Source organism: Sphingomonas sp. SP6 (assembly GCF_058313435.1).
In genome coordinates this window covers 840,532-895,661 of record NZ_JBZFLG010000002.1, presented here as the reverse complement: position 1 = coordinate 895,661, position 55,130 = coordinate 840,532, and the positions used below count along the sequence as shown (strand labels likewise).

Here is a 55,130-nt window from a genome sequence, read left to right as displayed (position 1 = left end):
CGGTGCGGCTGGCGGCGCTGGTCTTGGCGGGAGGGCTCGCCTACGCCAGCTGGCTGGCGGTGTTCGCGAGTGCCCGGCTGGGCGAACTCGCGGACCTGATCCGCCGACGCCCCGCGCCCACGGCTGGATAGGGGAACCTACGCCAGCACCATGCTCCCCTGAAGCTCGTGCAGATGCGTGAACAGGTGCCCCCCGGCCGCCGTATCTCCGCCGAACGCGCCTTTGTCGACCCGCCCGAACGCCTCCGCATTCGCCAGCGCCACGATCGTCCCGCCATGGCCGTCGCTCTTCAGCACGAAGTCTCCCTTGGTGTGGTTCTCCTCCAGGTGGATGACCGCGGTCTGCGTGCCGTTGGAGACCTTCAGCGTGACGCCCTGACCATCCGCGTCGCCGCGTACGGAGAGTTTCGCGCCGACGTTGTCGAGCGCGCGGAAGTCGATCCTGTCTCGGCCGTCGAACAGCGCCAACCGCGCGCCGTTGCTCGCGAGATTGTCGAACACCACGGTCGCGTTCACGCCGTCGAGCGTCACCAGCGGTCCGCCACCGAGCTTGCTCACCGCGCCGAGCTCCAGCGTGCCCTGCGCGCCCACGGTGAACCCGCCTGCGCCCGTCACCGCGCCGTCGATCTTGAGAGTTCCGCGGTCGACGCCCACCGCGCCGTCGATCTTGATCGTGCGCACCTCGATCTCGGTCGCGCCGCCGTGCGCCCGAAGCTCGCCCGTCACGTTCAGCTGACCGCCGGGGCCGCCCTGGATGGTCGCGGTCCCGATCGTCGCCTTGCCCGTCAGCGTCAGGATGCTGTCCTTGAGCTCGATCGTCCCGGTCGTCACCGTCAGCTCGCCGGCGTATCTCAGGTTCTGGTCGAACTGGACGTCGGCGCCGTCGAACAGCAGGTGCTTGACGCTGACCTTGCCGGTCGTGAACGTGTCATCGCCCCCGCTCAACTCGAGCGTGCCGCCGCCCGCGACCTTGCCGTTGAAGTCGGCGAAATTCGTGAACTGCAGCGTCTGCCCGCCGTCGACCTTGATCAGCCCGTCGACGCTCGCCTGCGAGGCGACGCTCCCGAAGCCGGTCAGGATCGCGTCCCGTTCGACCCGCAGGTCGCCCGGCGCGAAGATGCCGCCGCCCAGGTGAAGCGTCCCGCGCACGTCCAGCGTCTCGCTGGTGATCCAGTCGCGCCCGCCGAGCACCTCCAGCGTCGCGCCGGTATCGACCACGTTCAGCGTCTGCTCGATCGTGAAGGGCGAACTTCCGCCGTCGTCGACACGCAAGGTCGAGCCCGCGCCGTTCAGCGTCACCCGAGCGCCGTCCGCGAGCGTGCTGATGGTCGTGTTGGCGAGCAGGATCGTCGAGCCCGCCTCCGCCACCCAGGCACCCCCGCTCAGCGTCCCATTCGCATAGTTGGTGACCGTGCCGGTGAGGTCATAGCCCGTCGTGCTGACGGTGCCGCCGTTCGCCGCCTCGATCAACCCGTCGTTGGTGGTGGCGCCCACCAGCACCAGCGTGCCCCCGTCGGCGAGGATCACGCCGTCCGCCTGATTGTCGATCGCATTGTGGACGAGCAGGCTCTTGCCGGTGATCAATCCGGCGTTGGCGATCGTCCCGGCGCCGAAGATCTCCGCGGTGAAGCCGTCGGCGGCGTCGCCGCGCAGCGTGCCGACGTTCGAGAACTCGGCCGCGAAGACGATATACCCGCCCGCGATCGCCACCGTGCCCGAGCTGACGCCCCCCGCCCCGATCGTCAGGCTCGACTGGCCGCCCGCGACCGAGAGCGTCGCGCCGGTCCCGACGTTGATCGAGCGCACCACCGCCGCCTGATTGGCCAGCGTGACGGTATAGCTCCCTGCGTTGAGCACCGCATCGGCGTTCTCGTCCGGGACGCCCGCCGACCAATAGGCCGCGGTCATGAAGTCTCCGCTCGTCGGCGCGTTCAGCGTTCCGCCCGGCCCCTTCCAGATGTCGATCGCCATGATTCGCTCCCCTCCGTGTGATTTCAGGCGATCTTACCCGGCGCGCACGGCGGATCAACGCCGAACCCCTGCCGCCTTGCATGTCGCGACGCTCGCGCAAGTGGCGCTCCCCGCTCCGGGACGGACGTGAAAGCCGCCCGGTTTCGCTTTCGTTTCGACCGTCGAATCCCTACATCGCCCCCATGGCAGAACCCCAGAACACCAACGACTACGGCGCCTCCTCGATCAAGGTGCTCAAGGGCCTCGACGCGGTGCGCAAGCGCCCCGGTATGTACATCGGCGACACCGACGACGGCTCGGGCCTCCACCATATGGTGTTCGAGGTCAGCGACAATGCGATCGACGAGGCGCTCGCCGGCCACTGCGACCGGATCGACATCGTGCTGAACGCCGACGGCTCGGTCAGCGTCACCGACAACGGGCGCGGAATCCCGACCGGCATCCATCCCGAGGAGGGCGTGTCGGCGGCCGAGGTGATCATGACCCAGCTCCACGCCGGCGGGAAGTTTGAGAACACGTCGGACGAGAACGCCTACAAGGTCTCCGGGGGTTTGCACGGCGTCGGCGTGTCGGTGGTCAACGCGCTCAGCGAGTGGCTCGACCTGACGATCTGGCGCGAGGGCAAGGAGCATTACGTCCGCTTCGCCCACGGCGACGTCGTCGCGCCGCTGAAGGTCGTCGGCGAGGCGCAGCCGGGGCAGAAGGGAACGCGCGTCACCTTCATGCCTTCGTTCGTCGAGGCCGGCCGGGAGGGCGGCACGTTCCGCAACGTCACCGAGTTCGATTTCGAGAAGCTCGAGCATCGCTACCGCGAGCTCGCCTTCCTCAATTCGGGCGTCCGCCTGTTCCTCACCGACGCGCGGCACGAGGAGCCGAAGACGGTCGAACTCTATTACGAGGGCGGGATCGCCGCCTTCGTGAAGTATCTCGATCGCGCCAAGGCGCCGCTGTTCCCCGAGCCGATCGCGATCTCGGGTCAGCGCGACGACATCGGCATCGACGTCGCGCTCGAATGGAATGATTCCTATTACGAGAACGTCCTCTGCTTCACCAACAACATCCCGCAGCGTGACGGCGGCACACACCTCGCCGCCTTCCGCTCGGCGCTGACGCGGACGCTCAACGCCTATGCCGACAAGTCGGGGATGATGAAGAAGGAGAAGGTCACCCTCACCGGCGACGACATGCGTGAGGGGCTGACCGCGATCGTCTCGGTCAAGCTGCCCGATCCCAAGTTCAGCAGCCAGACCAAGGACAAGCTCGTCTCGTCCGAGGTCCGCCAGCCGCTCGAGCAATTGCTCGCCGACAAGATGAGCGACTGGCTCGAGGAGAATCCGGCGAACGCGCGCCAGATCATCCAGAAGGTGATCGACGCCGCCGCCGCGCGCGAAGCCGCCAAGAAGGCGCGCGAGGCGAGCCGCAAGTCGGTGATGGGCATCGCCTCGCTGCCGGGCAAGCTCGCCGACTGCCAGGAGCGCGATCCCGCCAAGTCCGAGCTGTTCCTGGTCGAGGGTGATTCGGCGGGCGGCTCGGCCAAGCAGGGGCGCGACCGCCACTTCCAGGCGATCCTCCCCCTGCGCGGCAAGATCCTCAACGTCGAGCGCGCGCGCTTCGACCGGATGCTCGGCTCGAAGGAGATCGGCACGCTGATCCAGGCGATGGGCACCGGCATCGGCCGCGACGAGTTCAATGCCGACAAGCTGCGCTACCACAAGATCGTCATCATGACCGACGCCGATGTCGACGGCGCGCATATCCGCACTTTGCTGCTGACGTTCTTCTACCGGCAGATGCCCGAGCTGATCGAACGCGGCCACCTCTACATCGCCCAGCCGCCGCTCTACAAGGCGACCAAGGGGCGGTCGGAGGTCTACCTCAAGGACGACAACGCGCTCGACGAATATCTGACGGCGGGCGGGGTCGCGGCGGTGGCGCTCGACGGGATCGGCGGCGGCGAGCCGCTGCGCCACCTGGTCGATCACGCGCGCCGGATGCGGACGCTGATGCGCTACGCACCCAAGCGCTACGACCCGGTGATCATCGAGACGCTGGCCGCCGGCGGCGCGCTCGATCCCGAGGCCGGCCGCGACGTCCGCGGCGAGCGCCTCGCCGAGGTCACCCGCCGCCTCGACCAGGGCGATCCCGACGCGACCTGGTCGGCGCGGATGACCGAGGAGGGCGGCTTCCACTTCGAGCGCGCGTGGCGCGGAGTCACCGACCACCACATCATCGAGGCGGCGTTCATCACCTCGGCCGAGGCGCGCAAGCTCCACGCGCTCGCCGCCGAGCAGGCGGAGACCTACACCAGCCCGCGCAAGCTCGTCTCGACCAAGGCGCAGACGGCGGAAGCGCCCGCCGATGCGGTCGCCACCGACGAGAATGGCGAGGAGACCGAGGCGCCGGTGCTCGCCAAGGGCGACCTGCTCGTCACCCGCCCGTCGCAGCTGCTCGATGCGGTGCTGGCGGCGGGGCGCAAGGGCCTCGCGATCCAGCGCTACAAGGGGCTGGGCGAGATGAACGCCGAGCAGCTGTGGGAGACGACGCTCGATCCGACCGCGCGCTCGATGCTGCGGGTCGAGATCGCCCAGGCGGACGTGGCCGACGAGATCTTCACCCGGCTGATGGGCGACGTGGTCGAACCGCGGCGCGAGTTCATCCAGGACAATGCGCTGAGCGTCGCCAACCTCGACGTCTAGATCAGTCCTGAGACGTGAAGGACGACGCCCGCCGCCGCGCAGGCGGCGAGCGTCGTCATCACCCCGACCTTGAAGCGCAGCACCGCCACCATCGCCGTCGCTGCCAGCAGGGTGGCGTAGGGGTCGATGCTCGCCAGGACCGGCGCGTCGAACCGGATCGGTCCCAGCGCGACCGGCGCGGTCGCGCGGAACAGCGTGTGGAGCGCGAACCAAACCGCGAGGTTGAGCACCACGCCGACCACCGCCGCGGTGATCGCGGACAGCGCCCCGGCCACCGCCGCATTGCCGCGCAGCCGCTCGACGAAGGGCGCGCCGAGGAAGATCCAGAGGAAGCAGGGCGTGAACGTCACCCAGGTCGCGAGCAGCCCGCCGAGCGTCCCCGCCAGCAGCGGCGACAACCCGTTCGGATCGCGGTACGCGCCCAGGAACGCGACGAACTGGAGCACCATGATCAGCGGCCCCGGCGTCGTCTCCGCCATGCCGAGCCCGTCGAGCATCTCCTTGGCCGACAACCAGTGATAGTTCTGCACCGCCTCCTGCGCGACATAGGCGAGGACGGCATAGGCGCCCCCGAAGGTCACCATCGCCATCGTCGAGAAGAAGGTCGCGATTCGCGAGAAGACGTCGTCCGGCCCGAGCAGAACGACCAGCGCCGCGACCGGGATCAGCCACAGCGCCAGCCAGACCAGCGCCGTCCGCACCGTCTCGCGCCACGTCGGGCGGGCGTGCGCGGGCAGCTCCTCGCCGAGCAACGTGTCGGCGTCCTCGACGATCGCCCCCTTGGCCGCGCCGTGCCCGCCACCGCCCTTGAACGCTGCCCAGCCCTGCCGGCCGGACCACCAGCCGATCAGTCCCGCGCCGAGCACGATCAGCGGAAAGGGCGCGCCCAGGAAAAAGATCAGCACGAACGCCAGCGCCGCCAGCCCCCGCGCCGCGTCGGTCTTGAGCGCGCGCCCGCCGATCCGCACCACCGCCTGGACCACGACCGCGAGCACCGCCGCCTTCAGCCCGAAGAACAAGGCCGAGACGATGCCGACCCGTCCGTAGAGCACGTAGATCCAGCTGAGCGCCATGATCGCGACCGCGCCCGGCAGCACGAACAGCACGCCGGCGACGATGCCGCCCCTCGTCCGGTGCATCAGCCAGCCGATATAGGTCGCGAGCTGCTGCGCCTCCGGGCCGGGGAGGAGCATGCAATAGTTGAGCGCGTGGAGGAACCGGTGCTCGCCGATCCAGCGCTTCTCCTCGACCAGGATGCGGTGCATCACCGCGATCTGCCCCGCCGGCCCGCCGAACGAGAGCAACGCGATCCGCAGCCACACCCAGAATGCTTCGCCCAGCGTCACCGGCGCCGGCCGCGACGCCGCGGGCGCACCCATCGCCGCCGCGCTCACGCGGACACCTTCGCGCGCGCGGGGCGGTGCGAGGTCCAGTCGTGCGTCTCCCCGTGGGCGTCGCGCGCCCAGCGGTAGAGCGCGTCGTAGATGGCCATCCCCGCTTCGAGCTGGACATGATCGTCGGCATGTTGGCGCGACAGCCCGAGCGAGATCGCGAGCAGCCCGGCCGCCTCCGGCGCGACGTCGAGCCGGTCGGTGTCCGCCCCGCGCACGATCGCGGCGAGCCGCGCGAGCGGCGCGTGGTCGCCCAGCCCGAACGCCTCGACCATCACGTCGAAGGTGCAGAGCTCGCCACGGTGGCTCCAGAAGACCCGCTCGTCGGCGACGTCGAACGGCTCCGCCCGCTCGCGGCTCGCCACCGCCAGCACGTCGCCGGGGGCGACAAACAGGAAGCGCGCCAGCGGATCGACGAAGCGGCGGATCAGCCAGGGGCAGGCGATGCGGTCGACCTTGGGCCGCGCGCGCGTCACCCACCAGGTCCGCCCGTCGTCGTGGCGCGGCGGCAGATGCGCGAGCGAGAGCATGGGCAGCCCGGCCGCTCGCCAGGCGGCGAACCCGCCCTCCAGCGTCTCGGCGGCGATACCCTCGCTCCGCAGGATCGCTGCGGTCGCGGCGGCGGCGCTGCCGCCACGATCGTCGACCACCACCACCGCATCGGCGGCATCGCAGTGACCGCGGGCGAAGACCGATCCCGGGATCGCCTCCGCCGGCCCCTCGCGCACGTCGAAGATGCGCGGCGATCCGGGCAGCGCGACGAGGCGGACGAGCTTGTCGGGGGAGATCGCATTGGGTGCAGGCATGGCGCGTCCTTCGATGAGTGGACGCGATGCTTCGGCTGACGCCTCGTGGGGAGATCGCGGTCCCCATAAGGCGATGATTCCCGCGGCGGCCGCCGATGTCAATTGCACGCCGCCCGTCCGCCGCGCATGGGCGTCGCGAAGCCGTTGCAGGAGACCCATCCATGACCGACCCGATCACCGGCAAAGTCGTCGTTATCACCGGCGCGAGCAGCGGACTGGGCGAGGCGACCGCCCGCCTGCTCGCGACCCGCGGTGCGAAGCTGGTGCTGGCCGCGCGCCGCAAGGACCGGCTCGACGCGCTGGCGAAGGAGCTCGGCGCCGAAACACTCGCGGTCGAGACCGACGTTGCCGACCGCGCGCAGGTGCAGGCGCTCGCCGACGCCGCGACCGAACGCTTCGGCCGGATCGACGTCATGCTCAACAACGCCGGGCTGATGCCGCTTTCGGCGCTCGAAAGGCTCAAGGTCGACGAGTGGGAGCGGATGGTCGACGTCAACATCAAGGGCGTGCTCTACGGCATCGCCGCGGTGCTGCCGGGGATGATCGCGCGACGCTCCGGCCATATCGTCAACGTCTCCTCGGTCGCCGGGCACAAGGTGCGCGCGACGAGCTCGGTCTATTCCGCCACCAAGCATGCGGTGCGCGCGCTCAGCGACGGCTTGCGCCAGGAGATGGTGCCGCACGGCGTCCGCGTGACGATCATCTCGCCGGGCGCGGTCGCGACCGAACTGGGCGACACGATCACCGACGAGAGCGTCCGCGCGACCATGGGCCGGGTGATGTCCGTCGCGGTCCCCGCCGAGTCGTTCGCGCGCGCGGTCGCCTATGCGATCGAGCAGCCCGAGGATCTGGGCATCAACGAGATCCTGTTCCGCCCGGTCGCCCAGGAATATTGAACCCGGCTACTCGTCGAGCGCGGCCTTCAACCGTTCGGCAGCGTCGAGGTGCGCGGCGACCACCGGCGTCGCCGCGGTCGCTGCCGCGCGCAGTGCCGGATCGTCGCCGCTTTGCGCATATTGTTGCTGCACGGCGAGGGCGGCGCGGTGCGCGAGCGCCTGCTGCTTCGCATAGGCGCGGTCGAGCTCGGGGCCGCTCATGCTCTGGAGCGCGCCCAGGAACTGCGAATGGTCGTTGCCGAGCTGCATCGGCGGCGTCTCGATCCCGCTTCTTGCCGCTGCCGTCCGGAGCGCGGCGCTGGTGCTGCCGTGATCGCGCAGCATCATCTGCGCATAGTCGCGCACCCGCGGATCGCGGCTGCCGGCGAGCGCCGATTCGGCCTCGCGCATCTCGAACGTGTCCGATTGGGTCGCCGCCTGGACGTATTCGCGCGACGGACGCGAGCCCCCCTCCTGCGCGGCGGCGGGGAGTGCCCAGACCGCCGCCGCCGCGATCAGCAGGGTGCGCGCCATCACGGCTGCCCCTGCCCGCCGCCGGCGCCGTAGATGTTGCCGGTCGTGTAGCTGCCGTCGTCCTCCGCCAGCCGGACGAAGATCCCCGCCAGCTCGGCGGGCTGCCCCGGCCGGCCGAGCGGCGCGGTCGCGCCGAAGGTCACGAGCTTCGCCGGCATCGCCCCGCCCGAGATCTGGAGCGGCGTCCAGATCGGCCCGGGCGCGACGCCGTTGACGCGGATGCCCTTGGTCGCGAGCTGCTTGGCGAGCGACTTGACGTAGTTCATCGTCGCCGCCTTGGTCTGCGCATAGGCGTAGAGATCGGGATCGGGATTGTACGCCTGCTCGCTGGTCGTGCCGATGATCGCCGATCCCGGCTCGAGATGCGGCAGCGCCGCCTTGATGATCCAGAACGGCGCATAGACGTTGGTCTTCATCGTCCGGTCGAATTCTTCGGTCGTCACGTCGAGGAGCGACGGGATGGACTGCTGGCGCGCGGCGTTCATCACCAGGATGTCGACGCCGCCCAGCCCGGCGATCGCCTTGTCGACCAGCTGGCGGCAGAACGCCTCGCTCCGGATGTCGCCCGGGATCGCGACCGCGCGCCGTCCCGCCTGCTTGATCAGGTCGACGACCTCGCGCGCGTCCGGCTCCTCTTCCGGCAGATAGTTGATCGCGACGTCGGCGCCTTCGCGCGCATAAGCGATCGCCGCGGCCCGGCCCATTCCCGAATCGCCGCCGGTGATCAGCGCCTTGCGGCCGGTCAGCCGGCCCGAGCCGGCGTAGCTCGTCTCGCCGTGGTCGGGGCGCGGCTCCATCCGGCTGGCGAGCCCGGGCCAGGGCTGGCGCTGGTTCTTGAACGGCGGCTTGGGATATTTGTCGCGCGGGTTCTGCTTGGCCGGCCGCGCCGCCCCGCCGGACTGCGCCGTCGCCTGCGCCGCCGCGGGAGTCGCCGCCGCCGCGCCGATCACCGCGGCCCCCGCCATCATTTCCCTGCGTGTCGTGTCCGCCATCATACCCTCGCGTCGGGCGTCCGCGCCCTTGTGAGTAACCGCCGGGACACAATCGGGTTGCGTACGGAACTTGACTTAACGCCTATCATAACGAAAGTTACGGCGCGAAGAGGAGAGGCTCGATGAAGCTCGTCAGCGACCACGTCGTCGAAGGCCGTCCGGGCCCCGGCTTTGCGCGCGCTTACCCGACGCTGGACGGCGTCGACCTGACCGACATCTGGCGGTTCAAGCATGGTCAGCCTTGGGCCGATTTCGCGCGGATGCGCGACGAGGCGCCGGTGATGTGGCATCCCGAGCCGCACGGCCACCCCGGCTTCTGGGCGCTGACCCGCTTCGCCGACGTCAAGCAGGTCAACGGCGATCCCGAGACCTTCTCGTCCGAGGTCGGCGGCATCCTGATGGCGATGGGCGACAAGGCGACCAGCCATCCCGCGCTCTTCTCCGCCAACTTCAACTCGATGATCAACCTCGACGCCTCGCCCCACCGCCAGCTGCGGCGCGAGCACATGCCGTTCTTCACCGCGGGCTATATGCGCAAACTGAAGGAGCGCGTCGCCGGCGAGGTCACGCGGCTGCTCGACCGCATGGCGCCGATGGGCAAGTGCGACCTGGTCGGCATGTTCTCCAGCCACATGCCGGTGTTCACGTTGTGCGAGATGCTGGGCGTGCCCGAGGGCGACCGCGAGAAGTTCGTCCGCTGGATCCACTTCCTCGAGATGGCGGGCCAGCTCGCGGTCGAGCGGGCGGAGCAGATGCAGGCCGGCGGCGAGCCGTCGGCGGAGATGCTGGGCTTCATCCAGCTGTTCAACACCAACGTCGAGGACATGTTCGCCTACGGTCGCGACATGATGGCCAAGCGCCGCGCCGATCCGCAGGACGATCTCTTGAGCGCCATCGCCAACGCCAAGGTCGACGGCGAGACGCTGCCCGTCGAATATCTCGACGGCGCGTGGCTGCTGATCGTGTTCGCCGGCAACGACACGACGCGCAACTCGCTCTCGGGCGCGATGAAGCTGTTCACCGAGAACCCCGAGCAGAAGGCGAAGCTCCAGGCGGATCCGTCGCTGCTGACCAACGCCGTCCACGAGATCACGCGGATGGTGTCCCCGGTCATCTACATGCGCCGGACCGCGACACGGGACGCCGAGGTGGGCGGCCAGCGGATCGCCGCGGGCGAGAAGCTGGTGATGTATTACGGCGCCGCGAATCGCGACCCGGCGATGTTCCCCGATCCCGACCGGTTCGACATCACCCGCGCCAACGCCGAGAAGAACATCGCCTTCGGCCACGGCCCGCACATCTGCATCGGGCGGCTGGCGGCGCAGCTCCAGCTCGAGGAGAGCTACCGCCAGATGTTCGCGCGCTTCCCCGACATCCGCTGGTCGGGCGACCTCGACATCGCGCCGAACAACTTCGTCCACGCGGTGCGCCGGCTGGAGGTGGAGTTCACGCCCGAGCGGGTCGCGCAGGCGGCGTAACGCCGGTCGTCCTTCCCCTGCGCCGTTCGTCCTGAGTAGGGACCGAGCGAAGCGAAGGGCCGTATCGAAGGACTGTCCTGCCCCAAGCCCTTCGATACGCCACTTCGCTCCGCTCAGCGGCTACTCAGGACGAACGGGAGGGGTTAGGGCGCACCCATGCCCACGCCCCCCATCGCCGACCGCCGCCCGCATTCGTTCACCCGCCACGGCGTCACGATCGAGGACCCTTACGCCTGGCTGCGCGACCCGGGCTATCCCGAGGTCACCGACCCGGACATCCTCGCCTATCTCGACGCCGAGAACGCCTATTTCGAGGCGGTCATGGCCCCGCACCAGCCCCTCGTCGACACGCTCTACGAAGAGATGAAGGCGCGGATCAAAGAGGATGAATCCTCGGTTCCGCAGAAGGACGGCGACTGGCTCTACTGGACCGATTACGAGGCCGGCGGCCAGTATCGCCGCTGGTGGCGCAAGCCCGTGAGCGGTGGCGACGATCAGCTCATCCTCGACGAGCCCGCACTGGCCGAGGGCCACGAATATTTCCGCGTCGGCGCGATCGCGATCAGCGAGGACGGGCGCGTGATGGCCTATTCGACCGACGACGACGGCGCCGAACGCTACACGATCCGGTTCAAGAGCCTCGACGGGGCGGAGACGCTCGACGAGGTCATCGCCGGGGCGGCCGGCAAGTGGGGGGACGTCTCGATCGAGGGAACGATCGGCAACATCGTCTTTACGAACGAGGGCCGCCACCTGCTCTACGGCCTCACCGACGAGCATTGGCGTACGCGCACGATCAAGGTCCACCGGCTAGGGACCGGCTCCGCCGACGACGCGACGCTCTATTACGAGGAAGACGTCGGCTATTCGGTCGGCGTCGAGATGACGAGCGACCGGCGCTGGATCGCGCTGGTCGCGAGCGGCCACGACACCAGCGAAGTGCGGCTCTACCCCTCGAACGACCCGTTCGCCGCGCCGATCCTCGTTGCCCCGCGCCAGACCGGTCGGGAGTATGACGTCGACCTCCACGACGAGACATTGTTCATCACCACCAACGACACCGACCCGATGTTCCGGCTGTGCACCGCCGACCTCGCGTCGCCCGGCGACTGGCGAGAGCTGATCGCGCCGTCACCGCACTTCTACCTGACCGGGGTCGAATGCTACCGCGGCTTCTTCATCGTCGAGGGGCGCGAGGACGGGCTCGATCAGATCGCCGTCCACCGTTACGATTCGCCGACGCAAGGCCGGCGCATCGCGTTTCCCGAGGCGAGCTACGCTGCCGGGCTCGGCGACAATCCCGAATACGACCAGACCGTGCTTCGGCTCGGCTACGAGTCGATGGTTACGCCGGGAACCGTCTACGACTACGATACCGCGACCGGCGCGATGACGACGCTCAAGGTGCAGGAGATCCCGTCGGGCTACGACGCCGGCAAGTATCGCACCGAACGGCTGAAGATCGCGGCGCGCGACGGCACGCTCGTGCCCGTCTCGATCGTCTATTCCGCGGACTTTCCGAAGGACGGCAGCCGCCCGCTGTTCCTCTACGCCTATGGCGCGTACGGCCACGCGATCCCGCCGGGCTTCTCGACCGGACGGCTGAGCCTGCTCGACCGCGGCTTCGCCTACGCCATCGCCCACATCCGCGGCGGCGACGACCTGGGCCAGCAATGGTATCACGACGGCAAGCTGGAGAAGCGGACCAACACCTTCACCGACTTCGTCGACGTCGCGCGCGGGCTGATCGCCGGCGGCTGGACCAGCGAGGGCCGCATCGCCACCGCGGGGCGCTCGGCGGGCGGCGAGTTGATGGGCGCGATCGTCAATTCGGACCCCGAGCTGTGGGGCGCGGTGATCGCCGACGTCCCCTTCGTCGACGTCCTCAACACGATGCTCGACGAGTCGCTGCCGTTGACGCCGGGCGAATGGCCCGAATGGGGCAACCCGATCGAGGACCAGGCCGCGTTCGAGCTGATCCGCAGCTACTCGCCCTACGACAATGTCGGGGCGCATGCGTACCCGCCGATGTTCATCTCCGGCGGGCTGAACGATCCCCGCGTGACGTACTGGGAGCCGGCGAAATGGGCCGCCAAGCTCCGCGCCACCAAGACCGACGACAACGTCCTGCTCCTCAAGACCAACATGGGCGCGGGCCACGGCGGCAAGTCCGGCCGCTTCGATTCGCTGCGCGAGGGCGCCGAGGAGCATGCCTTCGTTCTGTGGCAGCTGGGCGTCGCGGGATGACACTCGAGGCGATCGTCGCGCGCTACGGTCTTGTCGCGCTCTTTCTCGGGGCGGGGTTCGAAGGGGAGGCGGCGGTGGTGACCGGCGGGGTGCTCGCGCACCGCGGGTTGTTCCCCCTGTGGGCGGTGATGCTCGTCGCCGCGACGGGATCGTTCTGCGCCGACCAGCTCTGGTTCTTCGTCGGTCGCCGCTTCCGCGACAGCGAGCGCGTGCGCCGCGCACAGGCGCGACCCGCCTTCGCCAAGGCGCTGGCGATGTTCGAGCGGCACCCGGCCGGCTTCATCTTCGCGTTCCGCTTCATTTATGGCTTTCGGACCGTCAGCCCCATCGCGATCGGGACCACGCACGTCTCGCCGCGGCTGTTCGTCGCGGTGAACCTCGTGTCGGCGATCGTCTGGGGCGTCACCTTCTCGGCGATCGGCCATGCGTTCGGGCACGGGTTCGAGCGGTGGGTGGGGCACCTCACCCCGGACACACCGACCCTGATCGCGGTCGCGGGCGGCGTGCTGGCGCTCGGCGCGATCGTCTATCTCGTCCGCCGGCGCCGCGCCGCATGACTCCGTTCCGCCGCGACTTCACCGCCGCCGAGAGCGACATTGACGAGCTGGGTCACGTCAACAACGCGGTCTGGGTGCGGTGGGTGCAGGAGCTGGCGACCGCCCACTGGCGCGCCGTCGCGCCGGCGGCGCACCGGGCGGCGCACGTCTGGGTCGTGACCCGCCACGAGATCGATTACCGCGGCAACGTCGGCGCGGGCGAGACGGTCACCGGCGAGACCTGGGTCGACGGCGCGCCCCGCGGCGCCCGTTTCGACCGCCGTTTCCGCTTCGTGGACGCGCGCGGCGCGGCGGCGGTCGAGGGCGTCACCACCTGGGCGCTGCTCGACCGCGCCAGCGGCCGCCTCCTCAGGGTGCGGTCCGAGATCGCCGCACCGTTCCTCGCTCAGCGGTAATAGCAGCGCTTCTTCGCGGTCAGCGTACGGTCGATCGCCTTGCCGCCGACCACGCCGGCGACGCCGCCCGCGACAGTCCCGAGCAGCCCGCCGCCCAGCGCCGCGCCCGCGACCGCGCCGCCGACGCCGCCCGCGACCGCGCCCGCTTCCGCCTTCGAATGGCGGCAGACCTTGGTGCCGCGATAGACGTGGCGCTTGGTGGTCGTGCGATGCGTGTCCGCCGAGGCGGCGACGGGAGCGGCGGCGACCGAGACGGCGGCGAACGCGAGAACAAGTGAACGCATGACTCTTTCTCCAGGTTAAGGGCTGTGCCTGCCCCCAACGTCGGCAGCGCCAAGCGGTTGCGTGGGCGCGCTATCCGGAGTTGCGCAGCGCCGTCGCGATCGCGTTGATCGACAGGAGGATGCCCTCGCCGATCCGCGCATCGTCCTCGCCCGCGCGGTGGCGCTTGAGCAGCTCGATCTGGAGCAGGTTGAGCGGCTCGATATAGGGCAGCCGCAGCCGGATCGACGCATCGAGCGCCGGGTGCTCCGCGAGCAGCCGCGGCTGCGCGGTCACCTCAAGCAGCCCGTCGCGCGTCCGTTCCCAGCCGTCGCGAATCCGCTCGAAGATCGGGCGCAGCTCGGGGTCGACCAGCTCGGCGTAGCGCGCGGCGATCCCCATGTCGGACTTCGCCAGCACCATCTCCATGTTGGCGAGCGTCGCCGCGAACAGCGGCCAGCCCTCGGCCATCGCCCGTAGCAGGCCCCGGTCCGCGAACCCGGCCAGCGCGTCGCCGACCCCGTACCAGCCCGGCAGCATCACCCGCGCCTGCGCCCAGCTGAACACCCAGGGGATCGCGCGCAGATCCTCGATCTTGTCGGACTTGGTGCGGCTCGCCGGGCGGCTGCCGATCTTGAGCCCGCTGATCTCGGCGATCGGGGTCATCTGGCGGAAGAAGGTGCGGAAGCCCTCCGTGCCGTAAACCAGGTCCCGGTAGGACTTGAACGCCGCTGCCGACAGCTCGTCCATCGCCGCCGCGAACCGCGCGCTCTCGCCGTTCGAGAGGCGCGGCGGCTCGAGGCTGGCGAGCAGGGTCGCCGAGGCCATCGCCTCCAGATTGGTCATCGCCGACTCGCGGGTGCCGTACTTGCCCGCGATCACCTCACCCTGTTCGGTGATGCGGATGCGGCCCTGCACCGTCCCCGGCGGCTGCGCGCGGATCGCCGCGAACGAGGAGCCGCCGCCGCGCCCGACCGCGCCGCCGCGCCCGTGGAACAGCTGCATCGCGATGCCCGCCTCCTCGAAGACGGGCTTCAATGCGGTCGACGCCTTCGACAGGCCCCACGTCGAGGTCAGATAGCCCCCGTCCTTGTTGCTGTCCGAATAGCCGATCATCACCTCCTGATAGCCGCGCGCCCGGGCGACCGCCGCGACCTCGGGCAGCGCCAGCCAGGCGCGCATGATCTCCGGTCCGGCCTCCAGGTCCTCGATCGTCTCGAACAAGGGCACCGGCATCACGCTGGCGGAGGGCGGATCGCCGGGACGGTAGAGGCCGACCTCCTTCAGCATCAGCGTGATCTCGAGCAGATCACTGACCGACTTGCCCATCGAGACGATATGCTGGTCGATGCAGGCCTTGCTGTATTTCGCCTGCGCCTCGGCCGCCGCGGCGACGATGTCGAGCTCGCCGCGGGTCTCGTCCGAATAGGTCGCGAAGGGCGAGGTCAGCGGTCGCGGCGTCGCGACTTCGGCGCGGAGCACAGCGACCCGCTCGTCTTCACCCAATGCAAGATAGTCGTCGCAAACGCCGGCGACCTTCAGCATCTCGGCGACGACCCGCTCGTGGACCGCCGAGTTCTGCCGTAGATCGAGCGTCGCGAGGTGGAAGCCGAACACCTCGACCGCTCGGATCAACCGTCCGATCGCACCGCCCGACGACAGCAGGCCGCCGCCGTCCGCCGCGAGCGGACGCGCGATCGCCAGCAGGTCCGCGCGCAGCGCCTGCGGATCGGGGTACGCCTCGCCCCCCAGCCGCCCGGGGCGCGGCGCGGGCTTGCCGGTCAGCGCGAGGTGCGTCGCCGCGAGCCGGGCATAGATGCCGCTGAGCGCGCGCCGGTACGGCTCGTCGCGGCGGCTTTCGGCGTCATCGCCGCTCGCGGCCGCCAGCACCTCGACGCCCTCGTCGACGGCGGCGTGCGCCGACGAGATCGACAGCTCCGCGCCCAACGCATGGACCTGATCGAGGTAATAGCCCAGCACCGCTTCGGACGCCGTGGCGAGCGCGGTCCTGAGCGACTCGGCGGTGACATAGGGATTGCCGTCGCGATCGCCGCCGATCCAGTTGCCGGGGCGCAGGAACGGCGGCACCCGTGTCCCCAGCGCCCGGTCCCAGCGCTGGTAGAGCGCAGGGACCACCGGCAGGAACACGTCGCGCAGATAGGAAAGCGCGGTTTCGACCTCGTCGGCCACGTACAGCCGCTCGCGCCGCAGCACCCGCGTCTGCCAGAGCAGCGCGACCTGGCGCGTGATCGCCTCGTCGACCAGATCGCCGTCGGGCGTGGTCTCGACGCCGCGGTCTCGCAAGGCCATCAACTGGGCGATCCGGTTGCGATGATCGATCATCGACTTGCGCCGCACCTCGGTCGGGTGCGCGGTCAGCACCGGCGCGACGAGCGCATGGTCGAGCAGCCGCGCCACCGCCTCGCGGTCGATCCCCTCCCGACCCAGCCGATCGAGCGCGGACGCGACGTCTGCGCCCTTTTCCGCCGCGATCCCCTGCCGGTCCTCGGCGAGGTTGGCGAGCATCGAGAACAGCATGAAGCCACGGACGAAATCGAGCGTCTCGTCGAGGTCGAGGCGTCTGAGCGTTTCATCGGCCAGCGCGCCGCCGCTGCGATGCCGCTCGACCGATGCGGAGCGGATCGCCTCGGTCGCCGCGAACAGCCGCTCGCCGCCGTAGGCGCGGATCACGTCGCCGAGGACGCGGCCGAGATAGCGGACATCGGCATTGTTCGTGATCGGTGGGAGCTCGCTCATGCCACATTGCTGCGCCGCAGCACGGGCCAGGTCAAGCAGGGGAACATGGCCGATCCTAACGCGACAGAATGTTGCGGCCGAACGCAAGATCGTTGACTTGCGTGAACGATCGCTCTCAAACGCGCCATCACTCCGGGAGCAGACGACAATGAGCCTCATCAAGAAGAACGGCCGTACGGGTCAGGACGGCGTGGCGGGTGCGCCCGACGGGCTGCGTGGCGGCCATGCGGTCGCGCTCAACACCGCTTCGGACCAGCGTCACGAGACCGCACGCGCGGTCGGCGGCGCCGGTGGCGATGCGGCTCCCGGCGGCAGCGGCGGCGCGGGCGGCAAGGCGCGTGCCGAGACCGTGCTCGACAGTCGCGGCAAGGCGACCGGCGAGGCCGATGCGACCGGGGGCCGCGGCGGTGACGGGCGTGGCGCGGGCCAGGCCGGCGGCGACGGCGGGGTCGCGCACGCCATGACGATGGTCTCGGTTCGCGGCGCGGGCGAGGCGCTCGGCATCGCGGTCCAGACCGGCGGCGCCGGCGGCCGCGGGCGCGACGGCGCGGACGGCGGGCGGGGCGCGGCGAGCGTCCTCGTCGATGCGGTGACCGTCGCTACCAACGGCGGGCGCGCGATCCACGATCAGGAGGCGATCGGCGGCGCCGGCGGCGCGAGCGCAGGCGGCCGGGCCGGCGACGGCGGCCGCGCCGTCTCGCGGCTCACCATCGACGATCTCGCCGCCGACCGAGTGAGCCAGCACCTCGACACCTACCTGCTCGCGCTCGGCGGCAACGGCGGCGACGCGACGGGCAAGGGCGTGGCGGGCAAGGGCGGCGATGCGCTCGCGACGCTTGACCAGAATGCGATGGAGCAGACCTTCCTCGTCCAGGCGGGCGGCGGCAATGGCGGGAGCGGCGCTAACGGCGGCGGCACGGGCGGCGATGCGAAGGTCGCCGTCGTCGGTACGGGCGGGCTCAGCGACGTGACGACCGCGGACAATGTCGTCGCTGCGAACGGCGAGGCGTACGGCGGCGACGGCGGCGACGCGACCGGCCCGGGTGACGGCGGCGCGGGCGGGATCGGGCGCGTCTCCGCGACTGCCGATGCCGAACTGTCGCGCGTCGGCGCGTCGGCCAAAGCGTTCGGCGGCAATGGCGGCGACGGCCGCGGCGTCGGTCACACGGCGGGCGTCGGCGGCGACGCCGGCGCGGAGGTCCATGCCGAGGCGCACACCGGCTCGTCGCTCGGCGCGGCGGCCGAGGCCGACGCGAACGGCGGCGCGGGCGGAGCTGGCTTCGATGGCGCGGACGGGGGCGCCGGCGGCGACGCGATCGTCATGGACGCGGTGACCGGATCGACGCTGGGCACGCTCGGCCTCTACCAGGTCGCGATCGCGGGCAATGGCGGCGCCGCGAGCGGCGGCGGGAACGGCGGCGCGGGCGGCGACGCCGCGACCACGCTCGACCTCGATTTCGGCAGCGTCGCTCCTGACGCTGCGCCCTCGTCCACCATCGCGGCCTACGGCGGCGCCGGCGGCGCGGCGGACGGCGCGGGCGCAACCGCCGGCGTCGCGGGGACGGCGGACGCCTCGATCCGGCAGACCGGGGTTCGTGACACCTCTGCGCGCACCTTCGCCGTGGGCGGATACGGCGGCGACGCCGCGAACGGCGCGGCAGCGGCGGACGGCGCGACCGCGATCGCGAACACCTACCTCACCACCACCGGCATCGCCGACGCCAGCCAGTCCTCATACGGCGGCAACGGCGGCGGGCTGACCGGCGCGGGCGTCGCGGGCGCGGGAGGAGTCGCGAGCGGCACCGTCGAATCCCGAGGCACCACCAACGCGCTCGCCGACGTGCAGGTTTTTTCCGGAAACGGCGGCACGGCGACCGGCGCGGGCGCGACCGGCGGCGCGGGCGCGGCGCTCGGCCCGGTGTCGGCGTACGGCGAGGGCACGCAGAGCGTTCGCGTCTCGTTGACCGGGGCGGGCGGCAACGGCGGCGATGGCCTGGCGGGTGCCGACGGTGGTTATGGCGCGGCGGTGTCGCTCAACAACGCCGTGGTCGGCGTGGCACACGGGGGTGACCTCTCGCTCAGCCAGACCGCGTTCGGCGGCGCGGGGGGCGGCAGCGACGGCGGCGTCGCGGCGGGGGGAAGCAACGCATCCTCCTCGATCGACTATACCCCAGGCGACACGCCCGAGGCATCGGTGACCGTCAACGTCGTCGCGGTCGCCGGCAGCGGCGGCTCGTCGTTCTCGAACGACTTCGGCGCGAGCGGCGGTGACGGGTTTGCTCAGGCGACGCTCACCGGTAGCGGCGACACCGTGCTGAGCGCCAGCGCCAGCGCTTATGGGGGCCGCGGCGGGTCGGGTGTGGTCGCCGGCACGGGCGGCGACGCGACCGCGATCGTGTTCGCGTCCGGCGGTGAGGCGCATGTCGCCGCGACCGCCAACGTCTACGACGTCGGCGGTCATTCCGGCTTCGCCATCGCGAACGCGGGCGCGGAAGCTCCGTCCGGCGACGCGCGGGCGGCCGCCGTGATCTTCGGCTCCGGGCTGGCGATTGCGACGGCGGAGATCGCCACGACGTTGCTGGGCGAGGGCACTGCGATCATCGCGGTCGGTCGCGCCGGCATGCTCTCCGAGACCAGCGGCGCGCAGGCATCGACCGTCCTCGAAAGCTCGCTCACCGCAGACGACCTCACGGCGATCACCACCGGCCACGCCAACGTCGCCGCGGCGTTCGACGGCGATCTGGAGGCGACCGCGCAGACCCGCTTCGCCGCGATCCACGGCGACGTCGCGGGCGAGCAGACCGTCACCGCCTCGCTCACGCTCCAGCTCTCGACCTTCCAGCTCGACGCGCTCGGCAAGGCGACCTTCGGCCTGTTCGGCGGCGATGCGCTGGGCGATGGCTTCGACACGCTGCACTTCCGGATCTCGGTCGGCAGCATCGCCGAGGAGGCGGTGACGCTGGCGGAGAAGGACTTCACCAGCGAGAAGGCCGCGGAATCCTACTTCGCCGACCATGCCTTCGCGTTCGGCCATCTCGACCGATACGAGGAGTTCGGAAGCCTGATCCTGAACGTCGAGGTGTCGGTCACCGGCGCGGCAGCCGGCGGCGGCTTCACCGGCGGGATCGTCTTCGCCGACGTCGGCGGCGTGCCGGGCGACGATCCGGTGTTCGGGCGCGACCTGCTCGCGACGACGCCGCACGATCTGCACCAGCCGGTGACGCTGGCGTTGGCCTGACCCGGCCCGGTCCGGACGGCTCAGCCGCCGTCCGGACCGCATCCGGTGCTCGACTGCGACCAGGTGACGTGGAGGATCTTCCACGCGACGCCGACCCGCACCAGATCGAAGTGATCGTAGCCGCACTGCGACACCCGGCCGTTCACCAGCACGCGGTACGGGGCCCAGACCATCGCCGCGCCGCCGTCGATCTCGATCGCGGCCTGCCCCAGCCGCTCCTCGATCCGGCTCCCGTCGGGCGTAAGCCCTGCGGCGAACTCGGCCCACGGCAGCGTACGATGACGGACGCTCCCGTCCGGCAGCGTCTGGACGACGGTCGCCGCCCCCTCGGGCAGCGTCACCGCGCGCACCGCCGCGCCGTCATCCTTCTCCAGCGCGGCGAGCAGCGCGGCGACGGGGACCATCACCGCCTGTTCGTCGGCGTCCGCGAGGGGCAGCGGATTGGCGGGCGGCAGGCGGTCGACGGCGGCGGCGAGCAGCAGGATCAGCATGACGGAACTCCGGCGTGGGCGGCGACTACGCTAGGCGGGCTCGCGCTTTGCGTCCATGATCGACGCATGTCTCTCCGTCCCCGCCGCAGCGCGCTGTTCCTCCCCGCCTCGAACCCGCGCGCGATCGCGAAGGCGCGCACGCTCGCCGCCGACGTGGTGATCCTCGATCTGGAGGATGCCGTCGCGCCCGACGCCAAGGTCGAAGCGCGCGCCGCCGCGATCGCCGCGACGCGCGACGATTTCGGCCGCCGCGAGCGGGTGATCCGCGCCAACGCGCTCGACACCGAATGGGGCGAGGCGGACCTCGTGGCGCTCCGGGATGCGGCGGTCGACGCGGTGCTGCTCCCCAAGGTCTCCGACGCCGCCACGCTCGCGCGCGCCCGCATGCTGCTCGGGCCGGACAGGCCGCTGTGGATCATGGTCGAGACGTGCGCCGCGATCCTGAACCTGCGCGAACTCGCCGCCGCCGCCGCGAACGCCGGACTCACCACCTTCGTCGCCGGCACCAACGATCTCGCCAAGGAGCTGCGCTGCCGCCCCGGCGACACCCGCGCCCCGCTGATCCCCGCGCTTGCGCAGATCGTCACCGCCGCGCGCGCCTACGGCCTCACGGCGCTCGACGGCGTGTCGAACGCGATCGACGATCCCGCGCGGGTGGAGACGGAATGCGAACAGAGTCGCGACCTCGGCTTCGACGGCAAGACGCTGATCCATCCCTCGCAGATCGACCCCGCCAACCGCATCTTCGCGCCGTCTGGCAAAGAGGTCGCCTGGGCGCGCACGATCCTCGCCGCGTTCGATGCGCCCGAGGCGCGGGGCAAGGGGGTCCTCCGCGTCGAGGGCCGGATGGTCGAGCTGCTCCACCGCGACGAGGCGCGGCGTCTTGTCGCGCTGGCGGAGGCGATCGGGGACTGAGCGCCCGACCGCGTTACTTCGCGCCCTTGTCGCGGTTGGCGAACAGCACCGCCGCCGCGACCGCCGCCGAGCCGATCCCGACGCCCAGCCCGAACTTGCCGATCTGCCAGCGCTTGGCGCGCGCCTCGCCGTCCTTGGCCGCCGCCGCCTTGGCGCGCTCCTTGGCGTCGCGCGCCGCCGCCACGATCTCGTTGTCCTCAGCCACGCTCACTCTCCTCTTTCGCCGCGATAGGCGGTTCGGAACGCATCCGCGAACGCTTTGAGCCGCCCCTCGCGGATCGCGGCGCGCAGGTCCGCCATCAGCGCCTCGTAGAAGCGGATGTTGTGTTCGGTCATCAGCATCGCGCCCAGGATCTCGCCGCTCCGCACCAGATGGTGCAGATAGGCGCGCGACCAGGCGGCGCACACCGGACAGTCGCACGCCGGATCGAGCGGCCCCCAATCCTCCGCGAACCGCGCATTGCGCAGATTGATCGGCCCGCCGCGCGTGAACGCCTGCCCGGTCCGCCCGGAGCGCGTCGGCAGCACGCAGTCGAACATGTCGACCCCGCGCTCGACAGCGCCGACGATGTCGTCGGGCTTGCCGACCCCCATCAAATAGCGGGGTTTGGCGGCGTCGAGCTGCGCCGGCGCATAGTCAAGGCAGGCGAACATCGCCGCCTGCCCCTCGCCCACCGCCAGCCCGCCGATCGCATAGCCGTCGAAGCCGATGTCGAGCAGCGCGTCGGCCGACGCCTTGCGCAGTCCTTCGTCGAGCGCCCCCTGCTGGATGCCGAACACGGCGTTGCGCTCGGCATGATCGCCGCCCGCGTCGAAGGCGTCGCGCGAGCGCCTGGCCCAGCGCATCGAGCGCTCCATCGCCGCCGCCTGCACCTCGCGCGTCGAGGTCGTGGGCACGAGCTCGTCGAACGCCATGACGATGTTCGACCCGAGCAGCCGCTGGATCTCGATCGAGCGCTCGGGGGTCAGCAGGTGCCGCGTCCCGTCGAGGTGGCTCTTGAACGCGACACCCTCCTCGCTCCGCTTGGTGAGTTCGCTAAGGCTCATCACCTGATAGCCGCCCGAATCGGTGAGGATCGGCCGCTCCCATCCCATGAAGGCGTGGAGACCGCCCAGCCGCGCGACCCGTTCGGGACCGGGGCGGAGCATCAGGTGGTAGGTGTTGCCCAGGATGATGTCGGCGCCCGCCGCGGCGACGTCGCCCGGCTTCATCGCCTTGACGGTCGCGGCGGTGCCGACCGGCATGAACGCGGGCGTCCGGATCACGCCGCGATGCATCGCGATCTCTCCCGTCCGCGCGGCGCCATCGGTCGCGTGGATGCTGAACCCGAAGCGGTCGGTCACTTTTTCTTCTTCTTGCGTCCGTCGTCCGCGGGACGCCCGGCGTCGGCGCGGATCGTCAGCAGCTCGGCACGGGTCAGCACGCCGTCCTTGTCGCCGTCGAGCCGCGCGAAGATCTCGGCGAACTTCGCCTCCAGCTCGGCGAGGCTGATCCGGTTGTCGCCGTTCGCGTCGGTCTCGAACGGGCTTGGCAGCGCGCTCCGGTTCCCCAGATACCGCTCGGCCCAGTCCGCAAAGCCGATGTAGCCGAGCGTCCCGGCCCTGGCGGTGTCAACGCTCTCGAACGAGCGCCGCACCCCCGCCTCCATCTCCGCGCGCGTCACCCGGGCGTCGCCGTCGGCATCGAACCCGGCGAGCGCCAGCGCGACCGGTTCCGCGACCAACGTCGCGGGGGGTTGGGCTGCCGGAGCGGTAGGAGGAGCCGCCAGGGCCTGGGCGAGCAGAAGCGCGAACATCATCCGCACCGCCTTGCCAGTCGGCGCGCCGCATCGCCAGCGCCGCGACACCGCCCGTCGCTTCGCCCTTCCCTTCGCACGCTTGCTTATGCATGAAGCCTGCCAAGTTGCGGCGCGGTCATCCTCCGGTAACCCGGCCGCGTCAGAGGGACGCCGATGGACCAGATCACCGCCACCGCCCCGGACCCCGTTCGCGCGCTTCCTGCGATGGGCGGCCTCCAGGTCGTCTCGATCGCCAAATCCTACGACAAGCGCGTCGTCCTCACCGACGTGTCGCTCACCGTCGGGCGCGGCGAGGTGATCGGCCTGCTCGGTCCCAACGGCGCGGGCAAGACGACCTGCTTCTATTCGGTGATGGGGCTGGTGAAGCCCGATTCGGGCCGGATCATGCTCGACGGCGACGACATCACCGGGCTGCCGATGTACCGTCGCGCGATCCTCGGGCTCGGCTACCTCCCGCAGGAGACCTCGATCTTCCGCGGGCTGACGATCGAGAAGAACATCCTGACGGTGCTCGAACTGGTCGAGCCGGACCGCGACGCGCGCCAGCATCGGCTCGACAAGTTGCTCGACGAATTCGGCCTCACCCGCTTGCGCGACGCGCCCGCGATGGCGCTGTCGGGCGGCGAGCGCCGCCGCGCCGAGATCGCCCGCGCGCTCGCCGCCGATCCCTCGATCATGCTGCTCGACGAGCCGTTCGCGGGGATCGACCCGATCTCGATCGCCGACATCCGCGATCTCGTCTGCCAGCTGAAGGATCGCGGCATCGGCGTGCTGATCACCGACCACAACGTCCGCGAGACCCTCGACATCGTCGACCGCGGCTACATCATCTACGATGGCCGGGTGCTGTTCACCGGCTCGCCGGCCGAGCTGGTCGCGGACGAGAAGGTCCGCAAGCTGTACCTGGGCGAGAGCTTCGAGCTGTAGGGATGGCGGTGCGACGCTGGCCTTCTGAAATCCTCCCCGGCACGGGGAGGGGGACCATTCGCTCCTTCAGCGAATGGTGGACGGGGCCCGCCTCCCTACAGACGGCAGGAGGGAGGCGAGCCCCCTCCGTCTCGCTGCGCTCGCCACCTCCCCGTGCCGGGGAGGATTGAGTGAGCCTCGCTCCCCGCCTCGACCTCCGCCAGACCCAGTCGCTGGTGATGACGCCCCAGCTCCAGCAGGCGATCAAGCTGCTGGCGCTGTCGAACCTCGAGATCGAGGCGGTCGTCGCCGAGGAGATCGAGAAGAACCCGTTGCTCGAACTCGCGCCGCCCGAGGACGGCGGCCCCGAACCCGGCGCGTCCGAGCCGGCGCGCGACGAACCCGCCGGTGCCGACGAGCTGGTGACGCTGGGCGAGGCGGCGGGCGAGTCGCTCGATGTCGACATCCCTGCCGAACGGTTCGACGACGATGCCCCCGACCGGATGGGCATGGACGGCGCGATGGGAATGAACGGCCTCGCCGGCGCCGCGGGCGAGGACGCCCCCGATCTCGACGCCTTCGCCAGCGGCGACGGTACGCTCGCCGACCACCTGCGCGCGCAGATCGGCGCGTTGCTCACGGGCGTCGACCTGCTGATCGCCGAGCATCTGATCGATCAGATCGACGAGGCGGGCTACCTGACCGCCTCGACCCACGAGATCGCGACCGGGCTCGGCGTCGCGCCCGCGGAGGTCGAGCGCGTGCTCGCCGTCGTCCAGACCCTCGATCCCACCGGCGTCGGCGCGCGCGACCTCGCCGAATGCCTCGCGCTCCAGGCGAAGGAGGCGGACCGCTTCGATCCGTGCATGGCGAAGCTGATCGGCAACCTCGATCTCCTCGCCCGCGGCGAGCTGGCGCGGCTGAAGCGGATGTGCGGCGTCGACGACGAGGACATGGCCGACATGATCCGCGAGCTGCGCGGCTACGATCCCAAGCCAGGCTGCCGCTACGGCGGCGAGCCCGCACGCGCGGTGACGCCGGACCTCTACGTCGCACGCACCAAGAGCGGCTGGGCGATCGAGCTCAACGGCGCCACCTTGCCGCGCGTCCTCGTCAATCGCGGCTATTATGCCGAACTCGCCGGCAGCGGGAAGGCGGCGAAGGCCTGGGCGGGCGACATGCTCGCGGGCGCGAACTGGCTGGTGAAGGCGCTCGACCAGCGGCAGAAGACGATCCTCCGCGTCGCCACCGAGATCGTGAAGCAGCAGGAGGGCTTCTTCCTCCACGGCGTGTCGGCGCTCCGCCCGCTGACGCTGCGCCAGGTCGCCGACGCGATCGAGATGCACGAGTCGACGGTCAGTCGCGTCACCTCGAACAAATACCTCAGCTGCGCGCGCGGCCTCTACGAGCTCAAATATTTCTTCACGAGCGCGATCCAGTCCGCCGACGGCGGCGAGGCGGTCTCGGCCCAGGCGGTCAAGAGCGCGATCAAGGCGTTGATCGCAGGGGAAGGAGACACGATCCTCTCCGACGACACGATCGTCGAGCTGCTCAACGCGAAGGGCTTCGACATCGCCCGGCGGACGGTCGCCAAATACCGCGAGGCGCTGGGCATCGGCAGCTCGGTCCAGCGCCGCCGGGCGCGCGCGCTGGCGGGGTGACGGCCGTGCGCTACGTTAGTGAAAGCGTCTTTCCGAATCGCTCGCGCTGTCGCCTCCGGAACGCGTTACGGTATTGAAGACGTCGGTCAGCTGCTTGGCGAGGTAACCGCCGAGCAGGTCGCTCATCGGCCTCAAATCCAGCGCACCGGCTTTATCGCTGTGATCCAGCATCTCCAGCGCTTCGTAATAAGGCTGCTTATGAGCGGCGATCATCTCCGGAATCGTGACCTTTCCAGGCAGACGGTGGCCAGATGCAGCGCAGAGCACGAGATAGGCGACCGCTCGAGAAGTACGGCCGTTACCGTCGTCGAACGGATGAATCCAATTCAGCCTCCACATGACGTAGGAGCAGAGATCGATTGGTGACAACATGCTCCAGTGATCGTTTACCCAGTCGCACATTTCCTCGATCAGACCGCCCACGAGATGGGCACCGGGAGGCTCGTGCGCGCTTTGACCAATCCGGACATCGGCAGGACGCCAATTGCCCGCAAAGGGCGACAGACCTTCCAACGCCAATCGGTGAAGTTCCTGTACGGTGGAAACGCGGAGCTTGAACGGCCTTCCCTCCCGCTCAACCATGTCAATCATGTCGAGAACACGGTCGAATTGAGCCAGCGCGTTCGCCGCCTCGCGCCGCGCGCGATCGTCGGGATCGCTGATGAGGACTGGGGCGTCCGCCTCGCTATGCCGCTCGCTCATTTTGCCTGCTTGGCCGCAGCCTCATCGACCATCTCCCGCGTGACGCGTTCGTTCTCGATGTTGGCATTCCCGTAGGCAAAGCTGCGACGTTGGGCCTCTTTCTCGGAGGAGGTCATCTCCACCTTAGCGGCACGCTCGATCAGGTGCTTCAGTTCGTCAGTCATGTTCTTGCTCCGTTCGCTTCAATCATCGGCGTACATGCGTTTGGCGTCAACATGCGTTGCGATGATCTGAGCGCAGGCCACTCTTTCAGTTCGGCGGCGTCCCCTCCGCCGCCGACACGCTCGCCGGCTGCGCCGGTGTGCCGCTCCGCGCGTCGCTCACCGCCTCGTCGTACCATGCCGCCAGGTCGCGCTTCATCGCGTGCAGCGCCTCGGGATTGAGATACGCCATGTGGCCCGCCGGATAGTAAGTGAACTTCAGGTTTCCGAGCTGCGACGGCTCCAGCATCATGTGGCCCAGATCGTTTTCGGTCCCGAAGAACGGCGTGGCCATGTCGAACCAGCCGTTCATCGACAGCACGTGGAGGTACGGATTGCCCCGCATCGCCGCACCGAGATCGACCGCGGTGTTCGGCTGGTTCTGCATCCCGGCATAGCCCGCGACGGGTGCCTTGTGCTTCCAGTTCCAGTCGAACCCCGCCCCGTCGCGCGCCGACAGCCGGTACGGCATCTCGGTCTTGTAGCCCAGCGTATGCGTCACATAGTCCATGAAGGTCCCGATGAACGCGCCCGAGATCGCGTCCGACGAGGCGTCGGTCTCCGGCCGGTCGCCCGCCGCATCCGCGTCGACCCCGGTGTAACGCGAATCGAACCGGCCGATCGTCTGTCGGCTCGACCGCAGCAGCTCCTTCTGGAAGCGCGGCAGGTCGATGCGCAGGTTCGCCCGGACGATGAACTCGGGCGAGATGCCGATCAGCGCGCTCATCTGCTGCGCGATCGAGTCGCGCTCCTGCACGGAGATGGTCTGCCCTTTGGCGAGCGCCGAAGCGTACGGCCCCAGCGCGAAGGCGCGCGCTTGCGCGACGACCGTCTGGACGTCGGCGGGCCGGTTGGCGATGCGGTTGTGATACCAGGCGGTCGCGGCGTAGCTCGGCAGGTAGTTGAGATAGACCTGGTCGAGCCCGGGCTGGCGATAGCCGTAGTTCATGATGCTCGACAACAGCACCACGCCGTTGAGCGCCATCCCACGATCCTGCAACTCATAGGCGAGCGCGCCCGAGCGGGTGGTGCCGTAGCTTTCGCCGAACAGGAACTTGGGGCTGTTCCAGCGTCCGTATTTGGTCGCGTAGCGGATGATCCCGCGCGCAAAGGCGTCCGCGTCCTCGTCGACGCCGTAGAAGGCCGCCGGCTTGGTGTCGCCGAGCGCGCGCGAATAGCCCGCGCCGATCGCGTCGAGGAACACCATGTCGGTCTTGTCGAGCAAGGTGTCGGGGTTCGGCCCAAAGGCGAACGGCGCGGGGCGGATGAACTCGGGGTTGCCAGTCGCGACCCGCACCGGCGCGAACGACCCCATGTGGAGCCAGACCGTCGGTGAACCGGGACCGCCATTGTAGAAGAACGTCACCGGCCGCTTGGTGCCGGGCTTGACCCCGTCGAGCGTGTAGGCGGTGAAGAACATGCTCGCGGTCGGCTTCCCTTCGGAGTCGCGGATCGTCAGCGTCCCCGCGGTCGCGGTATAACCCAGCCGCCGTCCGGCGACCGTCACCGCGCCCTTCGATCGCGACTCCTGCTCGGCGACGGGCGCGTTGGCGTAAGCGGCCTCGGCCTCCTTCTTCATCGTCTCGGCGTTGGTTTGTCCGACGCTCTTGTCGTCTTTCGGCGCGGCCGCCTGGGCAGCCAGCGGAACGGGAGCGAGGAGGAGGGCGGCGGCGAGCGACAGGCGGGCATTGGTCATGGCCCCTGTCTTAATCGTGCGGCGACATGGCGCAAGCGCCGCTATGTCAACGCCTTGCCCAGCCAGCGGCTGACCCACGCATAGCGGGGCGAGTCGCGCAACGCCTCCAGCCCACGGCCGAACGCCGCGTCGAGGCGGCGCAGCCCCCAGCGGCGCAGCGCCATCCGGAGCTGCACCGTCCGCACCATCAGCCTGACTGACGCGCCCTGGCCGCGCGCGGCGCGCCGCAGCTCCTTGGCCGCGGTCCGGCGCTTGCCGATCGCCTCGAGGTGGCGCGCATAGCCGACCCGCGCGCGCGCGTTTCCCGGCACCAGCCGCAGCGCCTCGCGGTGGAGCGGCCCCGCCTCGCCATGCTCGCCCTTGCGATCGAGCGCGGCCGCCAGTTCGGAGAGGATGTGCGACTCGGGCGCGATCTCGGCCGCGCGGCGCAGCATCGCGATCTGCACCTCGGGATGCCGGGCCTGCGCGCGGCGCGCCAGCATGAAATAATGGTGCTGCGATCGCCGCCGCCGCTCGCGCACCGCCCGCTGGACCCGCATCGCGTCGAACCGGCCGGCGACGATGCCGCGGATCGAATCCTTCAGAACCCCGGTCTCGATCAGCATCGGGCCGACGGGGTGCCCCGCATAGGGCACCGCCACCCCGATCGTCCGCGTGGGCAGCGCGGCGAACAGCGCGACGTGTCGATCGTCCAACCGCATCCGGGGATCGTGGAAGATGATCTGCGTCTCGGTCGGCTCGGGCGCGCGCTCGCGGAACGTGATCGCCGCCACGTCCGCCTGCCAGCGCTCCTCGAACGGCACGACCCGCGGATCGAGCGAGAATTGCGGCGAGATCGCGATCGCGGTCCGCGCTCCAAGGGCGCGCGCGAACCTCAGCGCGGCATAGCCCCCCATGCTCGATCCGTAGGTGAACACGTCGGCATAGCGTCCGCTCACCCGCGCCGCCGCGGCGAGCGCCGCGTCCATCTCGGGATATTGGTACCAGCGGTTGTCGCGGTTGAGGACGTGGATCGCATCGATCCCCTCGCCCCTCAGGAAATCCTCGGCGAAACCCTGGCGGTCGAGCGAGTAGTCGTTGGTGTACGATCCGAAGGTGACGAAGCAGACCCCGGCGTGCGTCTCGCCCGCGGGGGCGAAACGCACGACGAGGTCTGCGGACCGGAACAGTTCCTCACTCGGCCGAGGCATAGCGCCGTGTCGGCGACGCGCGCGGTCGCGGTCAAGCGGCGGCGAGCGCCTCCGCCGTCTCTCGATACCGATGCAGCGGGCGTCCCAGCATCGCCGCCAGCCGCTCGCGGTCGCCGTCCCCCGGGATCATGCCGTCGCTGACGTAGCGCTCGGCCATCAGCCGCATCTCATAGGCCATCCAGCGCGGCATTAAGCCCGCGACCGTCTGCTCGAACCCGCTCGGATTGTCGCCGCCATAGACGACCGGACGGCCCAGCACCTCGGACCAGATCGCCGCCACGCCTTCGCCCGTCAGCGTCTCCGGGCCGACGAGATTGATCGTCGCCGACGGCAGCGGACCCGGCGCGGCGTCGCGGCGGATCAGTTCGAGCGCCGCGACCTCGGCGATGTCGCGCGCGTCGACCATCGCCACGCCCTTGCCGCCGATCGGCATCGGATAGACGCCATGGTTAAGAATCGCGTCCTTCACCATCGCCTCGTTGTCGATGAAATAGGTCGGCCGCAGGATCGTCGCGCCGAAGCCTATCGCCTCGAGCATCCGCTCAGCGCCGCGCTTGACCGCGAAGTGAGGGACGTTGACCGAGCGCTCGGCCCCGAACACCGACAGATAGACGACCCGCTCGACCCCCGCCTCGCGCGCGATGTTGAGCGTGATGAGCGCCTGCGCGAACTCGTCCCCGGTCACGGCATTGAGCAGGAACAGCGTCCGCACCCCGACGAACGCGGCGCGCAGCGCGTCGATGTCGAGCAGCTCGCCCTCGGCCACCTCGACGCCCACCGGGACGCCGGCCTTCGCCGCATCACGGGTCAGCACACGCACGGCCGCGCCGCGCTGGACGAGTTGGTCGACGACGTGGCGGCCGACGCGCCCGGTGGCGCCGATCACGAGAATGGTCATGGAGAGTCTCCGCATTTGGATGTTGCCGATGACCGTCAGATGAGTGATCCATCCGGAGACGAATAGGCGCCCGATCGGAACGGGCCGTCTCACAGGTGGAACATGGACCTGCTCGCGCTCGCAGACTTCGTACTGGTCGCCCGCCACGGCGGCTTCGGCAAGGCCGCGCGCGCGGCGCGGCGGCCCAAGGCGACGCTGTCGCGCCGCGTCGCCGAGTTGGAGGCGGCGCTTGGGCTGCGGCTGTTCGAGCGCGGGCGGCGCGACCTCAGGCTGACCGAGGAAGGCCGTACGCTGGCGGCGCGCGCGGGCGCGCTGCTGACCGAGCTCGAGGAGACGACGCAGACGATCGCCGCCGGGGGCGATCGCCCGCGCGGACTCCTGCGCATCAGCGCGCCGCTGCTGTTTTCGCAGATCGCGATGGGCCGTCTCGCCGCCGATTACGCGCGCCGCTACCCCGAGGTCCGGCTCGAGGTCACGACCGAGGACCGCGCTGTCGACATGATCGAGGAGGGTTACGACCTCGCGATCCGGGTCGATCCCGCTGCCGACGAAAGCCTGGTCGGCCGACCGTTCCTCCACGATCGGCTGGTGGTGGTCGCCGCGCCAGGCGTGTTGCGGACCGACGACGCTCCCGCACCCGTCGTCGTGCGGGGCGTGGAGCCCGCCGAACGCTGGACGATGGTTTCGGACGCGGGACCGACGACGATCGCGGTCGAGCCGGTGCTGCGCCTGTCGTCGCTGGCGATGATCCGCGACGCCGTCCGCGCCGGGGCGGGCGCGGCGCGGCTGCCGGTCTCGCTGATCGGCCGCGATCTCGCGTCCGGACGGCTGGCGCGTTGGGGCGACGTCGCGGGTTCGGAAATCGCGCTCTGGACGCTCTACCCGTCACGGCGGCTGCTGAGCGCGCGCGTCGCCGCCTTCCTCGATCTGCTGCGACACGCCTTTCCGCAGGGATCGCCCGAGGAGCTCGCCGCCTATCTGGGCGACTGAGACGCGCATCACCCCAGTTCGTCGAGCACCGCCTCCACCCGCGCCAGCCGCGCCTCCGCATCCTCGATCCGCTCGGTCAACAGCCAGCGATCGCCCTTTTCGGCGAGCCCCGCCGCCGCGCCGTCGATCGCGACGCCGCGGCGCGGCGTCAGCGCGATTGCCGCCGGTCCGGCGTCGATCCGCGCGATCCCGAGGTCGTGGGCGCGCGTCCGGACCCGCGCCACCGCCAGAAGCGTCGCCGCATCGGGGGGAAGCGGCCCGAAGCGATCCTCCATCTCCTCGGCGAGCGCGTCGAGCGCCGCGCCGTCCTCGGCCCGCGCCAGCCGCGCGTAGAGCGCGACGCGCAGCTCGGCATCGGGAATCCAGTCCGCCGGCAACCGCCCGGCGATCTCCAGGTGAAGCTCCGGGGTCCAGCGCTCCACGTCTTCGCCGCGCGCCGAGCGGAGCGCGCTTTCCAGCAGATGCTGGTACAGGTCGACCCCGATCAGCTTCATATGCCCCGCCTGCGCCTCGCCCAGCAGGTCGCCGGCGCCGCGCATGTCGAGGTCGCGCGCCGCGATCTGGAACCCCGCGCCGAGCCGATCGAACGCCTCCAGGGTGCGCAGCCGCTTCAGCGTGCGCGGCGCGATCTCCGCGTCCGGATCGGTCAGCAGCAACACTTGGCCCCGCCGTCCGCCCCGTCCAACCCGCCCGCGCAGCTGGTGGAGCTGCGACAGGCCGAAGCGGTCGGCGCGCCAGATCACCATCGTGTTCGCGCGCGGCACGTCCAGCCCCGCCTCGATGATGTTGGTCGCGAGCAGCACGTCGCCGTCCCCTCGCCCGAACCGCACCATCGCCTCGTCGATCTCGGCCGCGGGCAGCTTGCCGTGCGCCTGGAGCACCTCCAGCTCCGGAGCCGCCTTCGCCAGCGTCTCGGCGAGCGGGGCCATGTCCTCGATCCGCGGCACGACGACGAAGCTCTGCCCGCCGCGCGCGCGCTCGCGCATCAGCGCGGTGCGGACCAGCGTCGTGTCGAAGGTCGCGACCGCGGTCCGGATCGGCTGCCGCCGCGCCGGCGGGGTCGCGATCACCGACAGCGACTGGATGCCGACGAGCGCGCTCTGGAGCGTGCGCGGGATCGGCGTCGCCGACAGCGCGAGCGAATGGCCCGCGCCGATCGCCTGTAGCCGGGTCTTGTCCGCCGTTCCGAAGCGCTGCTCCTCGTCGATCACGACCAGCGCGAGGTCCCGGTAGATGACCCCTTTGCCCGCGACCGCGCCGGTGCCGACGACGACCTTGATCGAGCCGTCGGCGAGCCCCGCCAGCACTCGCTTCTTCTCCGCCGCGCTCGTCAGCCGCGACAGTCCGGCGACTTCGATCCCCGTCCCCTCGAACCGCGCGGTGAAGCTCTCGATATGCTGGCGCGCGAGCACGGTCGTCGGAGCCGCGACCGCCACCTGCTTGCCCGCCAGCGCGGCGATCGCCGCCGCGCGCAGCGCCACCTCGGTCTTGCCGTAACCGACGTCGCCGACCACCAGCCGGTCCATCGGCTTGCCCGCGGCGAGATCGGCGCGCACCGCGGCGATCGCCTTCGCCTGATCGGGCGTTTCGGTGAACGGAAAGCCCGAGGCGAACCGTTCGTAGGCTGCGGCATCGGGATCGAGCACCGGCGCGTCGCGCCCGGACCGCTCGGCCGCGAGCGCGGTCAACCCGCGCGCGCTCTCGGCGATCGCCTGGTCGATCGCGCCGCGCCGCTTCTCCCAGCTCGCGCCGTCGAGCGTGTCGAGCGTCACCGCGTCCGCGTCCGCCCCGTATCGCCACAGCCGATCCGCCTCGCCGATCGGCACCAGCCGCTTGGCATCCTTGGCGTGGGTCAGCACGATCGCCTCGCCGCTCGCGTCGGGCAGCTCCTCCAGCCCGGAGACCACCGCGATCCCGTGATCCTCGTGGACGACCACGTCGCCGATGCGGATCTCGCCGAAGTCGAACAGCCCGGTGTCCGCAAGCGCATGGCTCGTCGGCTCGCGTTCGGCCCGGCTGCCGAGCAGATCGGCGGCGGCGACCGCGAGCACGCCGCCCCGGCCGCCGCCGGTACGCCGAAACCCGCGGTCGACCGGCATCGCCAGCGCCAGCAGGCTGCCGGGCTCGGCCGCCCGGACCTCGCCCCAGCTCGCGACCTCGACCACATCTCGCTTCAGCGCCTTCGCGATCCGCGGCCGCAGGAAGCGCAGGTCGCGCGCGCTCGCCAGCAGGACGACGCTCTCGCCCGCGTCGAACGCATCCCGCGCGGCCTTGGCGAACGCCCGCATCGGCGCGCGCGCCTCGACGAATCGCGCCGGCGGCTCGCCCGCCCCGTCGAACGTCAGCCGGTCGCGGGCGGCGAACGCCTTGCGCCACGCCGCATCGGTGATCGTGTCGCGCACGCTCCGCCCCGGCCGGCGCTTCGCCGCATCGGCTGCAAGCGTCAGGAAGCGCGCACGCCGCTCGTCCGCACCGTCGGCCAGCGCGATGCGCGCGCCGGGCAGATGCGCGATCAACGGCACGCCCTTGCCGTCCAGCGCGGGCTCGGCGACGCGCCCGAGCTCCTGGCGGTCGACCTCACCCGTCGAGCGCTGGTCCGCGGGATCGTAGCTGCGGATCGCCGTCACCCGCCCGTCCTCGACCTCGATCCTCAGCGGCTCGGCCGCGTCCGCGGGAAAGACGTCGAGCACCGCGCCGCGCAGCGCGACCTCGCCCGGCTCGTCGACGCGGTCGTCGTCCAGATAGCCGAGCGCGATCAGCTCGGCATGGAGCGCGGGCAGCGCGAGTTCCGCGCCGACCGCGACGCACGGCGGCGTCGCGTCGAACGACTCGGGATCGGGGTAGGCCCGCGCCAGCGCCTCGCCGGTCGTGACCAGCGCGGTGCGCGGTCCCGCCGTCACCCGCGCATGGCGCAGTGCGGAGACCCGCTGCCCCACGTTCGCGGGCGAGGCCGGCGCGTCGTCGCCGGGGAGCGCGTCGCTGCCGGGACAGAACAGCACCGTCGCGTCGGGATCGGCCTCCGCCAGCGCGCGCGCGATCCGGTCGCCCTCCTGCTCGTCCGCCGCGGCGAAGATCACGTCGCCCTCCGCCAGCGCCTCCGCCAGCCACACCGCCGTCTCACCCGTCCCCGCCCTCGCCGTCATGCAACCTCCTGAAATCGAGCGGATGCAACCGCCGGCGCACCCCGGCCGTTCCGTCGGTCCTGCATGTCTGGAACGTTGCCCTTCATCGCCGGAAGGGACCGCTTCGGCTCATGCTGCATTCAGCCGGGCGGGCGCAGACGCCTGACGACTGATCGTTCCAGAAGGGAGCTTGTGATCATGGCGTTCAAGACCAAAGCCGTATTTCTCGCCGCCGCCGTCTCGATGGTGGCGTCTCCGCTCGCGGCGGGCTTCGCCGCCGCGCAGTCCCGCGACGGCTACGACCAGCGCGGCGCATACGACGACCGCGGACCGTCGCAGGGCGACGACAACCGCTATTACGACGAAAGCTACGACCGTGCGCCGCCCCAGGGCTATGACGGCACCCGCCCGCCGCCGCCGCCCCGCGGCTGGCAGGACGACGGCAACGACGCGCAATATGCCGCGCAGGACGATCGCTACGCTTACGACGCGGAGCGCTGGTCGCAGGAAAATTGCGTCCGCTCGGGCAACAACGCCGGGGTCGGCGCGGTGGTCGGCGGCGTGATCGGGGCGCTCGTCGGCAACAGCGTCGCCGGTCGGCGTGATCGCACCGGCGGCACCATCGCCGGCGCCGCGATCGGCGCGGTCGGCGGCGCGGCGGTCGGCAGCGCCTCGTCGAACGGCACCAGCCCCGGATGCCCCCCGGGCTATGTCGTCCGTGGTGGCGCGCGGGGCTTCGCTTATGCCGGCGGGCCCGATTTCGTCTACGCGGCCCCGGCCTGGTATCGGCCGTGGGTGTTCGTCGGCAACCGCTGGGTGTACCGGCCCTATCCGTACCACCGCTTCTACGCGCGCTATTACGGCCCGCGGCGGTTCTATGGCCGGCCCGGCTTCCGGCGCCCCGCCTATCGTCGCGCTCACCGCTGGTAAGCCGACGCGGTGACGACGAGAGCGGGCGGGCCTTCGGGTCCGCCCGTTTGCGTGTCCGGCGACGTTAGCGCGTTCCTTACCGCTGCGGCGCTAGACGAACGCGCGATGTACCACGACCGCACGCTCGCCACCGCGCCCCGCATCGATCCACGCCCGGCGTCGGCGGTGTCGCAAGCCGTCGGGCTGGCGGGGCTCGCCGGGCTGGTCGCGTGGATCGCGGTCGCGCGGACCTTCGGCATGGACGGCCCCTATTCGGCGCTGGTCGCGGTCGCCGCGGCCGGGCTGCCGATGGTGCTGTGGTCGCTGTTCGTCGACCGCGTCCACCGCAACGCCTCGACCGGGATCGACTGGGCGCGGCCGAAGCCCTGGCGCGAGACCCGCGATGTCAGCCTCGCCAAGCTCGCCGGCCTGTGGGCGACCTGGGGGGCGATCGCGCTGATCTACGCGACAGGGCGCTTCTGGTGGGAGGACGTGCCCTATCAGTTCGCGATGTCGTGCCTGACGGTCGCCGCGGTCCCGCTGCTGATCCTCAGCATCCCCTACGTCCTCTGGCTCGAGCGGTACCTCATCGAACCACGCGATGGCGCATATGCGCTCGGCGCGTGGCTGACCGGGGTCGCGCCGCTCGACCGCGAGGCGATCGCCGCCCACGCCCGCGCCTGGGCGGTCAAGGGCTTCTATCTCGCCTTCATGCTCGCGATCGTCCCCGGCGGCTTCGGCGAGTTCGTCCGCGCCGATTTCGCCGAGGCGGTGCGCGATCCGGTGAAGCTCGCCAACTGGCTGATCACCTTCATGTTCGTGCTCGACGTGATGATCGCGACGGTCGGCTATCTGCTCACCTTCCGCCCGCTCGATTCGCACATCCGATCGGCCAACCCCTATGCCGCCGGCTGGACCGCGGCGCTGATCTGCTATCCGCCCTTCATCCTGATGAACGACGGCGCGCCGCTCGATTACGGCGTCGGCAACTGGCGCGAGGATTCGTGGATGCACTGGTTCTGGGGACATCCGGTGCTGCTCGGCTGCGTCGGCGCCGTGCTCGTGGTGCTGACCGCGCTCTACGCCTGGTCGACGCTCGCCTTCGGGCTGCGCTTCTCGAACCTCACCAATCGCGGCATCCTGACCCACGGCCCCTATGCCTGGTCGCGCCACCCGGCGTATCTGGCGAAGAACGCCTTCTGGTGGGTCGGCGCGATGCCCTGGTTCACCACCGGCAGCTGGGCCGATGCCTGCCGTGCCACCGCGCTGCTCGCCTGCGTCTCGGGCGTCTATTACTGGCGCGCCAAGACCGAGGAGCGGCACCTGAAGCTCGACCCGGCGTACGTCGACTATTGGGAGTGGATGGAGCGGAACGGGCCGGTACCGCGGGTCTTCCGGTGGGTGCGGGGTGGCGCAGGGCCGGAGCCGGCCTGATGGGCAGCCTGGCGATGATCGGCGTGTTCGTGGTGGTCGTCCTGACGGCCTTCGGCGCGGTCTGTGCGTTCGGGACCACCGTCATCGTCGCCCACCGGACCCGCTTCGCTCGCGCGCGCGCCGCAGCGATCGGCGCGGCCACGTGGATCATCGGATCGGGCGCGCCGCTCACGCTGGTGCTTGTCCGATGGTCTGCTCCCAGTCCGCACTGGCCGTACTGGCGCGACGACTGGGTCGAAGTGACCGCGACCTTCGTCGGCACGATCAGCGTCGCCGGCGGCGTCCTCGGCGGACTGGCCTTTCTGCTCCTGCGGCGGAAGCGGACTTAAAAGCTCGCCTCGTCATACACCTTGGACACATCCCCGCCCCACGGGCCGTGATACCGCTCCAGCAGCCCCTCGGCCGGGGTCTTGCCCGTCCGGACCACTTCACGCAGCGGCTCGAGGAAGCCGGTCTCGTCGTCGCCCGCGCCGTTGGTCCGCGCCCGCGCCGCCAGCCCGCGGCCGGCGATGTCGAGCACTTCGCCCGCGATGTCGCGCAACTTGCGCCCGCCGGAGAGCGGCGCATCCAGCCCCAGCTTGGGCACCGCGTCGCGCAGCGCCTGCCGCTCCGCGATGCTCCAGCCCTTGACCACATCCCACGCCGCATCGAGCGCGCCCTGATCGTAGAGCAGCCCGACCCACAAGGCCGGCAGCGCGCAGATCTTGCCCCACGGCCCGCCGTCCGCGCCCCGCATCTCGAGGAAGGTCTTCAGCCGCACCTCGGGGAAGGCGGTCGAGAGGTGGTCGGTCCAGTCGTCGAGCGTCGGCTTCTCGCCCGGCAGCACCGAAAGCTCCCCGCGGAGGAAATCGCGGAAGCTCAGCCCCGCCGCGTCGATGTAGCGTCCGTCGCGGTAGACGAAGTACATCGGCACATCGAGCATGTACTCGGCGTAGCGCTCGTAGCCGAAGCCGTCCTCGAACACGAATGGCAGCATCCCCGTCCGCGCCGGATCGGTGTCCGACCAGATGTGGCTGCGATAGCTGAGGTAGCCGTTGGGCTTGCCCTCGGTGAAGGGCGAATTGGCGAACAGCGCGGTCGCGAGCGGCTGGAGCGCGAGCCCGACGCGGAACTTCTGCGCCATGTCGGCTTCCGACGCATAGTCGAGGTTCACCTGGATCGTGCAGGTGCGCAGCATCATGTCGAGCCCCATCGAGCCGACCCGCGGCATGTGCCGCCGCATGATGTCGTAGCGGCCCTTGGGCATGATCGGCAGCTCGTCGCGCCGCTTGTCGGGCCACATGCCGAGCCCGAGGAACCCGATGCCGAGCGTGTCGCCCGCCGCCTTCACCTGCTCCAGGTGCCGTCCGGTCTCGGCGCAGGTCTGGTGGAGATTGTCGAGCGGCGCGCCCGACAGCTCGAACTGACCCGCCGGCTCCAGACTCACGCTGCCGTCCGCGCCGCTGAGCGCGATGACCGTGCCGCCTTCGAGCACCGGCTGCCAGCCGTATTGCTCCAACTCGCCCAGCAAGGCGCGGATGCCCGACGGCTCGTCGTAGGACGGCGCGTGGTGATCGCCGAGCGCATAGACGAACTTCTCGTGCTCGGTGCCGATCCGCCAGCGCTCGGCGGGCTTCTCGCCCTTCGCGAACGAGGCGATCAGCTGATCGCGCGACTCGATGATCGGCGCGTTGCTCTTCGAAACGGTCTTGGTCGTCATCCGCGCGCCTTAGGCGCGGACGGACGACCCCGCCAGCGGGGTTTTACCCCGGCGGCTCAGCCCTCGTAATCGGCGCCCAGGTTCTGATTGCGCGGCGGGGCGGCGGCGGTGAGGCGCAGCGCCTCGGCCGAGGCGGCGAGGCTGCCGACGGCGTCGACCTCGTCCTCGTCGTCGACCTGGACCTTCTGGAGCGACTGGACCGCGGACTCGAGCAGGTCCTTGGGACGCACGGTCTCTTCCGCGATCTCGCGCAGCGCGACGACGGGGTTCTTGTCGCGGTCGCGGTCGATGGTCAGTTCCGCGCCGCCCGACACCTGCCGCGCGCGCTGCGCGGCGAGCAGGACCAGATCGAAACGGTTCGGGATCTTGTCGACGCAATCCTCGACGGTGACGCGCGCCATGGACGCTTTCCTTGCAAATATAACGATCGGGAGAAGCGCCTGACCTAGTCCGCGGCCGCTCCCAAGTCAAGGAAACGCGCCGCTTGCCGCCTTTCGCCGACGCGGGCAGAGACGCGGCATGGACGAACCCGCCGCGCAGCCGGTCTTCGAGGTCGCCGGCGACCGGCTGACCCTGCTCGACACCGGTCCTCGCCGGCTCCAGGCGCTGATCGACCTGATCGAGGGCGCGTCCCGGTCGCTGCGCATCCTCTATTACATCTATGCCGACGACGAGTCCGGACGCCGCGTGAACGATGCGCTGATGGCCGCGGCGCGGCGGGGAGTCGCCGTCGCGGTGATCGTCGACGGGTTCGGCAGCGACACGGCGTCGACCGAGTTCTTCGCGCCGCTGCGCGAATCGGGGATCAAGCTGTGCCGCTTCTCGCCCAGGTTCGGCCGGCGCTACCTGCTGCGCAACCACCAGAAGCTCGCGCTCGCCGATGCGGAGGGCGAGGCGGCCAGGATCATCGTCGGCGGCTTCAACATCGAGGACGATTATTTCGGTCGTGCCGCCGACCAGGCGTGGCGCGATCTCGGGCTGCTCGTCGAGGGTGCGGCGGCGGCGCGGCTCGCCGGCTATTTCGACGCGCTCGAGGCGTGGGTGCGCTCGGACGATGCGAAGCTGCGCCATCTCAACCGCGCGCTGTCGAAATGGAGCGAGAGCGAGGGGCCGATGCGCTGGCTGATCGGCGGCCCCACCCGCCGCCTCTCGCCCTGGGCGCGCACCGTCCGCGCCGACATGCGCGCGGCGCACCAGGTCGACGTGATCGCCGCCTATTTCGCGCCGAGCCCGACGATCCTGCGCCATCTCGACCGCGCGGGAACGGGGGGCGGGCCGGTGCGCGTCGTCACCGCGGCGAAGTCCGACAACACCGCGACGATCGCGGCGGCGCGTTTCACCTACGCCGGGCTGCTGCGCAAGGGCGTCCGGATCTTCGAATACCAGCCGACCAAGCTCCACACGAAGCTCTACCGGATCGACGACGCGGTCCATATCGGCAGCGCCAACTTCGACATGCGCAGCCTGTTCATCAACCTCGAGCTGATGCTGCGCATCGAGGACCCCGCCTTCGCCGCGCACGTCCGCGCCTATATCGACGGCGAGATCGCGAAGTCGCGCGAGATCACCGCCGAGGTGTACCGGCGGGAAACCGGCGTGTGGCAGCGCGCCAAGCAGTTCGCGGCCTATCTCGCGGTCGCGGTCGCCGACCCCACCATCTCGCGCACGCTCAATTTCGGGATAGGCGGTTAACCGCGCGCTGCTACCGTCGCGGGCGTGCTCCGCGTCCTCACCCTGTCGACCCTCTTCCCCGACGCGACCCGCCCCAACTTCGGCGTGTTCGTCGAGCGCCAGACGCTCGGCCTCGCCGCGCATCCGGAGGTGGCGCTGACGGTCGTCGCGCCGATCGGTCTGCCGCCCTGGCCGCTGTCGCGCGCCGGCCGCTATCGCGCGCTCGCCTCGCTGCCCAGGCGCGAGACATGGCGCGGCCTCGACCTCCACCGTCCGCGTTTCACCGTGCTGCCGGGTACGGGCGGCCGCTTCCACGCCGCCGCGCTGACGCGCGCGCTCCGCCCGCTTCTCGACGGCATCCGCCACGATCGCGGCTTCGACGTGGTGGACGCCTCCTTCTTCTTCCCCGACGGCCCCGCCGCAGTCGCCCTGGGACGGCGTTACGGCGTTCCGGTCTCGATCAAAGCGCGCGGCGCGGACATCCACCATTGGGCGACCGCGCGCGCGACGGCGCCGCAAGTGCTGCGCGCGGCGCAGGAGGCTGATGGGTTGCTCGCGGTCTCGCAGGCGATGGCGGACGACATGGCCGCACTCGGGATGCCGCATCCGCGCGTCCACTATACCGGCGTCGATCTCGATCGCTTCGCGCCGGCGGACCGGCGCGTCGCCAAGGCGGCATTCGGCATCGCCGGTCCGCTCGTCGTCGCGGTCGGCGCGCTGATCCCGCGCAAGGGGCATGACATCGTCATCGACGCGGTCGCGCGGCTTCCCGGGGTGTCGCTGCTGATCGCCGGCGACGGGCCCGAGCTTGCCGCGCTCACCGCGCGCGCCGCTCGCAACAGCAACCGCATCCGCCTGCTCGGGGCCGTGGCGCACGCCGACCTCCCGCGCCTCTTCGCCGCCGCCGACGTCTCCGCGCTCGCGAGCTCTTCCGAAGGCCTCGCGAACGCCTGGATCGAATCGCTGGCGTGTGGCACGCCCGTCGTCGCCGCCGACGTCGGCGGCGCGCGCGAGGCGGTGACGCTCGGCGCGGGCCGCGTCGTCCCGCGCGACGCCGATGCCTTCGCCGCCGCGATCGCGGGTCTGCTCGCCGATCCGCCGGCCGCCGGGATCGTGCGCGACGCCGCGCTGCGCTTCACCTGGCAGACGAACACCGCGGCCTTGTTCGACCATCTTCAGCAGCTGCTCAGAACGCGATCGCCGCTCGCCTGTTGAACGCCGGTGACGTAGGACCGCCTTCAAGGAGCACGCCCTGGCCGACAGCGACTTCAACAGCCTCGGGCTGCTTCTCATCGTCGCCTCGCTCGTCGCGATGGTGTCGCGGCGGATCGGGCTGCCCTACACCGCGGGGCTGGTGCTCGCCGGCATCGCGCTCGCCTTCGTGCCTCTCGGCGAGGCGCTGCCGCTCTCGCGCGAGCTGATCTTTACCGTGTTCCTGCCGCCCCTGATCTTCGAGGCGGCGCTTCAGCTCGACTGGCGACGCTTTCGCGCCGAGCTGCCGCTCACCGCGGTGCTCGCCTGCCTCGGCGTCGCGATCGGCGGCGCGCTGACCGCGTGGGGCGTCCACGCCCTGCTCGGCTGGTCGTGGCTCGGCGCGGGGTTCTTCGGCGTGCTGATCGCCGCGACCGATCCGGTTGCGGTGATCGCCGCGTTCAAGGAAATGCGCGCCGAGCCGCGGCTCGCGATGGTGGTCGAATCGGAGAGCCTGCTCAACGACGGCGTCGCCGCGGTCGGCTTCGCGGTGCTGATGGGGTTGGCGGGCGGCGCTTCGCCCAGCGCCGCCGCCGTGGTCGGCACGCTCGCCTGGACCGCGTTCGGCGGGCTCGCGATCGGGGCGGGCGTGGCGCTGGCGATCCTGACCGTCGTCGGCCGGACCGAAGACCATCTCGTCGAGGTGACGCTGACCACGGTCATCGCCTGGGGCGCGTTCCTCGCCGCCGAGCACGTCCACGCCTCGGGAGTGTTCGCCGCGCTCGCGGCCGGCCTCCTCGTCGGCAATCACGGGCTGAGCCGAGTCATCTCCAGCCTCGGCCAGCGCCACGTCCACGATTTTTGGGAATATGCCGCCTTCCTCGCCAATTCGTGCCTGTTCCTGCTGATCGGCAGCCATGTCGCACGCCAGCCGCTGTGGCCGCTTCTCGGCATGGTCGCGGCCGTGGTCGCGCTGACGCTCGTGGCGCGCGCCGCCTCGGTCTATCCGCTCGCGGCGCTGTTCCGGTCGACCCGGCTGCGGCTTCCGGCCACCTATCAGCACGTCTTGGTCTGGGGCGGGCTCCGCGGCGCGATCGGGCTCGCGCTCGCACTGTCGGTGCCGGAGAGCGTGCCGGAACGCGGGCTGATCATCGCCGCGACCTTCGGGATCGTCGCCGTCTCGGTCTTCGTCCAAGGGCTGACGATGCCGCCGCTGCTCCGGCGGTGGCGGCTCACTCAGGCGGCGAGCGCGAACGTCCCGGCCGATCCCGACGCGAGCCAGGAGGCGCATTCCGGCCCCAGTTCGGCGAGCGCGCGGCCGTCATAAGCGGCGCATTCGCCGGCGCTCAGCACGCCCTGCCAGCGGCCGTTCGTGCCCCGGTTGAGGAACGAGTCCGTTCCCTTCTCCCAGATCGCGCCCGCCAAGGGCACGATCGCCGGCCCGTTCGCGCGCATCCAGGCGAACGAGCAATGCTCGACGATCGCGGGGAACCGGGCTTCGTCGATGTCGATCTCCAGGAATGCGGCGATCCGCCGGATCTCGCCCGGCAGGTCGCGCTTCAGGTCGGCGAAGTGGACGGTCAGTACGTTGGGCAGGTGGCGCACCGCCCACCAGCTCCGCACGTTTTGCCAAAACGACCAGAAGGGCTGTCCGTCGTTGGCGAACCAGGTCCGCCAGAAGTCGCGCACGTCGGCCGGCGCCGGCGGCAGCGCCGGGCCGACCCGCCCCGGCGCGTCGTTGATCATCGCCAGCGCCGCCGGCGTGAAGGCGCGGTAGTGGTTGTGGAGGCTCCACGCCACGTCGCGGCCGTCTCGCGCGATATAGAGGTATTTGGCGCGCGGACTCATCGCCAGCGCGTCGACCGGCAGATGCGTCTTGAGGAAGCGTCGTCCCTCCTGGGCCTCGAGCAGCGGAAGCAGCACGTCCTTGCCCGGGATGCGCATGTCGACCCAGGGCGAGCGGTCGGCGATCGAGAAGGCGGCGTCACCGCCCGAGAGCAGTTGGCCGACGATCTGCTGCGTCCAGGTCGTCCCCGATTTGGCGTAGGTGGCGATGACGATGTCGTCGTCGCGGAACGCAAAGTCGTTCCAGATCGCCGAGTCCATGTGGTGGTTGCGCAGTTCGCGGGTCTTGGTGGGGATCTTGGTCATCGGGGCTCTCCTGTCGAGCCCCGGAATGACCGCCGCGATCCCCGATGGCGAACGCGACTCGTCGGAGCGACGGCGGTACGACGAACCGGCGACTAACCGAGCGGGTAGAGCGCCATCGCGACCTGCCGGTCCTCGCCGCGCAGCACGCTCCACGCGCGCGCGGCGGCGCGGCTGTCCATCGGCTCGATGCCGATCCCTCGGCCCTCCAGCGCCACCATCAGCACGCGCGGGGGGCGGACGAGCGTGTCGCCGGTGCCGAGCAGCACGAACTCGGGCGCGCCCTCGATCACGAAGCCGAGCGATTCGATGGTGAGGTAGGCGAGCGGCGGCGGCGTCCAGCGCCGCACGTAATCGATCGACATCAGCAGCGCCGGATAGCGCTCCTCGCCGACCATGAACCCCTCGGGCCCGAACGCGCGCACGAACGGCCCGCCGCGCGGACCCTCGGGGGTGACGCGCATTCGCTTACTCCGTTCGTGTCGAGCGATGTCGAGACACCTTGTCCCCCGACTTCGCTCGGAACGAACGGGCGTAAGAAGTAACCTTCACCTCAGCGCTCCCGCGGCGCGACCCGCTCCGCGTTCGACACGTCGACCGCCGCGACCTTGCGCTCGGTCGGCTCGGCGCGCAGCCCCAACGTGATCAGGAGCGACGACGAGACGTAGATCGACGAATAGGTGCCGACGACGATGCCCAGGATCATCGCCGCAGTGAACCCGCGCAGCACGTGCCCGCCGAGGAACAGCAGCGCGAACAGCGCGAGCAGGATCGTCACGGAGGTCATCACCGTCCGGGGCAGCGTCTCGTTCACCGACAGGTTGATGATCTCGCGCATCTCCATCTTGCGATAGCGGCGCATGTTCTCGCGGATGCGATCGTCGATCACGATCTTGTCGTTGATCGAATAGCCGATGATCGTCAGCACCGCGGCGACGATGTTGAGGTCGAACTCGAACCGCGTGATCGCGAAGAAGCCCAAGGTCATCAGCAGGTCGTGGACGATCGCGACCACGGTCGAGACGCCGAACTGCCATTCGAAGCGGAAGATCGCGAACAGGCCGATGCCGATGATCGCCAGCACCACCGCGAGCACGCCGTTGCGGATCAGCTCGCCAGAGACCTTGCCCGAGACCGTCGAGTAGCGGCTGAACGACGCGCCGGGGAACTTCGCCGCCAGCGCGGCCTCGACCTTCTTGACCGCGGCGTTGGTCGCGCCCTCGTCGGCGCCCTGCTGGATCGGCAGGCGGATGGTGATGGTGTTGCGGTCGCCGAACTGCTGGAGCGACGCCTCGCCCACCCCCTGCGCGTCCACGACGGTGCGGACCTGGTCGAGGTTGGGCGGGCTCGCGAACTTCTCCTCGATCATCAGCCCGCCGACGAAGTCGACGCCCATGTTGAGCCCGCGCGCGAAGGTGACCCCGATCGCCAGCACCGACAGCAGCAGCGTCAGCCCGAACGCCCAGCCGCGCAGCCGGACGAAATCGATGTTGGTGTCGTCGGGGACGAGTTTGAGGAGCTTCATAGAGTCACCTGGTGGGAAAGCCGCCCCTGTGCGTTCGTGCCGAGCGAAGGCGAGGCACCGTCCTGCGCCCCTCCCTCGACTTCGCTCGGGACGAACGGAACGGAAAAAGCGCTGCGCATCAGATGGTCATCGTCTTGGGCTTGGTCCGCCGGATCCAGCCCGCGGTCAGCATCCGGGTGAAGGTGACGGCGGTGAACACGCTCGTCGCGATGCCAATGAGCAGCACGACCGCGAAGCCCTTCACCGGCCCCGAACCCAGCACGAACATGATGATGCCCGAGATCGCGTGCGTCATGTTCGCCTCGAAGATCGTCCGCGACGCCTCCTTGTAGCCGAGCTCGACCGCCTGCACCACGCTGCGCCCGCGGTGCCGTTCCTCGCGGATGCGCTCGTTGATCAAGACGTTCGCGTCGACCGCGGTGCCGATCGTCAGCACGAACCCGGCGATGCCGGGCAAGGTCAGCGTCCCGTTGAGCAGCGCCAGCACGCCGAGGATGACGAACACGTTGATGACGACGGCGATGTTCGCATAGACCCCGAACCGCCCGTAGGTGACGAGCATGAACGCCACGACCAGCGCGACCGCGACCGCCGAGGCGAGGACGCCGGCGCGGATCGAATCGGCGCCCAGATCGGGGCCGACGGTCGACTCCTCGACCACCTTGAGCGTCACCGGCAGCTTGCCCGATCTGAGCGCGATCGCCAGCTGATTGGCCGACTCGACCGTGAAGCTGCCGCTGATCTGCGCCCGCCCGCCCAGGATCGGCTCGTTGATGTTGGGCGCGGAGACGACGCTGCTGTCGAGGATGATCGCGAACGGCTTGCCCGCATTGTCCTGCGTCACCCGCGCGAACTTGCGCCCGCCCTCGCCGTTGAAGGTGATGTCGACCTGCGGCTGGTTGGTCTGCGGATCGAACGCCTGGCGCGCGTCGGTCAGCTGATCGCCGGTGATGATCGCCGATCGCTTGACCGCGATGAACGGCACGCCCAGCGGGTTGGCCGGATAGGGCAGCACCTGGCTGCCCACCGGCGCGATGCCCTTCACCAGATCGGCGGGGTTCGCCGACTGGTCGACCAGCTTGAACTCCAGCTTGGCGGTCTTGCCGAGCAGGTCCTTCAGCGCCTGCGGGTTCTGGAGGCCGGGGACCTGGACGACGATCCGGTTCGATCCCTGGCGAACGATCGTCGGCTCGCGCGTGCCGAGCTCGTCGATGCGGCGGCGCACGACCTCGGTCGCGTCGCCCATCGCGGTGTCGACCGATTGCGTCAGACCCGCCTGCGTCGGCGTCAGCACAAAGCGGCTGGTGTCGACGACGGCGATGTCCCAGTCGCGCTGCCCGGTCATGCCGACGCCCGTCGTCATCGGCAGCAGGCGCTGGCGCGCGGCGTCGACCTGCTGCGGGTCGCGGACGAAGAAGCTGAGCTTGCCGCCCTGCGTCGAGATGTCGCCGATCGCGATGGCGGGCGACTGTCGCCGCATCTCGAGCGAGACCTGCTCGCGCATCTGCTCCAGCTTGCTGGCGACGACGTCGTTGGTGTCGGCCTCGAGCAGGAGGTAGCTGCCGCCGGCGAGGTCCAGCCCCAGGTTGATCCGCGGCGCCTTGACCGGCCAGCCGGCGGTGAAGCGCTCGGGCACCAGGCTCGGGATCGCGAGCGCGCACAGCGCGGCGAGGAACAGCCAGATCGCGGCGACCTTCCAGCGGGGAAAATCGAGCATCGGCTCAGTCGTTCGCGGGCTTGGAGCCGAGCGGGGTCACCTCGACGATCGTCGCCTTGACCACGCGGACGCGCACGTTGGCCGCGATCTCGACCTCGACCACCGCATCCTCGACCTTCGTGACCTTGCCGATCAGGCCACCGGCGGTGACCACCGAATCGCCCTTCTTGACCGCCATCACCGCATCCTGGAGCGCGCGCTGGCGCTTCTGCTGGGGGCGGATCATCAGGAAATAGAAGACGACGAAGATGAGCACCAGCGGCGCGAAGGTCGCGATCGAGGCGGCGGTCGTCGCCTCGGCGGCGCCCGCGGTCTGGGCGTAAGCGGGAGAGATCAGCATCGGGCCTTCGGGAATGGCTGTAGGGCAGGCGAAGCGCCTGCGCATGAAGCCGCGCCGGTATCACCGGCGACACCTTGGCGCAACACGCTCGGCCCGTTAGGCAATGCGCCGAAACGAACGGAGAGGCGCGAGATGACGATCCTGGTGATGGGCACGATCAAGCTGGGCGAGGGCGAGGGCGCGAAAGCGGCGCAACTGCTCGCCGATTATGCCGCGACGGTGCGGCAGGAAGACGGGTGCGAACTCTACAGCTTCGCCTTCGACGTCGCCGATCCCGATCTGGTCTGCGTCGCCGAGCGTTGGGCCACGCCCGAGGCACTCGCCGCGCATGGGGCGGCCGACCACCAGAAGGCCTTCGGGCGAAACCTGCGCGCCCACGCCCCCGCCGGCATGGCGATCGACGCCTGGGAAGGGAGCCACTGGCGCAAGCTGATCTGAGAGGTGTCGGCTCGCGACCTTGCGCTCTCGTCTCCGGCCACGCGAGAATGACGGGGGAGTTGCATCCTCTCCCCACCCCGCGTAGGGGCCCGCGTTCGGTCGGGGCGTAGCGCAGCCTGGTAGCGCATCACACTGGGGGTGTGGGGGTCGCAGGTTCGAATCCTGTCGCCCCGACCAATCGATCCGGCCTCTGGAGCCCGCTCGCGCCTGCCCCGGAACCCGCCGCGGCCTTCACTCCGTCGGAGCCCAGATGTCTCGAACCGCCGCTCGCACCCAGGCCCGCGCCGCCGCGCGGCTCGCTGCCGTCCAGGCGCTCTACCAGCATGAGATGGAGGCGACGCCGCTCCCGACGCTGATCCACGAGTTCCACCAGCACCGGCTCGGCGCGACGATCGAGGATGCGGAATATGCCGATGCCGACGTCGACTTCTTCGACGATGTCGTGAAGGGCGCGGTGGCGCGCGCCACCGACATCGACGCCGCGATCGCGGCCAAGCTCGCGAGCGGCTGGACCCTTGCACGGCTCGACAAGCCGATGAAGGCCATCCTGCGCGCCGGCACCTACGAGCTGATGGCGCGCGCCGATGTGCCGACCGCGGCGGTGATCACCGAATATGTCGATGTCGCCCACGCCTTCTACGAGCGGCGCGAATCGGGCTTCGTCAACGGCCTGCTCGACGCGATCGCCAAGGAGGTGCGCTGATGGGCGAGATCGTCTCGCTCCGCGGGGCGCGCAAGGCGAAGGCGCGGACCCAAGCGGCGGTCACGGCCGCGGCGAACCGCGCAAGGTTCGGTCGCACCAAGGCGGAGCGCACGGCGCAAGCGCAGGCGACCGCTCGCCGCGAGGCGTTGCTCGACGGCGCCAAGCGCGGGGACTGACGGTCCGCGGATCACCCGAACGCGGCCAGCAACGACGCCACGTTGGCCCCGAGCGCCTCGACCGCATAGCCGCCCTCCATCACCACGACTGTCGGCAGCCCCAGTTCGGCGATGTCCGCCGCGAGCACCCGGTAGTCCGCCGTCCGCAGCTTGAAGCGCGAGATCGGATCGCCCTCCCACGTGTCCGCGCCGAAGCTGACGATCAGCAGCGTCGCGCCGAAGGCCGCGATCGCCGCCAGCGCCTTCCCCTGCGCCGCGCGGAAGGCATCGAGCGTGGTCCCGTGCGGCAGCGGCAGGTTGAGGGTCGCGTCCGTCCCCTCGCCTGCCCCGCGTTCGTCGGCATGGCCCCAGTAGAAGGGATAATCGGTCGCGGGATCGGCATGGACGCTGGCATAGAAGACGCTTCCGTCCTCCCAGAAGATGTCCTGCGTCCCGTTGCCGTGGTGATAGTCGATGTCGAGCACCGCGACCCGCGCATGGCCTGCGGCCTGCGCCGCCCGCGCTGCGATCGCGGCGACGTTCAAGTGGCAATAGCCGCCGCAATAGTCCGCCCCCGCATGATGCCCCGGCGGCCGGCACAAAGCGAAGGCGACGCGCTCCCCCGCCGTCACGGCGCGGGTCGCCGCGAGCGCGGTCTGCGCATTCCAATAGCCCGCCTCCCATGTCGCGGCAGTGATCGGCGTCGTGGCGTCGAACGCATGCGCGCCGAGCAGCGCGTCGACGCGCGACAGGCCGAGCGAGCGCCGACCGACGATCGGAAAGGCGTAGGGGATCGCCTCTCCCGGCCTGCCCGCCTCCGCCCACAGCCGCGGCGCATCCTTTAGGAACCGCACGTAACCGGGCGTATGGACCGCAAGGATCGGCGCCTCTCCCACATTCGCCGGCTCCTCCGCCCCGCCGATCGCGCTCAGGATCATCTGCGCGCGGGCGGGCGTTTCGGCGTAGGGCGCGAACGCGCCGTTGTGGAGTTCGCGAAGCGGCGCATGGGCGAGCTGGCGGGGCGAGAAGAAGCGGCGCATCACGCTCTCTCTACGGTCAGGCTCACCTCGGGCAAGGGACGACGCAGCTCCGCGGAAAGGATCGTAAGGTCCAGCTCGGCGCCGCCGAACGATCGCGGACCGCCGCAACCACCCGCAGCCGGGGATCGGACGGGCGCGGACGCATCGTGCGGCGTCAGAAGTCGACCGCGATCCCCTTGAGCTCCCAATCCCCGTAACGGACCGGATCGGTCCCGAGCGGATCGTCCTTCGGCCGCGGCGTCGCCTGCGGCGCGGGTACGGGCGGATTCGGGCTAAGGTAGCTCGGCGGCGTGACGTTGGCGGGGCGTTGAGCCATGGCGCTTTCCCTGGAGGATCGAACACGCCACATCGGCATGCGATGGCTTTGACGCAACCCGCCGCCCGCCGCCCTGTCGGGCAGGACCCGCTCGGCACCCCGGTCCGCCGCGCCGCGCTCCGGCTCCTCGATGCGGTGCTCCGTCGCGGCGAGCCGCTGGAGGCCGCGCTCGCCGCCGCCACCCGCGCGCTTCCCGGCGGCCCCGACCGCGGCCTCGCCCACGCGATCGCCGCGGAGACGCTGCGCCGCCTGCCCGATCTCGACGCGCTGATCGACTCGGCGACGAAGCAGCGGCTCCCCGACGATGCCAAGGCGCGGACGGCGCTCCGCATCGCGCTGGTCCAGGTGCTCTCGCTCGGCACCCCGCCCCATGCCGCCATCGCCACCGTGCTGCCGCTGGTCGACGGCGGCCCGAGGAAACTCGTCCACGGCGTCTTCGGCACGCTGATGCGCGGCGGGGCGAAGCTGCCCGAGGTCCCGACCCTGCCCGCCGAGGTCGCCGACCGCTGGCGCGCCGCCTGGAGCGACGAGGTCGTGGAAGCGGCCGCGCGCGCCTTCGCGGCGCAACCCCCTCTCGATGTGTCGCTGAAACCAGCGGCAAGCGGCTCGCCGGCGGACGCCGAGGCCTCCTCGCCGGCTGCGTCGTGGCCGGGTTCCGATCTTCTCCGGAACGGCGAAGAGGCGGTGAGCCTCGCTCCCCACCACCTCCGCCTTCCCGCCGGCGCGCACATCCCCGAGCTGCCCGGCTTCGCCGAAGGCGACTGGTGGGTCCAGGACCTCGCCGCCTCGCTCCCCGCCCGCCTCATCGGCGCAGGAACCGGAACAGCGCTCGACCTCTGCGCCGCGCCGGGCGGCAAGACGCTCCAGCTCGCCGCCGCGGGATGGCGGGTGACCGCGGTCGATTCGTCGGAGGCGCGCCTCGCCAGGCTGCGCGAGAATCTCGCCCGCACCAAGCTGGAGGCGCAGATCATCCGCGCCGACCTGCGCAGCTGGCGGCCGGACGCCCCAGTTGACGCGGTCCTGCTCGACGCGCCATGCAGCGCGACCGGCATCTTCCGCCGCCACCCCGACGTCCTCTACCGCGCCCATCCCCGCGTGATCGCCGAGATGGCCGAGCTCCAGCGCACCCTCTTCGCCCGCGCCGCCGATTGGGTGCGGCCCGACGGCACCCTCGTCTACGCCACCTGCTCGCTCGAACCGGAGGAGGGCGAGGCGCAGCTCGACGCTTTCCTGGCCGCTCGGCCCGACTTCGCGATCGAGCCGCCCCGCGCGGGCGAACTCCCCGCCGGCATCCCCGTCACCGATCGCGGCATCGTCCGCACGCTGCCCGGAACCCTCGCCGAAGCGGGCGGCTGCGACGGCTTCTTCGTCGCGCGGCTGCGGCGCGCCGGCTGACTGGCGCAGGCGATCGACTCGCGTTAACCGGACCGACCCATGCAAAAGCCCGTCCGCATCTCCCCCTCGATCCTCTCCGCCGATTTCGCCAAGCTCGGCGAGGAGGTGCGCGCGATCGACGCGGCGGGGGCGGACTGGATCCATGTCGACGTGATGGACGGCCATTTCGTCCCCAACATCACGATCGGCCCCGCGGTGGTGAAGGCACTCCGCCCGCACACGGCCAAGCCCTTCGACGTCCACCTGATGATCTCGCCGGTCGACGCCTATCTCGACGCCTTCGCCGACGCGGGCGCCGACTGCCTCATCGTCCACCCGGAGGCCGGCCCCCACATTTACCGCTCGCTCCAGCACATCAAATCGCTCGGCAAGCGTGCGGGCGTCGTGCTCAATCCCGGCACCCCGGCGAAGATGCTCGACTACCTCCTCGACGTCGCCGACCTCGTGCTGGTGATGACGGTCAATCCCGGGTTCGGCGGCCAGCATTTCATCGAGAGTCAGCTCAAGAAGATCGCCGCGATCCGCAATATGATCGACAAGTCCGGCCGCGACATCGATCTCGAGGTCGACGGCGGCGTCGACGCGGAGACCGCGAAGCGCTGCATCGCCGCCGGGGCCGACGCGCTCGTCGCGGGCACCGCCACCTTTCGCGGCGGGCCCGCCGCCTACGCCGCCAACATCGCCGCGCTCCGAGGCGAATGAGCGAGCGCGACGAACATCTGCTCGACGAGGACGCGCCCGACACGGTCGAGGAGGGCAAGCGCCTCGTCCGCGTCGGCGGCGACAAGGGCCTGTCGCTCGCCGACCGTCTCGCCGAACGCTTCCACCGCCTCACCTGGCGCACCCCGATCCACACGATGCGGCTCAGCGGCCGCCATCCGCTCAAGCTGATCGCCGTCCCCGACGATCCGCTGTCCGGCGACGTCCGCCGCGGCCAGGCGCTGCTCGCCGGCCAGCTCCACTTCCGCGGCGAGACCCGCGCGATCGAGGGGCTCGATTTCCGCACGCTCCTGGCGTCGCGGGCCTTCACCGATCATCTCCAGTCCTTCGCCTGGCTGCGCGACCTCTCGACCGTCGCGACGCGCGCGCAGGGGGCGCCGATCGCCGAGGATCTGATGTCGCGCTGGCTGTCGGCGCACGGCGATCGCGTCGCCGGCGACGCCTGGCGCGCCGACCTCTGGGGCCGCCGCATCCTCGCCTGGACCTGCCACGCGCCGCTGATCCTGTCGTCGGGCGACCTCATCTACCGCTCGAAGGTGCTGAACGCGCTCGCCCGCGGCGCGCGCCACCTCGATCGCACCGTCGACAAGGCCCCGCCCGGCCCGCCCCGCATCGCCGCCTGGTGCGGGGTGATCGCCGCTGGCCTGCTCATCCCCGGCGGCGACCCGCGCCGCGACTTCGGCGAGGCCGGACTCGCCCGCGCGCTCGCGACCGGGCTGTTCGAGGACGGCGGCGCGGTCAGCCGCTCGCCCGTCGCCTTGCTCGACGCGATTGCGTTGCTCGCCGTGCTGGGCGAGGTCTATGCCGCGCGCCGCGTCGAGCTGCCCCACCCCGTCACCGCCGCGCTCGCGAAGGCCGGCCCGGCGCTGCTCGGCGTCACGCTCGGCGACCGCGGACTGTCGAGCTGGCAGGGCGGCGGCCCGGTCTCGGGGGAGCGCGTCGCCGAGGTGCTCGCCGCCGCCGGCCTGCGCACCCGGCCCTTACGCCAGGCGCGCGACTGGGGTTATCAGCGCCTCGCCGCCGCCGGCGCGGTCGCGGTGCTCGACGCCGCCCCGCCCCCCGTCGCCCGCGTCGTGGCGAGCGGCTGCGCCTCGACGCTGGCGTTCGAGTTCTCCGACGGCGAAGCCCGCCTCGTCGTCAATTGCGGCGGCGCCGACGCCGCGGTCGCGCAGCTCCCGCCCGCGCTCGCGCAAGGGCTGCGCACCACCGCGGCGCACTCTACCTTGACCCTCGCCGACAGCAACTCGACCGCGATCCACCCCGACGGCGCGCTCGGCCGCGGCGTCTCGGAGGTCGAGCTCAGCCGCCAGGAGTCCGAAGGCGCGAGCCGGATCGAGGCGAGCCACGACGGCTACGTTCGCCGCCACGGCTTCCGCCACCGCCGCCAATTGCTGCTCACCGGCGACGGCAAGGAGCTCCGCGGCGAGGACTCGCTCCTCCCCAAGGGCCGCCGCCAGGCACCGCGCACCCCCTATGCGATCCGCTTCCACCTCGGCCGCGGGGTCGAGGCCGCGCCGACCGCCGACGGCCAGGCCGCGATCCTGCGCCTGCCGACCGGCGCGCTCTGGCAGTTCCGCACCCGCGGCGGCGCGCTGACGATCGAGGACAGCGTCTGGATCGACGACGCCGGCCGCCCGATCTCGACCCGCCAGCTCGTCGTCAGTGGCGAGGCCGAAGCTGGCGGTGCCGCGATCCATTGGCTGTTCAAGCGCGCGGGGTGACATCCGCCGCGGTTAAGCCGACGACGATCGCATAGAGAGGACGATCCCTCCTTCGTTCGTCCCGAGCGTAGTCGAATGACCCTTCTCCGTTCGTCTCGAGCGAAGTCGGATGACCCCTTCTCCGTTCGTCCCGAGCGAAGTCGAGGGACTGAGTTCGTAGGAATCGCACGGTGTCTCGACTTCGCTCGACACGAACGGAAGATTAGGTGGGACCCGACAGGCGTTTCCCGTCCCGTTACGCGGGAGTCTCCTACAACCGCATCTAGGATCGAGCAGGACCGCGCACGAGCGCCGACCGCGCCCGCGCGCTCGCCAGCCACCAGCCCAGCGCCCAGAGCGTCCCGAAGCTCCACCCCGCCAGCACGTCCGACGGCCAGTGGACGCCCAGATACACGCGGCTGCACCCGATCGCCGTGACCAGCAGCGCCGCGGCCGCCAGCACGAACCGCCGCGTCGCATGCCCGCGCACGACCTGCGTGAGCAGGCTCGCCAGCGTCAGATAGACGATCGCGCTGTTCGCCGAGTGCCCGCTCGGAAAGCTCGCGCCTCCGACGCTCACGATGTGATCGACGACGTCCGGCCGCGTCCGCGCGAACAGCGACTTGAGCACGACGACCACGATCGAACCGCTCGCGGTCGCTGCCACGACCAGCCCCGCCGTCAGCCACAATCCGCGCACGATCAACAGCCCCACGCCGGCCATCACCGCCAGCGTCAGCACCGTCGTGCCGCCGAGCGCGGTGATGTCGATCATCGCCTGCCGCAGCCACACCGGCCCGGCGCCGTGAACCGCGAGGATGATGGCGCGATCGAACGCGAACGGGTGCCGCGTGATCGCGAAACCCAGCACCAAGAGCCCGCCCACCGCCGCCGCCGCCGCCGCAAAGGCCCAGAGCAGCCGCGAAGGATCGCGCACTCCGGCGGGTCTCGCCTCTCCGTTGTCGTAGAGACCGGGGAGTTCGCTCGCCACCATCCGTCGTCCTCTGCCCTCGCCTCTCGGGCTTGCTATGCCCAATACGCCCGACGCGCGAAACCGGCCGGGCAGGATCGTGGCAATCGCCCGCGCGCTCCGCTACGGGCGCGCGCATGACCACCCTCCCCATTCGCCGCGCCCTGCTCTCGGTCTCCGACAAGACCGGCCTCGTCGATCTCGCCCGCGCTTTGTCGGCGCAAGGCGTCGAGCTCGTCTCGACCGGCGGCACCGCCAAGGCGATCCGCGACGCCGGTCTCCCCGTCCGCGA

The 55,130-nt window shown here is 70.7% G+C and carries 52 protein-coding genes and 1 tRNA gene (2 of these 53 only partly in view); 26 read left to right on the top strand and 27 right to left on the bottom strand.

Annotated features, from left to right (window positions below):
- On the top strand, positions 1-131 hold the 3' end of the coding sequence (locus tag AC4GYY_RS10105) for a lipopolysaccharide biosynthesis protein (RefSeq protein ID WP_491120222.1). It extends 1,366 nt beyond the left edge of the window; 131 of the gene's 1,497 nt are visible here — the last part of the coding sequence; its start codon lies off the left edge, out of view; its stop codon occupies positions 129-131.
- 6 nt (positions 132-137) lie between these two features.
- On the opposite strand, the gene AC4GYY_RS10100 is transcribed toward AC4GYY_RS10105, so the two are convergent.
- On the bottom strand, positions 138-1,970 hold the full coding sequence (locus AC4GYY_RS10100; protein ID WP_491120221.1) for a beta strand repeat-containing protein: 1,833 nt from the start codon (positions 1,968-1,970) through the stop codon (positions 138-140).
- A gap of 182 nt (positions 1,971-2,152) precedes the next feature.
- Between AC4GYY_RS10100 and gyrB the strand changes: the two genes are divergently transcribed.
- Entirely contained in the window at positions 2,153-4,666 is a 2,514-nt protein-coding gene (gyrB, locus tag AC4GYY_RS10095; RefSeq protein ID WP_491120220.1) for a DNA topoisomerase (ATP-hydrolyzing) subunit B, read from the top strand.
- On the opposite strand, the gene chrA is transcribed toward gyrB, so the two are convergent.
- Together chrA and AC4GYY_RS10085 are read right to left on the bottom strand one after the other, a co-directional pair.
- Positions 4,663-6,045 carry a chromate efflux transporter gene (gene chrA / locus AC4GYY_RS10090; protein ID WP_491120260.1) on the bottom strand — a complete coding sequence of 461 codons (1,383 nt, stop codon included), beginning with the start codon at positions 6,043-6,045 and terminating at the stop codon, positions 4,663-4,665. The genes gyrB and chrA overlap by 4 nt on opposite strands.
- A gap of 11 nt (positions 6,046-6,056) precedes the next feature.
- Positions 6,057-6,863, bottom strand: coding sequence for a chromate resistance protein ChrB domain-containing protein (locus AC4GYY_RS10085; RefSeq protein WP_491120219.1), 807 nt, complete (start codon positions 6,861-6,863; stop codon positions 6,057-6,059).
- A 161-nt stretch (positions 6,864-7,024) separates the two neighbouring features.
- Between AC4GYY_RS10085 and AC4GYY_RS10080 the strand changes: the two genes are divergently transcribed.
- Complete coding sequence (locus AC4GYY_RS10080; protein WP_491120217.1) at positions 7,025-7,759, top strand: SDR family oxidoreductase; 735 nt, start codon at positions 7,025-7,027, stop codon at positions 7,757-7,759.
- A 6-nt stretch (positions 7,760-7,765) separates the two neighbouring features.
- Here the strand turns inward: AC4GYY_RS10080 and AC4GYY_RS10075 are convergent, their stop codons facing one another.
- Both AC4GYY_RS10075 and AC4GYY_RS10070 read right to left on the bottom strand, forming a co-directional pair.
- Positions 7,766-8,272, bottom strand: coding sequence for a DUF4142 domain-containing protein (locus tag AC4GYY_RS10075; protein WP_491120215.1), 507 nt, complete (start codon positions 8,270-8,272; stop codon positions 7,766-7,768).
- Positions 8,272-9,237: an SDR family oxidoreductase gene (locus AC4GYY_RS10070; RefSeq protein WP_491120258.1), complete on the bottom strand. Its 966-nt coding sequence runs from the start codon at positions 9,235-9,237 to the stop codon at positions 8,272-8,274. Before AC4GYY_RS10070 ends, AC4GYY_RS10075 begins: the two co-directional genes overlap by 1 nt.
- 149 nt (positions 9,238-9,386) lie before the next feature.
- Here AC4GYY_RS10070 and AC4GYY_RS10065 point away from each other — a divergent pair, with 149 nt between their 5' ends.
- The 4 genes from AC4GYY_RS10065 to AC4GYY_RS10050 all read left to right on the top strand — a co-directional run bounded on the left by AC4GYY_RS10065 (position 9,387) and on the right by AC4GYY_RS10050 (position 13,941).
- Positions 9,387-10,742 carry a cytochrome P450 gene (locus AC4GYY_RS10065; RefSeq protein WP_491120213.1) on the top strand — a complete coding sequence of 452 codons (1,356 nt, stop codon included), beginning with the start codon at positions 9,387-9,389 and terminating at the stop codon, positions 10,740-10,742.
- A 156-nt stretch (positions 10,743-10,898) separates the two neighbouring features.
- A complete protein-coding gene (locus tag AC4GYY_RS10060; protein WP_491120211.1) occupies positions 10,899-12,989 on the top strand; it encodes a S9 family peptidase in 2,091 nt (696 codons plus the stop codon).
- Complete coding sequence (locus AC4GYY_RS10055) at positions 12,986-13,546, top strand: DedA family protein (RefSeq protein ID WP_491120210.1); 561 nt, start codon at positions 12,986-12,988, stop codon at positions 13,544-13,546. The genes AC4GYY_RS10060 and AC4GYY_RS10055 overlap by 4 nt, the downstream gene beginning before the upstream one ends.
- On the top strand, positions 13,543-13,941 hold the full coding sequence (locus AC4GYY_RS10050; protein WP_491120208.1) for an acyl-CoA thioesterase: 399 nt from the start codon (positions 13,543-13,545) through the stop codon (positions 13,939-13,941). Before AC4GYY_RS10055 ends, AC4GYY_RS10050 begins: the two co-directional genes overlap by 4 nt.
- Here the strand turns inward: AC4GYY_RS10050 and AC4GYY_RS10045 are convergent.
- A complete protein-coding gene (locus tag AC4GYY_RS10045) occupies positions 13,932-14,225 on the bottom strand; it encodes a hypothetical protein (protein WP_491120206.1) in 294 nt (97 codons plus the stop codon). The genes AC4GYY_RS10050 and AC4GYY_RS10045 overlap by 10 nt on opposite strands.
- A gap of 70 nt (positions 14,226-14,295) precedes the next feature.
- Entirely contained in the window at positions 14,296-16,959 is a 2,664-nt protein-coding gene (ppc, locus tag AC4GYY_RS10040) for a phosphoenolpyruvate carboxylase (RefSeq protein WP_491120205.1), read from the bottom strand.
- Between the two features lie 148 nt (positions 16,960-17,107).
- Here ppc and AC4GYY_RS10035 point away from each other — a divergent pair, with 148 nt between their 5' ends.
- Positions 17,108-20,197 carry a hypothetical protein gene (locus AC4GYY_RS10035; protein WP_491120203.1) on the top strand — a complete coding sequence of 1,030 codons (3,090 nt, stop codon included), beginning with the start codon at positions 17,108-17,110 and terminating at the stop codon, positions 20,195-20,197.
- Between the two features lie 20 nt (positions 20,198-20,217).
- On the opposite strand, the gene AC4GYY_RS10030 is transcribed toward AC4GYY_RS10035, so the two are convergent.
- The gene (locus AC4GYY_RS10030) at positions 20,218-20,688 is read right to left on the bottom strand and encodes a nuclear transport factor 2 family protein (RefSeq protein WP_491120202.1); all 471 of its coding nucleotides are present in this window, start codon (positions 20,686-20,688) and stop codon (positions 20,218-20,220) included.
- 66 nt (positions 20,689-20,754) lie between these two features.
- Between AC4GYY_RS10030 and AC4GYY_RS10025 the strand changes: the two genes are divergently transcribed.
- The gene (locus tag AC4GYY_RS10025) at positions 20,755-21,603 is read left to right on the top strand and encodes an HpcH/HpaI aldolase/citrate lyase family protein (RefSeq protein ID WP_491120201.1); all 849 of its coding nucleotides are present in this window, start codon (positions 20,755-20,757) and stop codon (positions 21,601-21,603) included.
- Between the two features lie 13 nt (positions 21,604-21,616).
- Here the strand turns inward: AC4GYY_RS10025 and AC4GYY_RS10020 are convergent, their stop codons facing one another.
- From AC4GYY_RS10020 to AC4GYY_RS10010, 3 genes are read right to left on the bottom strand one after another with little or no spacing between them, the layout of a single operon-like run.
- Positions 21,617-21,808, bottom strand: coding sequence for a hypothetical protein (locus AC4GYY_RS10020; RefSeq protein WP_491120200.1), 192 nt, complete (start codon positions 21,806-21,808; stop codon positions 21,617-21,619).
- 2 nt (positions 21,809-21,810) lie between these two features.
- Positions 21,811-22,947: a tRNA guanosine(34) transglycosylase Tgt gene (gene tgt / locus AC4GYY_RS10015; RefSeq protein WP_491120199.1), complete on the bottom strand. Its 1,137-nt coding sequence runs from the start codon at positions 22,945-22,947 to the stop codon at positions 21,811-21,813.
- Entirely contained in the window at positions 22,944-23,402 is a 459-nt protein-coding gene (locus AC4GYY_RS10010; protein WP_491120198.1) for an EF-hand domain-containing protein, read from the bottom strand. The genes tgt and AC4GYY_RS10010 overlap by 4 nt, the downstream gene beginning before the upstream one ends.
- Before the next feature lie 153 nt (positions 23,403-23,555).
- Here AC4GYY_RS10010 and lptB point away from each other — a divergent pair, with 153 nt between their 5' ends.
- Together lptB and rpoN are read left to right on the top strand one after the other, a co-directional pair.
- The gene (lptB, locus tag AC4GYY_RS10005) at positions 23,556-24,329 is read left to right on the top strand and encodes an LPS export ABC transporter ATP-binding protein (protein WP_491120197.1); all 774 of its coding nucleotides are present in this window, start codon (positions 23,556-23,558) and stop codon (positions 24,327-24,329) included.
- A gap of 170 nt (positions 24,330-24,499) precedes the next feature.
- Positions 24,500-25,969: an RNA polymerase factor sigma-54 gene (gene rpoN / locus AC4GYY_RS10000; protein ID WP_491120195.1), complete on the top strand. Its 1,470-nt coding sequence runs from the start codon at positions 24,500-24,502 to the stop codon at positions 25,967-25,969.
- A 15-nt stretch (positions 25,970-25,984) separates the two neighbouring features.
- Here the strand turns inward: rpoN and AC4GYY_RS09995 are convergent, their stop codons facing one another.
- The 5 genes from AC4GYY_RS09995 to AC4GYY_RS09975 form a co-directional block, all read right to left on the bottom strand.
- On the bottom strand, positions 25,985-26,671 hold the full coding sequence (locus AC4GYY_RS09995) for a Fic family protein (RefSeq protein WP_491120194.1): 687 nt from the start codon (positions 26,669-26,671) through the stop codon (positions 25,985-25,987).
- Positions 26,668-26,835, bottom strand: coding sequence for a hypothetical protein (locus AC4GYY_RS09990; RefSeq protein WP_491120193.1), 168 nt, complete (start codon positions 26,833-26,835; stop codon positions 26,668-26,670). Before AC4GYY_RS09990 ends, AC4GYY_RS09995 begins: the two co-directional genes overlap by 4 nt.
- Before the next feature lie 85 nt (positions 26,836-26,920).
- Positions 26,921-28,567, bottom strand: a complete 1,647-nt coding sequence (locus tag AC4GYY_RS09985) for a S10 family peptidase (RefSeq protein WP_491120192.1) — start codon at positions 28,565-28,567, stop codon at positions 26,921-26,923.
- Positions 28,568-28,608: 41 nt separating this feature from the next.
- A complete protein-coding gene (locus AC4GYY_RS09980; RefSeq protein ID WP_491120191.1) occupies positions 28,609-29,712 on the bottom strand; it encodes an alpha/beta hydrolase in 1,104 nt (367 codons plus the stop codon).
- A 76-nt stretch (positions 29,713-29,788) separates the two neighbouring features.
- Complete coding sequence (locus AC4GYY_RS09975) at positions 29,789-30,655, bottom strand: SDR family oxidoreductase (protein WP_491120190.1); 867 nt, start codon at positions 30,653-30,655, stop codon at positions 29,789-29,791.
- 102 nt (positions 30,656-30,757) lie between these two features.
- Here AC4GYY_RS09975 and AC4GYY_RS09970 point away from each other — a divergent pair, with 102 nt between their 5' ends.
- Positions 30,758-31,645 carry a LysR family transcriptional regulator gene (locus AC4GYY_RS09970; protein ID WP_491120189.1) on the top strand — a complete coding sequence of 296 codons (888 nt, stop codon included), beginning with the start codon at positions 30,758-30,760 and terminating at the stop codon, positions 31,643-31,645.
- An 8-nt stretch (positions 31,646-31,653) separates the two neighbouring features.
- Here the strand turns inward: AC4GYY_RS09970 and AC4GYY_RS09965 are convergent, their stop codons facing one another.
- Positions 31,654-34,788: a helicase-related protein gene (locus tag AC4GYY_RS09965; RefSeq protein WP_491120188.1), complete on the bottom strand. Its 3,135-nt coding sequence runs from the start codon at positions 34,786-34,788 to the stop codon at positions 31,654-31,656.
- A gap of 177 nt (positions 34,789-34,965) precedes the next feature.
- Here AC4GYY_RS09965 and AC4GYY_RS09960 point away from each other — a divergent pair, with 177 nt between their 5' ends.
- The 3 genes from AC4GYY_RS09960 (at position 34,966) to AC4GYY_RS09950 (ending at position 37,439) form a co-directional block, all read left to right on the top strand.
- On the top strand, positions 34,966-35,697 hold the full coding sequence (locus AC4GYY_RS09960) for a glycine zipper 2TM domain-containing protein (protein ID WP_491120186.1): 732 nt from the start codon (positions 34,966-34,968) through the stop codon (positions 35,695-35,697).
- Between the two features lie 105 nt (positions 35,698-35,802).
- A complete protein-coding gene (locus tag AC4GYY_RS09955) occupies positions 35,803-37,110 on the top strand; it encodes a methyltransferase family protein (protein WP_491120185.1) in 1,308 nt (435 codons plus the stop codon).
- Entirely contained in the window at positions 37,110-37,439 is a 330-nt protein-coding gene (locus AC4GYY_RS09950; RefSeq protein WP_491120184.1) for a hypothetical protein, read from the top strand. The genes AC4GYY_RS09955 and AC4GYY_RS09950 overlap by 1 nt, the downstream gene beginning before the upstream one ends.
- Here the strand turns inward: AC4GYY_RS09950 and AC4GYY_RS09945 are convergent.
- Together AC4GYY_RS09945 and rpoZ are read right to left on the bottom strand one after the other, a co-directional pair.
- Complete coding sequence (locus AC4GYY_RS09945; protein ID WP_491120183.1) at positions 37,436-38,809, bottom strand: glutamate--cysteine ligase; 1,374 nt, start codon at positions 38,807-38,809, stop codon at positions 37,436-37,438. The genes AC4GYY_RS09950 and AC4GYY_RS09945 overlap by 4 nt on opposite strands.
- Before the next feature lie 56 nt (positions 38,810-38,865).
- Positions 38,866-39,210, bottom strand: a complete 345-nt coding sequence (gene rpoZ, locus AC4GYY_RS09940; protein ID WP_491120182.1) for a DNA-directed RNA polymerase subunit omega — start codon at positions 39,208-39,210, stop codon at positions 38,866-38,868.
- Positions 39,211-39,328: 118 nt separating this feature from the next.
- Between rpoZ and AC4GYY_RS09935 the strand changes: the two genes are divergently transcribed.
- Genes AC4GYY_RS09935 through AC4GYY_RS09925 form a run of 3 tightly spaced genes read left to right on the top strand, consistent with a single transcriptional unit; the run spans position 39,329 to position 42,998 of the window.
- Positions 39,329-40,501, top strand: coding sequence for a phospholipase D-like domain-containing protein (locus AC4GYY_RS09935; protein ID WP_491120181.1), 1,173 nt, complete (start codon positions 39,329-39,331; stop codon positions 40,499-40,501).
- Positions 40,502-40,525: 24 nt separating this feature from the next.
- Complete coding sequence (locus AC4GYY_RS09930; protein WP_491120179.1) at positions 40,526-41,695, top strand: glycosyltransferase; 1,170 nt, start codon at positions 40,526-40,528, stop codon at positions 41,693-41,695.
- Between the two features lie 37 nt (positions 41,696-41,732).
- On the top strand, positions 41,733-42,998 hold the full coding sequence (locus tag AC4GYY_RS09925) for a cation:proton antiporter (protein WP_491120256.1): 1,266 nt from the start codon (positions 41,733-41,735) through the stop codon (positions 42,996-42,998).
- Here the strand turns inward: AC4GYY_RS09925 and AC4GYY_RS09920 are convergent.
- The 5 genes from AC4GYY_RS09920 to yajC form a co-directional block, all read right to left on the bottom strand.
- On the bottom strand, positions 42,908-43,822 hold the full coding sequence (locus AC4GYY_RS09920) for a sulfotransferase domain-containing protein (protein WP_491120178.1): 915 nt from the start codon (positions 43,820-43,822) through the stop codon (positions 42,908-42,910). The genes AC4GYY_RS09925 and AC4GYY_RS09920 overlap by 91 nt on opposite strands.
- A 92-nt stretch (positions 43,823-43,914) precedes the next feature.
- Complete coding sequence (locus AC4GYY_RS09915; RefSeq protein ID WP_491120177.1) at positions 43,915-44,283, bottom strand: Mth938-like domain-containing protein; 369 nt, start codon at positions 44,281-44,283, stop codon at positions 43,915-43,917.
- Between the two features lie 89 nt (positions 44,284-44,372).
- Positions 44,373-45,344, bottom strand: a complete 972-nt coding sequence (secF, locus tag AC4GYY_RS09910) for a protein translocase subunit SecF (RefSeq protein ID WP_491120176.1) — start codon at positions 45,342-45,344, stop codon at positions 44,373-44,375.
- 118 nt (positions 45,345-45,462) lie between these two features.
- The gene (gene secD, locus AC4GYY_RS09905; RefSeq protein ID WP_491120175.1) at positions 45,463-47,061 is read right to left on the bottom strand and encodes a protein translocase subunit SecD; all 1,599 of its coding nucleotides are present in this window, start codon (positions 47,059-47,061) and stop codon (positions 45,463-45,465) included.
- A gap of 4 nt (positions 47,062-47,065) precedes the next feature.
- A complete protein-coding gene (yajC, locus tag AC4GYY_RS09900) occupies positions 47,066-47,401 on the bottom strand; it encodes a preprotein translocase subunit YajC (protein WP_491120174.1) in 336 nt (111 codons plus the stop codon).
- 132 nt (positions 47,402-47,533) lie between these two features.
- Between yajC and AC4GYY_RS09895 the strand changes: the two genes are divergently transcribed.
- The 4 genes from AC4GYY_RS09895 to AC4GYY_RS09880 all read left to right on the top strand — a co-directional run bounded on the left by AC4GYY_RS09895 (position 47,534) and on the right by AC4GYY_RS09880 (position 48,718).
- Positions 47,534-47,839 (top strand): putative quinol monooxygenase, encoded by a 306-nt coding sequence (locus AC4GYY_RS09895; RefSeq protein ID WP_491120173.1) that lies wholly within the window; start codon positions 47,534-47,536, stop codon positions 47,837-47,839.
- Between the two features lie 100 nt (positions 47,840-47,939).
- A tRNA-Pro gene (locus AC4GYY_RS09890) sits at positions 47,940-48,016 on the top strand.
- Positions 48,017-48,089: 73 nt separating this feature from the next.
- Positions 48,090-48,542: a transcription antitermination factor NusB gene (gene nusB / locus AC4GYY_RS09885; protein WP_491120172.1), complete on the top strand. Its 453-nt coding sequence runs from the start codon at positions 48,090-48,092 to the stop codon at positions 48,540-48,542.
- Positions 48,542-48,718: a DUF4169 family protein gene (locus tag AC4GYY_RS09880; RefSeq protein WP_491120171.1), complete on the top strand. Its 177-nt coding sequence runs from the start codon at positions 48,542-48,544 to the stop codon at positions 48,716-48,718. The genes nusB and AC4GYY_RS09880 overlap by 1 nt, the downstream gene beginning before the upstream one ends.
- 11 nt (positions 48,719-48,729) lie before the next feature.
- On the opposite strand, the gene AC4GYY_RS09875 is transcribed toward AC4GYY_RS09880, so the two are convergent.
- Entirely contained in the window at positions 48,730-49,737 is a 1,008-nt protein-coding gene (locus AC4GYY_RS09875) for a histone deacetylase family protein (protein ID WP_491120170.1), read from the bottom strand.
- 154 nt (positions 49,738-49,891) lie between these two features.
- Positions 49,892-50,053 carry a DUF1674 domain-containing protein gene (locus AC4GYY_RS09870; protein WP_491120169.1) on the bottom strand — a complete coding sequence of 54 codons (162 nt, stop codon included), beginning with the start codon at positions 50,051-50,053 and terminating at the stop codon, positions 49,892-49,894.
- A gap of 42 nt (positions 50,054-50,095) precedes the next feature.
- Between AC4GYY_RS09870 and AC4GYY_RS09865 the strand changes: the two genes are divergently transcribed.
- The 3 genes from AC4GYY_RS09865 to AC4GYY_RS09855 are packed head-to-tail and all read left to right on the top strand — an operon-like array spanning position 50,096 to position 53,889.
- Positions 50,096-51,448: an RsmB/NOP family class I SAM-dependent RNA methyltransferase gene (locus tag AC4GYY_RS09865; RefSeq protein WP_491120168.1), complete on the top strand. Its 1,353-nt coding sequence runs from the start codon at positions 50,096-50,098 to the stop codon at positions 51,446-51,448.
- Positions 51,449-51,487: 39 nt separating this feature from the next.
- Positions 51,488-52,150, top strand: coding sequence for a ribulose-phosphate 3-epimerase (gene rpe, locus AC4GYY_RS09860; protein WP_491120167.1), 663 nt, complete (start codon positions 51,488-51,490; stop codon positions 52,148-52,150).
- Positions 52,147-53,889, top strand: a complete 1,743-nt coding sequence (locus tag AC4GYY_RS09855; RefSeq protein ID WP_491120166.1) for a heparinase II/III family protein — start codon at positions 52,147-52,149, stop codon at positions 53,887-53,889. The genes rpe and AC4GYY_RS09855 overlap by 4 nt, the downstream gene beginning before the upstream one ends.
- Before the next feature lie 262 nt (positions 53,890-54,151).
- Here the strand turns inward: AC4GYY_RS09855 and AC4GYY_RS09850 are convergent, their stop codons facing one another.
- Complete coding sequence (locus AC4GYY_RS09850; RefSeq protein ID WP_491120165.1) at positions 54,152-54,805, bottom strand: phosphatase PAP2 family protein; 654 nt, start codon at positions 54,803-54,805, stop codon at positions 54,152-54,154.
- Between the two features lie 170 nt (positions 54,806-54,975).
- Here AC4GYY_RS09850 and purH point away from each other — a divergent pair, with 170 nt between their 5' ends.
- A protein-coding gene (gene purH, locus AC4GYY_RS09845; RefSeq protein WP_491120164.1) for a bifunctional phosphoribosylaminoimidazolecarboxamide formyltransferase/IMP cyclohydrolase crosses the window boundary here: on the top strand, positions 54,976-55,130 show its start. The gene runs 1,417 nt beyond the window's last position; the window shows 155 of its 1,572 coding nt (coding positions 1-155); it begins with the start codon at positions 54,976-54,978; the stop codon falls past the right edge of the window.

What these genes read in the sequence shown, in the direction of transcription:
- AC4GYY_RS09920 (WP_491120178.1), bottom strand. Translation starts at nt 43,822, where the DNA reads ATGACCAAGATCCCCACCAAGACCCGCGAACTGCGCAACCACCACATG.
- nusB (WP_491120172.1), top strand. Translation starts at nt 48,090, where the DNA reads ATGTCTCGAACCGCCGCTCGCACCCAGGCCCGCGCCGCCGCGCGGCTC.
- AC4GYY_RS10055 (WP_491120210.1), top strand. Translation starts at nt 12,986, where the DNA reads ATGACACTCGAGGCGATCGTCGCGCGCTACGGTCTTGTCGCGCTCTTT.
- AC4GYY_RS09950 (WP_491120184.1), top strand. Translation starts at nt 37,110, where the DNA reads ATGGGCAGCCTGGCGATGATCGGCGTGTTCGTGGTGGTCGTCCTGACG.
- AC4GYY_RS09990 (WP_491120193.1), bottom strand. Translation starts at nt 26,835, where the DNA reads ATGACTGACGAACTGAAGCACCTGATCGAGCGTGCCGCTAAGGTGGAG.
- AC4GYY_RS09985 (WP_491120192.1), bottom strand. Translation starts at nt 28,567, where the DNA reads ATGACCAATGCCCGCCTGTCGCTCGCCGCCGCCCTCCTCCTCGCTCCC.
- gyrB (WP_491120220.1), top strand. Translation starts at nt 2,153, where the DNA reads ATGGCAGAACCCCAGAACACCAACGACTACGGCGCCTCCTCGATCAAG.
- AC4GYY_RS09870 (WP_491120169.1), bottom strand. Translation starts at nt 50,053, where the DNA reads ATGGCTCAACGCCCCGCCAACGTCACGCCGCCGAGCTACCTTAGCCCG.
- AC4GYY_RS10080 (WP_491120217.1), top strand. Translation starts at nt 7,025, where the DNA reads ATGACCGACCCGATCACCGGCAAAGTCGTCGTTATCACCGGCGCGAGC.
- ppc (WP_491120205.1), bottom strand. Translation starts at nt 16,959, where the DNA reads ATGAGCGAGCTCCCACCGATCACGAACAATGCCGATGTCCGCTATCTC.
- rpoZ (WP_491120182.1), bottom strand. Translation starts at nt 39,210, where the DNA reads ATGGCGCGCGTCACCGTCGAGGATTGCGTCGACAAGATCCCGAACCGT.
- AC4GYY_RS10030 (WP_491120202.1), bottom strand. Translation starts at nt 20,688, where the DNA reads ATGCTGATCCTGCTGCTCGCCGCCGCCGTCGACCGCCTGCCGCCCGCC.
- chrA (WP_491120260.1), bottom strand. Translation starts at nt 6,045, where the DNA reads ATGGGTGCGCCCGCGGCGTCGCGGCCGGCGCCGGTGACGCTGGGCGAA.
- AC4GYY_RS10085 (WP_491120219.1), bottom strand. Translation starts at nt 6,863, where the DNA reads ATGCCTGCACCCAATGCGATCTCCCCCGACAAGCTCGTCCGCCTCGTC.
- secF (WP_491120176.1), bottom strand. Translation starts at nt 45,344, where the DNA reads ATGAAGCTCCTCAAACTCGTCCCCGACGACACCAACATCGATTTCGTC.
- AC4GYY_RS09955 (WP_491120185.1), top strand. Translation starts at nt 35,803, where the DNA reads ATGTACCACGACCGCACGCTCGCCACCGCGCCCCGCATCGATCCACGC.
- AC4GYY_RS10100 (WP_491120221.1), bottom strand. Translation starts at nt 1,970, where the DNA reads ATGGCGATCGACATCTGGAAGGGGCCGGGCGGAACGCTGAACGCGCCG.
- yajC (WP_491120174.1), bottom strand. Translation starts at nt 47,401, where the DNA reads ATGCTGATCTCTCCCGCTTACGCCCAGACCGCGGGCGCCGCCGAGGCG.
- secD (WP_491120175.1), bottom strand. Translation starts at nt 47,061, where the DNA reads ATGCTCGATTTTCCCCGCTGGAAGGTCGCCGCGATCTGGCTGTTCCTC.
- AC4GYY_RS09915 (WP_491120177.1), bottom strand. Translation starts at nt 44,283, where the DNA reads ATGCGCGTCACCCCCGAGGGTCCGCGCGGCGGGCCGTTCGTGCGCGCG.
- AC4GYY_RS09970 (WP_491120189.1), top strand. Translation starts at nt 30,758, where the DNA reads ATGGACCTGCTCGCGCTCGCAGACTTCGTACTGGTCGCCCGCCACGGC.
- AC4GYY_RS10070 (WP_491120258.1), bottom strand. Translation starts at nt 9,237, where the DNA reads ATGGCGGGGGCCGCGGTGATCGGCGCGGCGGCGGCGACTCCCGCGGCG.
- AC4GYY_RS10060 (WP_491120211.1), top strand. Translation starts at nt 10,899, where the DNA reads ATGCCCACGCCCCCCATCGCCGACCGCCGCCCGCATTCGTTCACCCGC.
- AC4GYY_RS10010 (WP_491120198.1), bottom strand. Translation starts at nt 23,402, where the DNA reads ATGATGTTCGCGCTTCTGCTCGCCCAGGCCCTGGCGGCTCCTCCTACC.
- AC4GYY_RS10050 (WP_491120208.1), top strand. Translation starts at nt 13,543, where the DNA reads ATGACTCCGTTCCGCCGCGACTTCACCGCCGCCGAGAGCGACATTGAC.
- lptB (WP_491120197.1), top strand. Translation starts at nt 23,556, where the DNA reads ATGGACCAGATCACCGCCACCGCCCCGGACCCCGTTCGCGCGCTTCCT.
- AC4GYY_RS09895 (WP_491120173.1), top strand. Translation starts at nt 47,534, where the DNA reads ATGACGATCCTGGTGATGGGCACGATCAAGCTGGGCGAGGGCGAGGGC.
- AC4GYY_RS09995 (WP_491120194.1), bottom strand. Translation starts at nt 26,671, where the DNA reads ATGAGCGAGCGGCATAGCGAGGCGGACGCCCCAGTCCTCATCAGCGAT.
- AC4GYY_RS10065 (WP_491120213.1), top strand. Translation starts at nt 9,387, where the DNA reads ATGAAGCTCGTCAGCGACCACGTCGTCGAAGGCCGTCCGGGCCCCGGC.
- AC4GYY_RS09875 (WP_491120170.1), bottom strand. Translation starts at nt 49,737, where the DNA reads ATGCGCCGCTTCTTCTCGCCCCGCCAGCTCGCCCATGCGCCGCTTCGC.
- AC4GYY_RS09855 (WP_491120166.1), top strand. Translation starts at nt 52,147, where the DNA reads ATGAGCGAGCGCGACGAACATCTGCTCGACGAGGACGCGCCCGACACG.
- AC4GYY_RS10035 (WP_491120203.1), top strand. Translation starts at nt 17,108, where the DNA reads ATGAGCCTCATCAAGAAGAACGGCCGTACGGGTCAGGACGGCGTGGCG.
- rpe (WP_491120167.1), top strand. Translation starts at nt 51,488, where the DNA reads ATGCAAAAGCCCGTCCGCATCTCCCCCTCGATCCTCTCCGCCGATTTC.
- AC4GYY_RS10025 (WP_491120201.1), top strand. Translation starts at nt 20,755, where the DNA reads ATGTCTCTCCGTCCCCGCCGCAGCGCGCTGTTCCTCCCCGCCTCGAAC.
- AC4GYY_RS10075 (WP_491120215.1), bottom strand. Translation starts at nt 8,272, where the DNA reads ATGGCGCGCACCCTGCTGATCGCGGCGGCGGCGGTCTGGGCACTCCCC.
- AC4GYY_RS09960 (WP_491120186.1), top strand. Translation starts at nt 34,966, where the DNA reads ATGGCGTTCAAGACCAAAGCCGTATTTCTCGCCGCCGCCGTCTCGATG.
- AC4GYY_RS09975 (WP_491120190.1), bottom strand. Translation starts at nt 30,655, where the DNA reads ATGACCATTCTCGTGATCGGCGCCACCGGGCGCGTCGGCCGCCACGTC.
- AC4GYY_RS09945 (WP_491120183.1), bottom strand. Translation starts at nt 38,809, where the DNA reads ATGACGACCAAGACCGTTTCGAAGAGCAACGCGCCGATCATCGAGTCG.
- AC4GYY_RS09935 (WP_491120181.1), top strand. Translation starts at nt 39,329, where the DNA reads ATGGACGAACCCGCCGCGCAGCCGGTCTTCGAGGTCGCCGGCGACCGG.
- AC4GYY_RS09965 (WP_491120188.1), bottom strand. Translation starts at nt 34,788, where the DNA reads ATGACGGCGAGGGCGGGGACGGGTGAGACGGCGGTGTGGCTGGCGGAG.
- AC4GYY_RS09865 (WP_491120168.1), top strand. Translation starts at nt 50,096, where the DNA reads ATGGCTTTGACGCAACCCGCCGCCCGCCGCCCTGTCGGGCAGGACCCG.
- AC4GYY_RS09880 (WP_491120171.1), top strand. Translation starts at nt 48,542, where the DNA reads ATGGGCGAGATCGTCTCGCTCCGCGGGGCGCGCAAGGCGAAGGCGCGG.
- AC4GYY_RS10045 (WP_491120206.1), bottom strand. Translation starts at nt 14,225, where the DNA reads ATGCGTTCACTTGTTCTCGCGTTCGCCGCCGTCTCGGTCGCCGCCGCT.